Consider the following 54,539-nt stretch of genomic DNA (forward strand, 5'->3'; position numbering starts at 1 on the left):
CGGCACGCCCATCGCCTGGTGGCTGGCGCGCACCCAATCCTGGTGGAAGGGCCCGGTCAGTGCCGTGGTCACCCTGCCCCTGGTGCTGCCGCCGACGGTGATCGGCTTTTACCTGCTGGTGACCATGGGCCCGCACGGGCCGATCGGCCAGCTCACCCAGAGCCTGGGGCTGGGCACCCTGCCCTTCAGTTTCGCCGGCCTGGTGGTGGGCTCGATCATCTACTCCATGCCCTTTGTCGTGCAGCCGCTGCAGAACGCCTTCGCCGCCATCGGCGAGCGCCCTCTGGAAGTCGCCGCCACCCTGCGCGCCAGCCCCTGGGATACCTTTTTCACGGTCGTCCTGCCGATGGCCAAACCGGGTTTCATCACCGCCGCCGTGCTGGGCTTTGCCCACACCATCGGCGAGTTCGGCGTGGTGCTGATGATCGGCGGCAACATCCCCGGCAAGACCAGCGTGGTCTCGGTGCAGATCTTCAACCACGTCGAAGCCATGGAATACGCCCAGGCCCACTGGCTGGCCGGCGGCATGCTGCTGTTCTCCTTCATCATCCTGCTGGCCCTGCACCTCAAGGGTCGCCTGCAGCCGGTACGGGTCTGAGCCATGAGCCATAACGCGACTTCGCCCGATAAGCGCCTGCTGGCGCGCTTGCGCCTGGAGCGTGGCGAGTTCCGCCTGGATGTCGACCTGGATCTACCGGGGCGTGGGGTCACTGCACTGTTCGGCCCGTCCGGCTCGGGCAAGACCAGCCTACTGCGCTGCGTCGCCGGCCTGGAGCGCGCCGAACTCGGCCAGCTGCGGGTCAACGGCGAATGCTGGCAGGACAGCGCCCGCCGCCACTTCCTCGCCCCGCACCAGCGCGCCCTGGGTTACGTGTTCCAGGAGGCCAGCCTGTTCGAGCACCTGTCGGTGCGCGGCAACCTGGAATATGGCCGCAAGCGTATTGCCGCCGAACAGCGCCGCGTCAGCCTGGAGCAGGCGCTGGCGCTGCTCGGCATCGAGCACCTGTTGGAGCGCCTGCCGGGCAAGCTGTCCGGTGGTGAACGGCAACGGGTCGCCATCGCCCGCGCACTGCTGACCAGCCCACGGCTGCTGCTGCTGGACGAACCTCTGGCCGCCCTCGACCCGCAGCGCAAGGCCGAGATCCTGCCTTACCTCGAGCGCCTGCACGACGAGCTGGAGATACCCGTGCTCTACGTCAGCCATTCGCCCGATGAAGTGGCGCGCCTGGCCGATCACCTGGTGCTGCTGGACCATGGCCAGGTGCAGGCCAGCGGTCCGGTGGAGGAGCTGCTGACGCGTCTCGATCTGCCCCTGGCGCACAGCGAGGATGCCGGTGTGGTGGTACAGGCGCGGGTCAGCGGCCACGATGCGCACTATCAACTGCTCAGCCTGGACTTTCCCGACAGCCCGATTGGCCTGCGTATCGCCCATGCCCCGGTCGCCAGCGGCAAGCTGCTGCGGGTCAAGGTGCAGGCCCGCGATGTCAGCCTGAGCCTGGATAAACCGCAGCACAGCAGCATCCTCAACCTGCTGCCGGTCACCGTGCACAGCCAGGCGCCAGCGGACAACCCGGCCCATGTGCTGGTGCGCCTGGACATGCACGGCACGTCGCTGCTGGCGCGCATCACCCGCTACTCGCGCGACCAGCTCGGCCTGCACGATGGCCAGCAGCTGTGGGCGCAGATCAAGTCGGTGGCGCTGCTGGCCTGATGGCTCACCCTCTCCCCAGCCCTCTCCCGTAAACGGGAGAGGGTGCGGTCCATGCTTGTCCGTCGCCGCCGGGCACCCTACCATCCGGCCCACATTGTCGCCGAGCCCGATCATGCGCGAACGCACCATCGCCAGCCATTTCATCCGCGCCGCCCTGGGCGGCGCCGAGCGTCAGGGCCTGGACTACAGCGCCCTGCTGCGTGAGCTGGGCATCCAGCCGGCGTTGCTGGAAGAACCCCGCGCACGCCTCGCTCCCGAGCAGTTCACCCGCCTGCTGCAAGGCCTGTGGCTGCTGCTCGACGACGAATACATGGGTTTTGGCCGCAGCCGCAGCAAGCGCGGCACCTTCGCCATGATGGGCCACGCGATCATCCACTGCCGCACCCTGGAAAAAGCCCTGGTGCGCGGCATGCTGTTCTACGACCTGTTCCCCGACGCCCCGCAGGTGCGCCTGCAACGCGAGGGCGAACTGGCTCGCCTGACCCTCGACAGTTCGCCGCTGTGGGACCCGGACCACTTCCTCACCGAAAGCCTGCTGGTGATCTGGCACCGCCTCGGTAGCTGGCTGATCGGCCAGCGCATCCGCCTGGAAGAAGCCAGCTTCGCCTATGCCGAACCGGCACACAGCGGCGAGTACGACCTGCTGTTCCCCTGCCCACGGCGCTTCGATGCCGCCAGCACCAGCCTGCTGTTCCATGGCCGCTACCTGAACATGCCGCTGCTGCAGGACGAGCGCACGCTCAAGCAGTTTCTTGAACACTCACCGGCCGACCTGCTGGCCCGCCCCGATGGCGGCGATAGCCTGACCAGCCGCATCCGCCGCCTGCTCGGCCGCGACTGCGCCAACTGGCCCGATCTCGAACAGGTCGCCCAGCAGCTGCATATCAGCCCGCAGACCCTGCGCCGCCACCTACGCGAGGAAGGCAGCAGCTTTCAGGAACTCAAGGACCACCTGCGTCGCGACCTGGCCATCTATCACTTGGGCCGCGACGAACTGTCGATCCAGGCATTGGCCGAACAGCTCGGTTTCTCCGAACCCTCGGCCTTCCACCGCGCCTTCAAGAAATGGACCGGACTGACTCCCGGCGCCTATCGCGCACATCAGGACAACTGAACCACCACCCCGCCGCATGGATGCCGCCCTATGAAACGCCCGCGCAAACGCTATCTCCTGCTCGCCCTGTGCCTCGCCTGGCTGCTCGCTCCCGAGTGGCCGCAGGTGCCGGTGCAGGGCGCCAGCAGCAAGGACTGGCACCCCAAGAGCTTCTGGTTCGAACCCTGGGGCCGCTCCGGCGTGCACAAGGGCATCGACATCTTCGCCCGCACCGGTACGCCTGTAGTGGCGCCAAGCTATGGCCTGGTCCTGCTGCGCGGCGAAATCGCCATGGGTGGCAAGGTGCTGGTGGTGCTCGGGCCGAAATGGCGCCTGCATTACTTCGCCCACCTCGACAGCCAGAGCGCCTGGCCCGGCCAACCCGTGCTACCTGGCAGCCTGCTGGGCACGGTCGGTGATAGCGGTAATGCGCAGGGCAAGCCGCCGCACCTGCACTATTCCATTGTCAGCCTGCTGCCCTATTTCTGGCGTGCCAATGGCAGCAGCCAGGGCTGGAAGAAGATGTTCTATCTCGACCCCAGCCAGGTCATTGGTGCAGCCAGCGATTAAGCCCGTCCGCAACACCAGCCCGCCGGACCGATGAACTGCCTTGAATAGCCCATCGATTCCGGTAGGCTCAGCAACTTTCTTCAAAGGAGTACACCCCATGGCCAAAGCCACTGCCCGTCACATCCTGGTTGCCAGCGAAGCCAAGTGCAACGAACTGAAAGCCGCCATCGAAGCCGGCGCCGACTTCGCCCAGGTCGCCAAAGACAACTCCACCTGCCCGTCCAGCCGCCAGGGCGGCGACCTCGGTTCCTTCGGCCCAGGCCAGATGGTTCGCGAGTTCGACACCGTGGTGTTCAGCGCACCGATCAACGTGGTGCAAGGCCCGGTGAAAACCCAGTTCGGCTACCACCTGCTGGAAGTCACCAGCCGTCAGGACTGATAGCTTCACCCGCCCTGGCCGCGCCCGGGGCGGGATTCCCCCTCGCTAGATCCCACCGCACGCTCAATCCGGTCACTCTGCCCCACACGCCTATACTGGCTGCACCGCAACCCTGATTGCCACGCATGCCTACAACCTACGTTCGCCTACTCTGCCTGCTCATCCTGCTGCTGCCGTTGCCCGCTTGGGCCGAAGCCTTGCAGCTGTTCAGCGTGCAGGCGCCGCCGCTGACCTCGAACGAACCAGGCCAGCAAGGCCTGGTGGGTGAAGTGGTACTGGCCGCCCTGGCTGCCGAAAAGCTCGACTACACGTTGCACACGCCGCCTTGGCCACGAGCCCAGAAACAGGTGCAGGAGGGTCGCGACCTGCTGATCATGCCGCTGTCACGCATTCCAGCGCGCGAGCAGCTGTACACCTGGATTGCACCGATCTATCACGTACAACGCGCCTTCTTCAGCCTCGGCACGCCGGTGCGTTCGATGGCCGAAGCGCGCCTGCAACTGCACAAGGTCGGCGTCGGCCTGGGCAGCGCGCAGCACCAGCAATTGCTCGACGCCGGTTTCCGCGAAGACCAGCTGCTGGTGCTGAAGATCGATGAGAACCCGGCGCTGATGCTGGAAATGGGCCGCCTGGACGCCTGGTTCAACGGTATTCCCGAAGCCCGCTATTTCTGGGAGAAAGTCGGCAAGCATGAACTGCGCAACAGCCCACCCATGACTGGTAACGATCTCTATCTGGCCTGCTCGCTGGAGTGCGACCCGGACCTGGTGGACAGCCTGCGCCGGCGCCTGCAGCTGATGCAGGAGTCTGGCGAAGTGGCGCGCATCCAGGCCCGCTACGCCCGCTATACCGACTGAATCGACCAAGCCTTCATCTGCCAGTCATCCGCACGGCAGCCAAAACCGAAGCCATCAGTCGGAATGCAGCTGCACGACACTGGCAGAAACTCACTATTCAAGACCTGCCGCGCCGTGGAAACTGCGCCCGACCACTGCAAGCCACAAGGAAGTTCCTGCCATGCACGCGCAATCACCCGCCGCTACACCTGCCACTCGTCCTGCCTTGCCCAAACTCAAGCTGGTGCTGCATAGCCTGTCACTACTCGCGGCGGCCTTGGTGGCCTACGGTTTCTGGTCCAGCCTGCCGGCTTTCGCTGACGTTTTCAGCAGCTTCGGTGCAGAACTACCCCTATTGACCCAGTTGGTCGTGGATTATCCGCAAGCGGTATGGAACATCCTGCGCAGCAGCCTGGCCCATCAACTGGCCTGGTTGCTGCTATGGGTTGCGGTGCGCGAGCGCTGGGCCCATATCGGCCTGCTGCTCGCGAGCTTGCTGGCCTGGCTCCTGGTTGCCCTGCAGATCGTTGCGGTTTATCTGCCGATTTTCAGTCTCAGTACGGTGGGGTGAGGCGGCACCAGCCGATTCTTGCACCTGACGTGCGGCCACGCCGGCACGCTGCCTGGCTCCCGCAGCAGGCTATGCTTGTTGCAGATGAAGCCTTGCATCCATGCAGGCTCATGCAGCCTGGGAGGTGGTAATGGCCAACGAGCACACAGCGTCCATCCCTATATCACCGAGGTAAACGCCATGAGCAAGAGTCAGGATTCCCACAAAGAGAGCAAGAAGAAACCGCTCAAGAGCCTTCACGACAAGCGCCTGGCCAAGCGCGAGAAAAAGCATGGCACCACCCTGCTGGGCAGCCACGCCGAAACCCCTTGAACCCCAGATAAACCCGGCGCCACCTGGGCGCCGGGCCTCCTCCCCGCCCGTTCAAACCACAGCCCGACAGCTCACAGGTGCCTCCGCGCGCGTGACCGGCTAGAATCTGCCGCCTTATCCGGCGCAGGCCGGACATCGACTTACCCATCCGCAGCAAGCGAGAGAACCGCCATGGGCGCACAGTGGAAAGCCAAACCTAAAGAAGCCGCAGCCAACGCCAGGGGCAAGATCTTCGGCCGTCTGGTCAAGGAAATCATGGTCGCCGCACGCAACGGCGCCGACCCGGACACCAACGCCAAGCTGCGCGTTGCCGTCCACGCGGCCAAGAAAGCCTCGATGCCCAAGGACACCCTGGAACGCGCGATCAAGAAAGGCGCCGGCCTGCTCGGCGAGACCGTCAACTTCGAGCGCACCACCTACGAAGGCTTCGCCCCGCACCAGGTGCCGGTGATCGTCGAATGCCTGACCGACAACCTGAACCGCACCGTGGCGGAAATCCGCGTGCTGTTCCGCAAAGGCCAGATGGGCGCCTCCGGCTCGGTGACCTGGGACTTCAACCACGTCGGCATGATCGAAGCCTCCTCCGACAGCGGCGCTGATCCGGAACTGGCTGCCATCGAAGCAGGCGCCCAGGACTTCGAGCCGTCCGATGAAGGCAACACCCTGTTCGTCACCGAACTGACCGACCTCGATGCCGTGTGCAAAGCCCTGCCGGACCACGGTTTCACCGTCAACTCGGCAAAGATCGGCTACATGCCGAAGAACCCGGTCAGCGGCCTGAGCGACGCGCAGATGGAAGAAGTCGAAGCCTTCCTCGAAGCCCTCGACAACCACGACGACGTGCAGAACGTCTACGTTGGCCTGGCTGGCTGATTCATTGAGTCGCCAGCAATACCATGCTGACCACGCCGCGCGCGCCCAGAGCGAAGCGCGGCGCCTGCTCGACCAGCGTGCGGTTCTCGGCCCGCGCTGGCTGGCCTGGGTCGCCTCCGAGCTGTACCAGCTCAGCCCACCCGAGTTTGCCAACATGGTGCGCCGCGAGCTGGAACGGCAAAGCGCCGGTTGAATCCCGCCCTACGACCATCCGCCTGCGCCGCCGATAATCGCGACTGATTCTCAGGTGTGCCGCAACATTGATCTCCGACAACACGCGCCGCCGGCCACGCCGCAACAATGCGCGACATAAGCGTGTGCGGCCAACGAGCCCATCCTCCTTCTTCCTTGCGTGTAGACCCGACCACCGCCGCCATCCGGCGCCCGCCAGAGGTTTACCCATGAGCATCACATCCGCCAGCATCTGCGCCGCTGCCGACGCCCTGCAGGGCTTTGTCGGCTTCAATGCGAAAACCGGCCAGTACATCGTGCGTTTCAGCGAGGACTCCTTCGGCCTCGATGTACCGGGCGAGAGCATCACCCCCACCAGCGAATTCGTCTGGACGCCGCTGCCCGGCGGCGTCATGCGCCTCAGTCGCGAACGCCTGCAATTGCTGGTCGCACAGAACATCGACGACCGCCTACACCTCGGCGAGGCGCTGCATGTCTACCTGCGGCGCAGCGACCTGCCGGAAATCAGCGCGGAACGGCGCGTACTGCCCAGGGCTTCGGCCTGACCGAAACGACGGCACATTCATCGCTTTCGCCACCTGTCCGCCAGCTCCGTGACTCCTATGCTGTGAGCACAACAATAAGGAGTGGCACGCATGTTCGATGTGCTGATCAAGAACGGCCTGTTTTTCGATGGCACCGGCGCGCCGGGCGTGCTGCGCCACCTGGGTATCCGTGCCGGCAAGGTGGCAGCGATCAGCGCCACGGCGCTGGACGAGAGCGGCTGCGCCGAGGTGATCGACGCCAGCGGCCAGTGGCTGCTGCCCGGCTTCATCGACATGCACACCCACTACGACGCCGAGCTGGTGGCCGCGCCCGCGCTCAAGGAGTCGGTGCGCCACGGGGTGACCACGGTGATGATCGGCAGCTGCTCGATCAGCATGGTGCTGTCCGGCGCCGAGGACTGCTCGGACCTGTTCACCCGCGTCGAGTCGGTGCCACGCGAACATGTGCTGCCGTTGCTGCAGTCGCGCAAAACCTGGAACAGCGCCGCCGACTACGTGGCCTTCCTCGACCAGCACCCACTGGGCCCGAACATCTGCTCCTTCCTCGGCCACTCCGACCTGCGCGTGGCCGTACTCGGCCTGCAGCGTGCGGTGGATGGCAAGGTACGCCCCAGCCAGGCGGAGCTGCAGCGCATGGCCGATCTATTGGAGGAAGCACTGGACTCCGGCCTGCTCGGCCTCTCCAGCATGACCAACCCCTGGGACAAGCTGGACGGCGAGCGCGAGCGCTCCAAGTCGCTGCCCTCGGTGTATTCCACCTGGCGCGAATACGCCTGGCTTAACCGCGTGCTGCGCCGTCGCGGGCGCATCCACCAGGGCGCGCCGAACCTGGTGAGCAAGCTCAACGTGTTCGCCTACCTGTGGGAAAGCATGGGGCTGTTGCGCCGACCGCTGAAGACCACGCTGATCACCCTGATGGATGTGAAGGCCGATCCGTGGCTGGCGCCGATCCTCGGCCCGCTGACGCGCTGGCTGAACCGCCTGAGCAACGCCGACTTCCGCTGGCAGACCCTGCCGGTGCCGTTCGAGACCTATGCCGATGGCATGGAGTTCGTCGTCTTCGAGGAATTTCCCGCCGGCCAGGCCGCCCTGCACCTGGCCAGTCAGGACCTGCGCAGCGAGCTGTTCCGCGATCCAGCCTACCGCCGCCAGTTTCGCCAGGATGTCGACAAGCGCTTCGGCCCGCGGGTCTGGCACCGCGATTTCGACGATGCCTGGATCGTCGACTGCCCGGACGCCAGCCTGGTCGGCCACAGCATCGGCGAGCTGGCGCGCCAGCGCGATATGCATCCCGGCGACCTGTTCCTCGACCTGCTGGTATTGCACGGCCCGCGCCTGCGCTGGCGCACGGTGATCGCCAATCACCGCCGCGAGGTGGTAGAAAAACTGGTGTGCGAACCGAGCACGCTGATCGGTTTTGCCGACTCCGGCGCACATATCCGCAACATGGCCTTCTACAACTTCGCCCCGCGCCTGCTCAAGCTGGTGCAGGACGCCGAGCAGCGCGGCGCGGCGGTGATGCCGATCGAAAAGGCCATCTGGCGCCTGACCGGCGAGCTGGGCGAATGGTTCGGCATCGACGCCGGCACCCTGCGCGAAGGCGGCCGCGCCGACCTGTTGCTGCTCGACCCACGGCGCCTGGACGACAGCCTGGCGGCGTATCAGGAAGCATCAATGGAAGGTTTCAACGGCCTGCAGCGCATGGTCAACCGTGGCGACGCGGTGCGCTGCGTGCTGATCAACGGGCGCATCGCCTACCGCGATGGCGAGTTCGCCAGCGATCTCGGCCAAGTTCGTGGCTATGGCCAGTTTCTGCGCGCCAGTACTTAGTAGAAAAACCGTAGCAATAGGAAGGCCAGCAGACCGAGCGGGCCGAACATCAGGGTCAGCACATAACACGGCAGCAGCGCCCAGTGGCTGATGCCGGCCAGGGCGCCTTCGTGGCGGATGTACAGGCCGACCATCAGGTCGAAGGCGAGGATATGCACCCAGGCCGCCAGCGCCGCCGTCGGCTGGCGCAACAGAGAGAGCACCCCGGCGAGACTGAAGAAACCCGGCCGCCCGGTACCCGGTTCTGGGCGCTGGCGCAGGGCCACCGCCAGCAACCAGGCATAGATCAGCACCAGCAGCACGACGATGCCCCACAGCAGCAGCGTGTCGGTGTGGGCCCAACCGGGCAGCAGCACCAACGCCAACCAGCCCAGCAGGGCGATGACGGAACTCAGGATGAACAGCGGTTTGAGCGGAGCCATGGGCGACCTCGGAGCAGGAGAATGCGCTCAGCCTAGCGTCTGACGCTGCTGCTGCCAGCCAATCAGCCCGCGCTGAATGCCCCATCATGCCCATGAACCCGGTGCCACACTGATCCAGCTGGGCTGGCATAATGCTCGCCCCAAAATGGAGCGGCTGCCGCTCCGGTTCCGATTGAAAGGATTGCAATCGATGCGAGCAAGGCGCAAGCCCGCTATAGGTCCGTGGCTGACGGCTTTCCTGCTAAGCGGACTGCTCGGCACTGTCCAGGCCGAGGCCCTGGGCGTGCTGCGTTATCCGCGCGCGCCCAGCGGTGAGGAGTACCGCCATGAGTACGCGCTGGCACAATTGCAATTGGCTCTGAACAAGGTCGGCAGCCATCTGCAACCACGCCCATCGAAGCAGCCGATGGAACAGGAACGCGCGCTACTGAGCCTGGAAGAAGGTGGCAGTGTCGATGTGGTCTGGAGCATGACCAGCATCGAGCGCGAACGGCGCCTGCTGCCGGTACGCATTCCGCTCGACAAGGGCCTGTATGGCTGGCGTATCGCCCTGCTGCGTGCCGACCGCGCACAGTTGCTGCGGCGGGTGCGCTCGCTTGACGATCTGCAGGCCCTCAGCGCCGGACAGGGTCACGACTGGCCAGACACCGCGATCCTGCGCCACAACGGTTTGCCCGTCGTGGTGACCTCCAGCTACGACAGCCTGTTCCGCATGCTCGATGCCGGGCGTTTCGATTACTTCCCGCGTGCGGTGATCGAGATCTGGGACGAAGCCAGGCACCGGTCAGATGCGGCGATCACGGTCGATCGCCATCTGCTGCTGCACTACCCGACTGCCCTGTATTTCTTCTTCTCGCCGCACAACCCCGAGCTGGCCAATAGCGTGCGTAGAGGCATGCAGCTCGCGCTGGCCGACGGTTCCTTCGACCGCCTGTTCATGCAGCACTATGGCGCTAACCTGCAGCAGGTGAAGTTCGCCGAACGCCGGGTGCTCGAACTGGACAACCCGCTGCTGCCCAGCGCTACACCGCTGCAGCAGCGCGAGCTGTGGTTCAGCCCCGCCGACTTGGCGCGCCAGCCTGGCGGCCAAACGCTACAGCAGTAGACTCCGCCGTCTTCAGGGCTGCTTGGCGGCAGGCACTGCAGGAGAGTTGGCCCGCAGCGCCTGGCGGCTATGGGCGCCGAAGTTGCGGAACAGCTCAACCAACAGTTGCTCCATGGCTGGATCAGGCTCGCTCTGCGCCAGGCGATTGCTCTCGCTGAACCCCTTGTTTGCTGTGCGCTTGGCCAGCCACAGGCCGATCAACTGATCCAGCTCGCCCGCCCGCGCCTGGGATTCGCCCGCGACCACCTGGGCGGCATAATCCGGACCGAAGGCCGGGTAGCGGGCATCCTGGCGGGTATCGCCGTAGGCGGTGAGCAAGGGATGGTCTGCAGGGCCGTCATGCATCAGCAACTGCATCCGATCGAACTGGTATTGCTCGATGGCCGTATGCCGATCCGCCACACGCTTGATCGCTGCCTCGCGGTCCTCCGGGTAACCGGCCTCGGCCTTGGCCGCAATCAGCAGCATGCCGCTGGCATCCACGCCTGGCAGCACGCTGGCATGGTAGGGCTGGGTCAGGTCCTGCAGGTAATGCAGGGCCCAGCCGAGGAAACGGTAGCCCCAGTAGGGATGCCCGCTGGCAAAAGCCAGCCGCGCCAGGCCACTGTACTGGTAGATGCGCCAGTGCGGCAGGGTGCGCTGCAGGTAAGGCGCGGCGGCGAAGATCAGGCTGGACTCGTGGTAGTAGCCAATATGAAACGGCGCCTGCGAGGAATACTCGAAGCGCGCATCGCCGAATGGCTGCGTGCCGAAGTTGTAGCGCTGGCCTGCCTCACCCGGATTATCGCTGAACAGGTTGATATCGTGGCCGTAGTCGGGCTCGTCGGCGGCACTGGCCAGCACCTGCAGGGCGCTGACCGCTTCGCCGGGCTGCAGGGCCAGGTAGCGCCAGTTGCTCCACGGGCCGACCTTGTGGAACACCAGCACCTCGGCGCTGTTCAGGCTGCGTCGGTTACCCGCATCCTGCCCCGGTAGCTGCTGGACAAAGCTGGCCAGGCGCACCTCGGGGTTGATGCGCAACGCCTGGATAAAGGCTGCACGCGGCGCCTGCAAGCCTTCGGCACGCCAACGCAGGGCATCCGGACGCGGCGGATAGGCGGGAAAATGCTCACGGGCAAAGGCTTCCTGCCCATCGAGCAAACGCTCGATGGCCGGCGCCTGCTCGGTAAGGAAAACCTCCAGCGGCTCAACCTGCACCTCGCCGGCCAGCTCGGGCAGATCGCGCAGCGCCAGCAGGCTGCCCAGGGCATGATTGGACCAGGCCTGGGCGGTCAATGGCAGGCACGCCAGCAGCCAGACACAGGGCAACAGAACGGACGGTTTCACTCTCACTCCCAATACGCGCAGGGCCGAAAGTCAGCAAGACTAACCGCGGCACCTGACGCCGACACGGACACAGAGCGACAGCCGCGCACACCGATTCGGCCACGCCACGCCCGGGCCCTACAGCAGCAATGCGGCTGCCATACCGAGCACCAGCAGCACACCTGCGCCCAACAGGGCCAGCCGCAGCGGTGCGGGGCCAGCCGGCGCGGCAGCTGCCGGAGTCGGCGCAGCCTGGGCCGCCGCGCGCAACGGGTTGGCGCTTGCCGTTGGTGCCGTGGCAGCCGGCTTCGCGGTGCTCGGCTTGGGCAGATCGACCGCGCGCATGAACAGCGTAGCGTCTTCGTCTTCGGCCTGCTGCACCTCGACCTTGGGCCCGATCACCAGCAACAGCACCGAGCCCATGCGCACCTGGTCACCAGGCTGCAACACCGCGGTATTGGCCTTCGCACCATTGACGAACAGGCCATTGGCCGAGGCCAGGTCCTTGACCTCGAGCACGTCGTCCTTGAGGAAGAATTCGCAGTGCCGGCGCGACAGCTCGGCATCGCTGAAACACAGTTCGCACTTCACCGAGCGGCCGAAGGTCATTGAGCCGTTGACGTGGTACTTCTTGCCTTCGTTCTCGCCCTTGAGCACCTGCAGGAACCAGCGCTGACTGGCCTCGTTGCGCGGCTTGGCCTTGGCCGGGTCGGTGAGCTGCAGCTCGACTTCGCCGAGGCGCAGGCAATCGTCGGCACGCAACTGGTAGCGGCTGGCAATGCGCTCCTCGTTGACGAAGGTACCGCTCTCGCTGTCGCAATCGCTGATGAAATAGAGGCCATTCTCCTGGCGGATTTCGGCATGGAACGCCGCAATCCCGACATCGCCCAGCACCAGGTTGTTGCGCCGGTCCTGACCCAGGGTGAAGCGCTCCTCGACCAACCAGATCGGGGCTTGGCGACTGTCCTTGAAATGCAGTTTGAGCATCGTCTAAATCCTGTCGAAGTGGCGATCACTCACCAAAAAGGTTGTTCCAGGCGCGCTTGATCGGGTTGCTGCGCTCCTCGCGCGCGGCCTCGCTGGCGCGGGCACGGCTCTGTGCCGCACGGGCCGAGCTGAGCAGTTGCTGATGTTCGTCACGCATTTTCAACAGCTCGGGGTTCTGCGGCTCGACCTGCAGGCCACGCTCGATCATGGCCAGCGCGGCGGGGAAATCGCTGCGCCGGTAAGACGCATTGGCCAGGTCGCGGTAGAGCATGGCGACTCGATTCAACCCCGCCAGGGCCTGCTCGTTGCCAGGTGCCCAGCCGAGAATCTGCTGGTAGTAGTAGACCGCGCTGTCCTCTTCCGGCAGCAGCAGGCGCTTGTCGGCAATACTCTGTTCGGCCCGCTCGAGAAACCCGGAAATCCGCGCATCAAGCAGGCGCTGCAGCGCCTCCAGGGTGGCGGCGTGCTGCTCATCCAGGGCCAGGGCCTGGCGAAAGTAGAAGTCAGCACTGTCCTGCGCCGGCTCCATCAGCAGGCCTTCACGCAGACGCTGCTCGCCCTGAGTAAGGAATGCATTGATACGGCTTACCTTGATCCGTTGTAGACCAGCCAGCGCTTCCTCGTTGTCGGCATCGAGCAGCAGCATCTGCTGGAAATAATGGGTGGCGCTGTCCTGCTCCGGCTCGACCAGTTGGCCACTGGCGAAGCGCTGCTCAGCCTGCACCAGTAAGGCTTCGAGCTGCTGGCGTTGTTTGATGTAGAGACCGGCAAACGTCAGGGTAGCGATCAGCACCAAGACGCTGAGCCCCATCAGCAGCGGCATGGCCGAGCGGCGCTTGTTCGGTAGCACAGGCACTGCAGTTGGCTCAGCAGCCAACGACAGCGCCGGACGTAACTGGGTCTGTTCTAGGTCGCTCAGCTCCACCTCGTCCAGCGCAACCAGCAAGGCGCGGCAGTCGGCGAAGCGCTCGGCCGGGTTCTTCGCCAGCATGCGCGCCAGCAACTCGCGGAAGGCGCCCAGCGCTTCGGGCAGCGGTGGCAGCTCCATTTGCACATGGTTGACCACGGTCTGGGTGTAGTTGCCGCCACGGTAGGGGTTGGTGCCGGTGAGCATCTCCAACAGGATCACCCCCAGGCTGTAGATGTCGCTGCGCGCATCCAGCGGCTGGCACTGGGCCTGTTCCGGGCTGCTGTAGGCGGGGCTGCCGACGGCGATGCCGAAATGGGTCAGCTCGCTGTCGATATCAAGATCCTTGGCCACCCCGAAATCGGTGAGCACGGCCGTGTCGTCACTGCGAAAGAGGATATTGGCCGGCTTCACATCGCGGTGTACCAGGCCCTTGTCGTGGACCACGGCCAGGCCACTGGCGATCTGGCGGACGATGGCCAAGGCGCGTTCGGCGGCGAACACCTCACCTTTGTGCTGGGCCAGATCACCTCCGGCGACATACTCCATCGCCAGGTAATAACGGCCATCGGCCAGGCGGTCGATGTCATAGATGGTGATGATCGAGGGATGGTTGAGCGAGGCGACTATGTGCGCCTCCTTGACGAAGCGCACACTGAACGCCTCGTCATCGGCACTCAGCAATACCTTGATCGCCACCTTGCGGTGCAATGATTCTTGGGTGGCCAGGTAGACCTCGGCCATACCGCCCTTGCCCAACTGGCCGTGCACACGGTAGCCGGGTATCTCAAGCAAATTGTCGCTCATGAGGTGTCGTATCGAAGTGGTCAGGACTTACGTGAGTTCAGCCATCTGCTGAGAAAGTTACGCGGTCTGGCGGCGATCACCGGCGATTCCGGGGCGCTGAGGCCAAGTACGATGCAGCTGATATTGTCCTTGCCGCCAAGCTGGTTGGCCAGCCCTATCAACTGTTCGACCAATGCATCGAGGGTTTCCGCCTCGGCGCACAGGTGTTGGATCTGATCATCGCTGAGCTCGCCGGTCAGGCCGTCACTGCACAGCAGCAGCAACTCGCCGGCGGCCAGGGTGCCGCGCAGCAGGCCGACTTCCAATTCCTGCTCTGTCTGCCCCAGGCACTGGATGACGATATTGCGCCGCGGATGCTGGCGAGCCTCTTCCACGCTCATCTCGCCGGCATCGATCATCAGCTGCACCCAGCTATGGTCGCGGCTCAACTGCTCAATACCTGCGGCGCTGACCCGATAGGCGCGGCTGTCACCGACCCAAGCCAGCTCGAATTCGCCGCCGGCAACCTGCAGCGCGACCAGGGTGGTGCCCATGCGCCGACCACCGGCAGCCTGCCCGGCCTGAATGATGGCGGCATTGGCGGTCTGCGCGGCCGTCAGCAGATCGCCACCGGTGCCAATCACTTCGCGCAGGGTCTGCAAGGCCAAAGCGCTGGCCACTTCACCGGACTGATGGCCACCCATGCCATCGGCAACCGCCCACAGCCCCAGCTCGGGGCAACACAGCACCGCATCTTCGTTGTGCGCACGCACCTGGCCGGCAACGCTCTGCGCCGCGAACACCAGGGACTGCTCGATGAGCGTAATGGACATGGCTAGTGGATCATCTCGTTACTACACGTGAGCGGCATGATGCGGCCACCACCCGCGGCTGTCAGCCCTGCGCGGAAGTTTCCCCGGGAAGTGTTAAGCAGTCGATATCGGCAACGTGGCAACACCCACGTTTCACTGCTGACGCTGTACCTCGTAATTGTTCTGCCCCGGATAACGCTGCACCTCAAGACCGCCGGGGTACTTGATGCTCTGCCGAATGCCGCCGTTCTGCTGCACGCCAGAACTGCCATAGGCATGACGCTGCGTGCTGCCACTTTCACTGGGTACGGCATAGCCGCCATAGACGTCATAACTCTGACTGCTGCTGGACGAGCTGATACTGCCGGAGGCACCAGGACTGACGTACTCGATGGGTACACTCTGAATCTGACGGCTAACCGGCTCGGCGGCCAGCGCTGGTACAGCCGCCATGGCCATGCCCAGTAGCCCTATTTGCATGATGTGCATTGGCAACCCCTTCCTCTCAAACCCAGCCTAGGATGCTACGCCGATTAGCACCGTTGGCGAGAGTGGCCAGCTCTTTGCCAGCCTTGGCAAAAGGCGCCGGGCCCGTATGATGCGGCGCTTTTCAGGGATGCCGTATTCATGCCCTTGCGCTACCTCGTTGCTCTGCTCGCCCTGGTCTGCTCGGCCGCCAACCTCGCTGCTCCGCCCCGCACCTTTGCCGAAGCCAAGAAAATCGCCTGGAAACTCTATGCCCAGCAGTCCGTGGAGTTCTATTGTGGCTGCCGCTATACCGGCAAGTCGGTCGACTTGAACAGTTGCGGCTATGTACCGCGTACCAATGCCCGGCGCGCCGCGCGCATCGAGTGGGAGCACATAGTCCCGGCCTGGGTCATCGGCCATCAGCGCCGCTGCTGGCAACAAGGTGGCAGAAAGCACTGCGCCAGCCAGGACAAGGCCTACCGAAGCGCCGAAGCGGACTTGTTCAATCTGGTGCCGAGCATCGGCGAGATCAATGCCGATCGCAGCAACTACAGCTATGCCTGGCTGCCGCAGCAACCTAGCCAGTACGGCAGCTGCCCGATGGTGGTGGATTTCAAGGCACGCAAGGCCATGCCCAGAACCAAGGTTCGCGGCATGATTGCACGCACCTATTTCTACATGAGCGAACGCTATGGCCTGCGCCTGTCGAAACAGGAGCGGCAACTCTTCAGCGCCTGGCACAAGCATTACCCGGTGCAGGCTTGGGAGCGCCAGCGCAACCAGCAACTTGCCTGTGTGATGGGCTGGAGCAATCCCCATGTCGGCCCCGTGGATATGCGCCTTTGTCCGAAAAAAGGCAGCTAAAACAAGCGCGCAAAGCCTGTAAGCAAACGTGCCGCTTAGCGAATTAAATAAGAAATCATTTGGCGATTGGCACTTTCCCCTGTAGGGTGATCGGACTGTGTTGCATGTGTCACCGCAAATCGACTTGTTTAGATCTCGATCCAACCTTCCATCGGTTTCTTTACTCTTTGCACTCAGTCATGGCCTGGGCTGTTCCAGTGTCATGTTCACTTTGTTCAAGGAGACATCCCATGTCCGAACGTCAAACTGGCACCGTCAAGTGGTTCAACGATGAAAAAGGCTTCGGCTTCATCACCCCGGAAAGCGGCGCTGATCTGTTTGTGCACTACCGCTCGATCCAGAGCGCTGGCTTCAAAAGCCTGCAGGAAGGCCAAAAGGTCTCCTTCGTGGCTGTGAAAGGCCAGAAAGGCATGCAGGCTGACGACGTTCAAGTAATCTAATTACTCGACGCGTCACGAAAACCGGCCCACGGGCCGGTTTTTTTATCCCTGCCATTTTTACCCGCGCTCACCGTGCGCCATAGATTTCCTGAAGAGGGAGCCACCATGCGAGTCAAAGGATCCAGCCAGAAACCCAAACCGCAACCGGCCGTGGAAACCCACGAATCCATCGAAGCCCAGGTCGCAGCCTTCCTCAAGTCTGGCGGTGAAATCCAGCAGATTGCCAAAGGTGTCAGCGGTCAATCGCTTACCCCCAGCCGGCATATCACCATCAGCAAGAAGTAACACCCGCCGCCACATCGCCAGCCGCCACCGTTGACTCCGAACCTTTCGGCACTTTGGCGGAAATACTGGCATCTTGCCCAAGATCACTCTTGCCCGCCTCGGCAAAGCTCTGCATTCTTGTCAGCACAAGAACGATAAGAAGCGCCAAAGGCCAGGGACTCTCGCTGATGTTCAAGCGACTCAGGAAGGATTTTCAGCTATCCATCATCACCTTGATGGGGCTGATCGGCGTATTGGGCATTACCCCCTATGCAATTTATCGCCTGACCCATGGCAACTATCTGGTTGGCATCGCCGACTCGATCATTGTGCTTTCCACCATCCTGGCAGTGCTCTATGCCTGGCGTACCGGGGACACGGTAAAACCCGGCATCTACCTGGCCAGCATTTTCTCCGTCGGTGCGACCCTGATCGCCATCGACCTGGGCGTCAACGGGCTGTTCTGGATCTATCCGCTGATCCTCTTCAACTTCTTCATGGTTTCTCCCGGCAAAGCCATTGCCGCCACCCTGCTCATTCTCGGCAGCCTGGTCGGCTATGCGTTATGGGTGCCCGGCAGCGTGTTCGAAAGCGACTATCAGATGGTCTCTTTCCTGGTCACCAATGTCACCGCCGGCATCATGACCTTCATCTTCGCCTACCGCACCCGCAGCCAGCGCGACCAGCTGCAGGTACTGGCCATCCGTGACCCGCTGACCGGTGCGCGCAATCGCCGGGCCATGGATGAAGAGATGAAAATCGCCGTTTCCAGCAAGCGCCGCCATGGCACCAGCTACGGCGTACTGGCCATGGACCTGGATCATTTCAAACAGATCAACGACCGCTTTGGCCACCAGGCCGGCGACCTGGTGCTGATTGATTTCGTAGAACTGATCAAGCACTGCTCGCGCAAGGAGGATCGCCTGTTCCGCTTCGGCGGTGAAGAATTCCTGCTTCTGCTGCCCGATACCCAGCTGGAAGGCCTGCAAGCCGCGGCCAATAATCTGCTGCTGCAGGTACGCAACGCCCTGCAGGGCCCGGGCGGGATGGTAACAGTGTCCATCGGCGGCGCCATCCTGCGGGCGGATGAAAGCCAGGAAAGCTGGCTGCAACGCGCCGACCAATGCCTGTATCAGGCGAAAAGCGCCGGGCGCGATCGTTACTTCATCGACGAACCAGTAGCAGTGCCGCTCGGCAGCCCCGCTCCCACGTCCTGAGCACAGACTACACTCAGGAAAGGCCGCAGCATTAGCGCCAAACAGACGGGGGCCCGCTAACCGCAAGATGGGAGGTGTGCCATGAATCGGCATTACTACATCAGTGACAATCTCGATGAACTGGAGACGCTCGAAAACGAGCTGGAAGCCAGCGGCATCAGCACCGAGCAAATCCACGTCCTCAGCGACAAGGATGCTGACGTCGAACAGCACCATCTACACGATGTGTCCTCGGTCATGAAGCAGGATATCGTCCACGCCGGCAAGATCGGCAGCCTGATCGGCCTTGCCCTGGCAGCACTGGTAGTACTGCTGGCCTGGCTTAATGGCTGGGCTGAGACTCCGGCAGGCTGGATACCCTTTGTTTTCCTGGCAGTGGTATTGCTTGGTTTCAGCGTATGGGAAGGCAGCCTGTTTGGCCTGCAAAAGCCCAATAGCGCATTCCAGCGCTTTGCCGACAAGCTGCACGAAGGCAAGCACTTGTTCTTCGTCGACGTGAAACCCGCGCAGGAGCCCCTCCTGAACCAGATAGTCGCCCACCATCCGCGGCTTGAGCTGGCGGGCACTGGCAGCGCATCACCGGACTGGGCGATTGCCCTGCAACATCACTGGAACCAGTTCCGCAAACTGATCTGAAAGGCACACCATGAGGGGGCGAGTCGATACTCGCCCCCCTCTCTCCAAGTACCGCGACAATCAATACATTCAACAGACCAGACAGGATGCCATCGCCGCATGAGTTTAAAGCGGGCACTGTTACTTGCCGGTGTACTGTTCAGCAACCTGATCCTGGCCTCGCCTTTGCGCCTGGTCAGCGGCGAAGACTACGCCCCTTATGCAGGCAGCGCCCTGCCCAATGGCGGGATGCTCAGCGAAGTGGTGTTCGCGGCCCTGAGCAGTTCTGGCTACCAGCCGAGCCTGGCCTGGCAACCCTGGAAGCGCGGCTATCACGCCACGTTGAAAGGCAGCTATGACGCCACCTACCCCTACCTGAAATCGGCAGAGCGCGAGGCGGAGTTTCTTTACTCGGAACCACTTTACGAGGTCACTCAGCGAGTCTTCACGCGCCGCGGGATGATGCTCGAACCGGATAACCTGCAGCACTTTATCGGCAAGCGCCTGTGCTATCCGCTCGGCTGGCTGCCACCTGCCGCACTCAAGCCACTGCTGGAGCAAAACCAGCTACAGCGCCATGAGCCACCAGACCTGCTGACCTGCGCCAAGCTGCTGGCCCTGGGGCGTGATGACTTCTTTGTTGCCGACAGCCTGCTGGGGCAGCAGGCCATTCACTTATCGGGACTCGATCCAGGTCAATTCGACAGCTCACAGGCCGTGGTCAGCAAACACAGCCTGCACTTCATCGTGCCGCGCAATCATCCGCGCGCAACTCAACTGATCGACGATTTCAACCGTGGTCTGCAGCAACTGATGGCAAACGGTGAGTACCAGCGAATCCTACAGGCCCACCGCAGCCTCACAGTCGAGTAGTGCTTAGCCGCGCCCGGCTGCAGCCAGAATCAGCTGCTTCATCTCCGCGACCGCCCCCTTGAAACCGACAAACAGAGCATGGGCAACGATCGCATGACCGATATTCAACTCGTGCACCCCGGCAATCGCCGCCACCGGCTCGACGTTGTGGTAATGCAAGCCATGCCCGGCATTGACAATCAGCCCATGGGCCAAGCCACACGCCACGCCATCACGGATGCGGGCCAGTTCACGCGCCGCTTCGGCGGGCGTATGAGCATCGGCGTAACGGCCGGTATGCAATTCGATCGCCGGCGCCCCGACGCGACGCGCCGCCTCGATCTGCTTCTCGTCGGCATCGATGAACAGCGACACCTCGCAACCGAGCTTGCTCAGACGCTCAACTGCTGCGCGAATGCGCGCCTCCTGCCCAGCCACTTCCAGGCCGCCTTCGGTGGTCAGTTCCTGACGCGTTTCCGGGACCAGGCAGACATGTTCGGGGCGGATGCTTTCGGCGAAGTCGAGCATGAAATCGGTCACGCCCATCTCGAAGTTCATCCGCGTCTGCAGCACCTCCTTGAGCAGGCGCACGTCGCGCTCCTGGATATGCCGACGGTCTTCACGCAGGTGCACGGTAATGCCATCGGCCCCTGCCTCTTCCGCATCCAAGGCGGCTTTCACCGGGTCCGGGTAACGGGTTCCACGCGCCTGACGCAGGGTGGCGACATGGTCGATATTCACACCGAGAAGAATGCGATTGGCTTCAGTCACGGGCAGGTTCCTTGAGGTTCATAAAGAGTTCGCGGCTGACCAGCGGCCGGCCACCCAGATGCGGAGCCAAAGCCTGACGCATCAGGCGCTTGGCGGCTGCCAGCGCCCCCGGCGAGCTCCAGTCAGCCTGGGCCATGGCCAGCAGATCAGCCCCCTGGAACAGGCCAGGCTGCAGCTGCGAGACGGGCTCCAGCCCAGCATCCGGCTGCAGGCGATATAGGCCGACAGGCGTAATCGGCAAGCCGGACAGGTCGTGATCGAGGGCAAAACCATAGCCCAACTCGTCCAGCAGGCGCCACTCGAAAGCGCGCAGCAAGGGCTCCAGCGGTGGATTAACCGCCAGGGCCTGCAGCGTCAGGGCATAGTGCTCGAACAAGGCGGGATGTGGATCTTCTACCGGCAGCAGGCGGATCAGCAGCTCATTCAAATAGATACCGCTGAACAAAGCGGCACCACTGAGCAGATTAGGGACACCGGCGGCTTCCAGACGGGCCACATTCTTCAGCTCACCGCGCCCACGGAGTTCGACCTCCAACGGCACGAACGGCCGCGCTAAGGTGCCGGCCTTGCCGCGCGCGCCGCGTAACACGGCACGCAAGCGTCCTTGCGGGGTGAGCAGATCGACCAGCGCGCTGCTCTCGCGGTAGGCACGGCTGTGCAGAACATAGGCCGGTTGCGCGCTGGCCTGCATGGCTTAGATGTCGTTGTAGCCCAGCGAACGCAGCGCCCGCTCATCGTCGGACCAGCCACCTTTGACCTTGACCCAGAGGTTGAGCATGACCTTGGAGTCGAACAGCACCTCCATGTCCTTGCGCGCCTCCTGGCCAATGCGTTTGATGCGCTCACCCTTGTCGCCAATGATGATTTTCTTCTGGCCGTCGCGCTCGACCAGGATCAATGCATGGATATGCAGGATGCGACCTTCCTGCTTGAACTCTTCGATTTCCACAGTGATCTGGTAAGGCAGCTCGGCACCCAGCTGACGCATGATCTTCTCGCGCACCAGCTCAGCGGCCAGAAAGCGACTGGAACGGTCGGTGATCTGATCTTCCGGGAAGAAGTGCTCACCTTCCGGCAGGAAATCCGCCACCAGCTTTTCCAGGGCGTCGAGATTGTGCCCCTGCTGCGCGGAAATCGGCACGATCTCGGCCTTGGGCAGTTGCTGTTGCAGCCACTCCAGGTGCGGCATCAGCTCGACCTTGTCTTCGATACGATCGGTCTTGTTGATCGCCAGAATCACCGGGCCCTGGACGTACTGGATACGCTCGAGGACCATCTGGTCTTCGTCAGTCCAGCGGGTACGATCGACCACGAAAATCACCACATCGACGTCTTTCAACGCCGCCGAGGCGGTCTTGTTCATGTAGCGGTTCAGCGCTTTTTCGCTGTTTTTGTGCAGGCCGGGGGTATCGACATAGATCGCCTGTACTTCGCCCTCGGTCTTGATCCCGAGCATGTTGTGGCGAGTGGTCTGCGGCTTGCGCGAAGTAATCGCCAGCTTCTGCCCGAGGATATGGTTGAGCAGGGTCGATTTGCCCACGTTCGGGCGACCGACAATGGCGACATAGCCGCAGCGGGTTACAGGTACATCAGTCATTGCCATTCTCCACGCCCAGCGCCACCAGGGCAGCAGCGGCGGCGACCTGCTCAGCAATGCGCCGACTGGCGCCCTGCCCCTGGGTCTTGTCATTCAATAAGGCAACTTCGCACTGGACGAAGAACGTCCGGCAATGCGGTTCGCCCTGGATATCCACCACGTCATAGCGCGGCAGATCAGTCCCCCGCGACTGCAGAAACTCCTGCAGGCGGGTTTTCGGATCCTTGTTGGTGTCGACCAGAGTCAGGCTGTCCAGCTCGTTGCTTAGCCAACCCAGCACACGCTGACGAGCCACATCCATACCTGCATCCAGGTAGATGGCACCAATCAGCGCCTCCAGGGCATCGGCAAGAATCGACTCACGGCGAAAACCGCCACTCTTCAACTCACCGGAACCCAGGCGCAAGTACTCGCCTAGATCGAAACCACGCGCCAGTACGGCCAGTGTCTCGCCTTTCACCAAGCGCGCGCGCAAACGCGACAACTGGCCTTCGCGAGCCTGGGGGAAACGCTCGAACAACGCCTCGCCCGCAACGAAGTTTAGGATGGCGTCGCCGAGAAACTCCAGGCGCTCATTGTTGCGCCCGGCAAAACTGCGGTGGGTAAGGGCCAGGAGCATAAGATCCTGGTCCTGAAAGGTATGACCGAGCTGACGCTCAAGACGGGCTAAGGGAACACTCACGGCGCTCGCACACGAAATTCTTTTTCGAACTTGGCTACCAGATCGAGATTCTGGATCAGCGGCTCGCGCTTCTCATAGTTCAGGTGCACTACAAAATCACTGTTCTCGATCTTGACCTGCATAATTTCTTTCAGCTTTACGTCGCGAATACCATTGATATCCATGCCTTTTATGACATGACCGTAAAAATCGCTAACGGTACGAATATCCAAACTCTGATCGGTTTCCACAGAGGTGATGATCTTTTCCAGCGACATATAGTCAAGATAATGCGGCAGCATCTTGAACACCATGCTGGCGAAAAATGCCACAACAGCCAGCAGCACCATCCAGCTCAGAAACGACATGCCTTTCTGCGAACGCGCAAATGTCATGATTACCCCCAATTGTCAGTTTTGTTGTAATGCCCGCAGCCGCAGACACCACTATATATAAGCCGAGGCGGCCCACTTGCCCAGCCGCCACCGTTTGAAACGCCTAGCGAATCAAACCCACTCGAGAAAAATTCGGCAAACTGCGCAGCTTCGGATCTGGCCAACTCAGCCATACAGCAAAGGCCTTACCAACAATATTGCGGTCCGGTACCATGCCCAGCAACTCCTTGGGAATATGCTTGTCGTTCCAATAGCGGCTGTCGTTGGAGTTGTCGCGATTGTCACCCATCATGAAGTAGTGCCCCTGCGGCACCACCCACTCGTCACCAGGGATGCGCAGGTTACGACGCAGCTCCTTGCGTATCTGGTGCTCGACCTCGCCAAGCTTTTCCTTGTATAGCGCAGCACTGCCCAAGCTACCGGGCTCTTCACCGATGAACTGCTCGGCAATTGGCTGACCATTAACAGTCAGACGTTTGTCCATGCTGTAGCTAATACGGTCGCCCGGCAACCCAACGACGCGCTTGATGTAATTGATGTTCGGATCGCTAGGGTAACGGAACACCATCACATCGCCGCGCTGCGGATTACCGACCTCGACCACCTTGCTATCAATAACCGGCAGGCGAATACCGTAGGCGAACTTGTTGACCAGAATAAAGTCACCAATTTCCAGGGTCGGCTTCATCGAGCCGGACGGAATCTGGAAGGGCTCCAGCAAGAAAGAGCGCAGTACCAGCACGATGGCCAGCACCGGGAAGAACGACTTGCCGTATTCGACCAGCAACGGCTCGCGGTTCAGGCTCTGCAGCACGACCTCGTCAGGCTCGCTGACCTGTCCCTCGTAAGTGGCAATCGCCGCGCGCCGACGTGGAGCCAGCAGCAGCAGATCAAGCAAAGCCAACGCACCGCAAACTGCTACGGCTATCACCAGAATCAGAGGGAAATTGAACGACATAGTGATTAGCTATCCAACCTGAGCACTGCAAGGAAGGCCTCTTGTGGAATTTCCACGTTGCCCACTTGCTTCATCCGTTTTTTACCGGCCTTCTGCTTTTCCAGCAGCTTTTTCTTACGGCTGACATCACCACCGTAGCACTTGGCCAATACGTTCTTGCGCAGTGCCTTGACCGTTGTTCGTGCCACGATCTGCCCACCAATGGCAGCCTGAATGGCCACATCGAACATCTGCCGTGGAATCAGCTCTTTCATTTTCTCGGTCAACGCACGGCCTTTGTAGTGCGCATTGTCGCGATGCACGATCAGCGCCAGGGCATCGACCTTGTCGCCGTTGATCAAAACATCGAGCTTAACCAGATTGGCCGACTGATAGCGGTCGAAATGGTAGTCCAGCGAAGCGTAGCCACGGCTGGTGGACTTAAGGCGATCGAAGAAGTCCAACACCACTTCGTTCATCGGCAGATCGTAGCTGACCTGAACCTGGGAGCCGAGGAACAGCATGTCGCGTTGTACGCCGCGCTTCTCGACACACAGGGTGATGACGTTACCCAGATGCTCCTGGGGTACGAGAATATTGGCGCGCACAATCGGCTCGCGCATATCTTCAACAGACGATAGATCGGGCAGTTTGGACGGGTTATCGACGTAGATGGTCTCACCGGTCTTCAACAACAACTCGAAGATTACCGTTGGCGCAGTAGTAATCAGATCCAGATCGTACTCGCGCTCCAGGCGCTCCTGAATGATCTCCATGTGCAGCATGCCGAGGAAGCCGCAACGGAAACCAAAACCCAGCGCGTCCGAGCTTTCCGGCAGGTATTGCAGCGACGAATCGTTCAGCGTGAGCTTTTGCAGGGCTTCACGGAAATTTTCGAAATCGTCCGAACTGACTGGAAACAGACCGGCATACACCTGCGGCTGAATGCGTTTGAAGCCTGGCAACACATCTACATCAGGGGTAGAGCTGAGGGTCAACGTATCGCCCACCGGCGCACCGTGGATGTCCTTGATACCGGCGATGATAAAGCCCACTTCACCTGCTTTCAGGTCAGCGGTTTGCGTGTGTTTAGGGGTAAACACGCCGACACTATCCACCAGGTGGATTTTGCCGGTGGACTTGACCAGGATCTTGTCACCCTTCTTCACGCAACCATGGCGAACACGCACCAGGGACACAACACCCAGGTAGTTGTCGAACCAGGAGTCGATGATCAGTGCTTGCAGCGGGTCTTCGATGTTGCCGGTGGGTGCCGGAATGGTCTTCACCAGGCGCTCAAGCACCTCGTCAACGCCCATACCGCTCTTGGCACTGCAGGCCACAGCGTCGGTAGCGTCGATACCAATGATTTTCTCGATCTCTTCCTTGACCTTGTCCGGATCGGCCTGCGGCAGGTCCATCTTATTCAGCACCGGCATGACTTCCAGGCCTTGCTCGATGGCGGTGTAGCAGTTGGCAACCGACTGGGCTTCCACGCCCTGACCAGCATCCACCACCAACAACGCACCTTCACAGGCAGCCAGGGAACGACTCACCTCATAGGTAAAGTCGACATGCCCAGGGGTATCGATGAAATTCAGCTGATAGATTTTACCGTCGAGAGCCTTGTAATGCAGCGTGACGCTGTGGGCCTTGATGGTAATTCCGCGCTCGCGCTCGAGATCCATGGAGTCGAGCACCTGGGCCTCCATTTCACGCTCGGAGAGGCCACCGCACATCTGGATGAAGCGGTCGGCCAGGGTCGACTTGCCGTGGTCGATGTGGGCGATGATGGAGAAATTGCGGATATGACTCAGGTCACTCACGGATCAACACTCGAAAAAGCCGCAGGCAGGCTGCCCGCCGAAAATAGCCGAGCATTCTACCTGACCGATGACCATGGCGTCACGCACACGCACCGATAGGCAGACACAAAAAAGGGCAGTAGAAACTGCCCTTTATGCCCATCAAACCGCCCTACTCCGCAAGTTTGAAGGTAATGAAACTGGCTCGCCCCTGACGCAAGACACGCATGGAAACCGAGCGATTGCTTGGCAACTCCTTGGCCACCTGGGTGAAGGTTTTGGCAGAGTCAATCGCCTGATTGTTCAAATGAGTGATCACATCACCGGGACGCAGGCCGATCAGAGCTGCTGGGCCGCCCAGCACTTCCTTGATCACCACGCCCCCACGCACATCCAGGGCCTTTTTCTGTTCGACCGTCAGCTCGACCACCGAAACACCCAGGCGATTACTGCTGCGCTCGACGCCCGCGTCGGCATCGATAGCAACTTCATCACCCTCTTCCGGCAACACCCCCACACTCATCTGCAGGGTCTTGCGCTCACCTTCGCGCACCACTTCCAGCTCGGCCTTGCTACCCGGCTTGAGACCACCAACCAGATGCGGCAGATCGGCAGACATGATGATCGGCTGATCGTTCATGCTGAGAATCACATCCCCCACCTGCAGGCCACCTTTGGCTGCAGGACCATTCTCCAGCACCTGGGCCACCAGCGCGCCCGCCGGCTTCTCCAGACCGAAAGATTCGGCCAGGTCCTTGTTGACCTCCTGAATCACCACTCCCAACCAACCGCGGCTGACCTTGCCGTCCGCCTTCAACTGATCGGCCACAGACATGGCCACATCGATCGGAATGGCAAAGGACAGCCCCATGAAACCACCGGAGCGAGTGAATATCTGCGAGTTGATCCCCACCACCTCGCCATCCAGATTGAACAGCGGACCACCCGAATTACCTGGATTGATCGCCACATCGGTCTGAATGAACGGCACGTAGTTCTCGTTTGGCAGGCTACGCCCTTTGGCGCTGACGATGCCCGCAGTCACCGAGTGATCGAAACCAAAAGGCGAGCCGATAGCCAGCACCCAGGCCCCAACCTTCAGGTCATCCGACTTCCCCAGGCGCACTGTCGGCAGGTTCTTACCCTCTACCTTGAGCAAGGCCACATCAGTACGCGGATCCGCCCCGACCAGCTTGGCTTCGAGTTCACTGCGATCAGACAGGCGCACGATGATCTCATCGGCATCTGCCACCACATGATTATTGGTCAGGACATAGCCGTCAGCGGAAATGATGAAGCCCGAGCCCAGCGACTGCGCCTCGCGCTGACGCCCCCCCGGATTGCGCGGCATCTGCGGAATATTGCGCTCGAAGAACTCGCGAAACTGGGGTGGCAGACCTTCCAGATCGGGGATCTGCCCCTGGATGGCGACATTGCGCTGTGGTGCATTCTGCCGGGTACTGATGTTCACCACTGCCGGGGAAGCCTCTTCGACCAGCGCGGTAAACTCGGGTAACTCCGCACGCGCGAAAGCAGCCTGCCCGCACAGCAGGAGAGCAAAAACTCCGGATAAAGAGGATTTCAGACCAAGCATCGATTACGACTCCTATCCATAAAAACAACGAGTACTCAAACAGTTCCGACCAGCAGGGCACACACCACCACAGGCTGTAGCGCTGGATCACCGGCAGTACGCCGACTACGCCAACGCACCACCAGCCAGGCCAAAACCAAACCAGCCAGGCCGAACAAGATCACCAACGGCTCAGACAACCCCAGCCACTGGGCAAATAGCGCAAAAGTGAACAAACCCACCAGCGGCAAGAGATAGACCAGGAACGCTCCCCGCAGCAGCAGCTCCTCGCGCACCCCGATGACAACGGAATCACCAACCTGCAATTGCAGGTCAGAAAGCGCACGCACCAGACCACGATTGCGACCGACGCCCAGCTTATTCATCAGCCCCTGCCCACAACCCGCATTGGCAGAGCAACTGGAACACGTGCTTTTACGAAGGGTCTCGACCCAGACGGCTCCAGCCTCCAGCGCTATGACCCGCCCTGGCTCCTCGATCATTGCACAACCTTCTCGGCGGCTTGCGCCTGCATCGACAAGGCGACCCGCTCGGCAGTCCCCAATGGAATCTCGCCGACCACCGTCACCATGACATCGCCATCAACCGTACTCATTCGCCGGGAGACCACGGCAGTCGGGCCAAGTTGACTACGCGCATCTTCAACCTTGGCGCCCCGCAAGGGTTCGAGAAATATCGAGAAACGCGCCAGGCCATCGTCATAGGTCAGATACGTGACCTGTTCCGTCGAAGCCGGACTGCGGCGCTGCATGGCTTGCTGCAACTGGAAACCCGGCGGCACCCAGGCCGCACGCCAGGCCGGCACAGAGGCGCTACCAGGCGACACTGAATCGATTGACTTACAGCTGTCGCCAGGCTGCAACTGCTCATCCGAGACGGCCGTTTCAGTATCCAGATCGATGAACTGAAAACGTTCCAGCAACTGGCCTTTTTCGTTGACCAGTAGCGATTTGAGCGGCAGCGCACTGGCTTCGTCCAGATGCAGCTCGACCGCATACCGATGCTGATCCCGCGGTATCAGGGTCAATATGACCGCTTCACGCCCCGCCACACGAGAACGCCCTGCTACGCGCAACTCATAGCGTTCCGCAAGCCGCTTAGGCGCGACAACATGAGGCGACAAGCGCAGATCACTTAGCTGATCCGCCAAGCCTTCACTCACGCAGGCCGACTGCCCACCGACCCGCAGCACTTCTTGTACCGGGCCATCCAGCTGCAGCAGACGCTCACGCACCTCACCCGCTGCATCAACCCGATGCCAGATGCCATGGGTAGAAAAACTACCGTTGCGTTCATAAACAAAAGAACCGTGAAAGCTCTGTCCCTCGGACTCAGCCAAGCGACTCAGCCAATCCTGAGCATTGGCAGCATGAACCGAAGAGGCAAGACAACTGCCAAGCAAAGCAAGCAGAGGAAAGGCGCGCATGATCCCCCTCAGCGGTTTTCCAGGCTGGCGGCGCGCGCATAGGGCAGCACCGAATCGGTTCCACTGGCGGCAGCCTGCTGGGCATGCTGGCGCAGATAGGCAGGCAGGCGTTGTTCATGCCAACCAGAAGTCGGTTGCTGCACATTCAGCTGCGGCCCCTGCGGCATAGGCTCACTGCTGGTGGTGTAACCGGCCAATACGGCCGGCCCTTGCACCTGTGGCATCACCAGATTTGGCTGGGCGGCCTGCTGAGCCAGCTGAGCACCACTCAGCTCATCCTGATTGTAGAAGCGTACGCCAGCCAGCACGGCGACAGTCACCGACGCAGCAACCGCTAGACGCCCCAGACCACGCCAGCGACTATTGGCTACTTTTTCCGGCAGCGCTTCATCAGCCAGAGCAGCGGAGACGGCAGCGGCGATATCCAGACGCGGCTCCAGCAACTCCTTGTGCATCACCGCACGGGCAATCTGGTAACGCGACCAGGTGGCACGCAGCTCGGGTTCTTCGCTGGCAGCCAGCACCCGACGCAACTCCAGTTCGTCCGCTTCGTTATCCATTACCGCGGACAGCGATTCCTGCAGGGCTTCACGATTCATGGCAGTTCCTCTCTTGGCTGTCGCCGCTGTCTCAGGCGTCCTGCAACAAAGGTTGCAGGGCTCTATCAATGGCCTCGCGCGCCCGGAAAATCCGCGAACGTACGGTGCCGACCGGACACTGCATGACGCTGGCAATGTCCTCATAACTCAAGCCGTCAAACTCGCGCAGGGTCAGGGCCGTACGCAAATCCTCGGGCAGCAGCTGGATGGTTCGATGCACTGTGGCTTCAATTTCATCCCGCAGCAGTAACCGCTCTGGTGACTCATTGTCCTTGAGCGCGTGGTCGCCCTCATAGAACTCGGCATCCTCGGCACTCACATCACTGTCTGGCGGCCGACGACCGCGCGAGACCAGATAGTTCTTCGCCGTGTTGATGGCGATCCGGTACAGCCAGGTATAAAACGCACTGTCACCGCGAAAATTGGCGAGCGCGCGATAGGCCTTGATAAAGGCCTCCTGGGCAACATCCTGGGCCTCATGGCTGTCGTGCACGAAACGCACAACCAGACCAAGAATCTTGTGCTGGTACTTGAGCACCAACAGATCGAAAGCCCGCTTGTCGCCGCGCTGCACCCGCTCGACCAGTTGCTGATCGTCTTCCTGGGTTAGCATGAATACTCCTCTTGGAGTTCGGAGGAGTTCTGCGTCTGCCAGCAAGTCGCTCTGCCAAGATAGACTCGGACGCTGCGCAAAAGTTCTCCCTCCAAACTGGCTTCCTGCAGCACGCAAAGTACCTGCACGAAACAATGCAGCAGAGTCAACGACCCTGCTGCTGGAAATTTTCTACCTGATCGACAGAGCCATGCTGCGCGACCGGCACCTTGAACCACGGGTGACAGACTATGGAACCCGAACGTCTAAGAAAGTTCCCGAGCGCCTTAGTCTGTCATAAGCGCGCTATTGTGCCGGTCACCCCCTCTATATACTAGGCGATGCCCTTTTGCGGAATCAGCAGTAGATGAGCCAACACCACCAGCACGACGTCCTCATCATTGGCAGCGGCGCAGCCGGCCTGACCCTGGCCCTGACGCTACCGCAGCACTTGCGCGTCGCCGTGTTGAGCAAGGGCGACCTGGCCAACGGTTCGACCTACTGGGCCCAGGGCGGAGTCGCCGCCGTGCTGGACGACACCGACACGATCGAATCCCACGTCGCCGACACCCTCAATGCTGGCGGCGGCCTGTGCCGCGAGGACGCCGTGCGTTTTACCGTCGAGCACAGCCGCGAAGCCATCCAGTGGCTGATCGAACAAGGCGTGCCCTTCACCCGTGGTGATGAGCACGAACGCGAGGATGGTGGATTCGAGTTCCACCTGACGCGCGAAGGCGGTCATAGCCACCGGCGCATCATCCATGCCGCCGACGCCACCGGTGCAGCCATCTTCAACACCCTGCTGCAACAGGCCCGCCAACGCCCCAATGTCGAACTATTGGAGCAGCGCGTAGCAGTCGACCTGATTACCGAGCGCAAACTCGGCCGCAGCGGCCAGCGCTGCCTCGGCGCCTATGTCCTGAACCGCCACACTGGCGAGGTCGACACCTTCCACGCGCGCTTCGTTATCCTCGCCACCGGCGGCGCGGCCAAGGTCTACCTTTACACCAGCAACGCCGACGGCGCCTGTGGCGATGGCATCGCCATGGCCTGGCGCGCGGGCTGCCGGGTTGGCAACCTGGAATTCAACCAGTTTCATCCGACCTGCCTGTACCACCCGCAGGCCAAAAACTTCCTGATCACCGAAGCCCTGCGCGGCGAAGGCGCCCAGCTCAAACTGCCTAACGGCGAGCGCTTCATGGCGCGCTTCGACCCGCGCGAAGAGCTGGCCCCGCGCGACATCGTCGCCCGCGCCATCGACCATGAAATGAAGCGCCTGGGCATTGACTGCGTTTATCTGGACATCAGCCACAAGCCGGCAGACTTCATCAAGACGCACTTCCCTACCGTCTATGAGCGCTGCCTGCAATTCGGTATCGACATCACCCGCCAGCCGATCCCGGTAGTACCGGCGGCGCACTACACCTGCGGCGGCGTAGTGATCGATAGCAGTGGCCATACCGACGTGCCCGGCCTGTACGCGATTGGCGAAACCAGCTTCACCGGCCTGCATGGCGCCAACCGCCTGGCCAGCAACTCGCTATTGGAATGCTTCGTCTACGCCCGTTCGGCCGCGGCCGATATCGTTGCGCAACTGGATAGCGTGAACATGCCAGGCGAGCTGCCGACCTGGGACGCCAGCCAGGTGACCGACTCGGACGAAGACGTGATCATTGCGCACAACTGGGACGAACTGCGGCGATTTATGTGGGACTACGTCGGCATCGTGCGCACCAACAAGCGCCTGCAACGGGCCCAGCACCGCGTGCGCCTGCTGCTCAGCGAGATCGACGAGTTCTACAGCAACTACAAGGTCAGCCGTGACCTGATCGAACTGCGCAACCTGGCACTGGTCGCCGAGCTGATGATCGAGTCAGCCATGCGCCGCCATGAGAGCCGCGGTTTGCATTACACCCTCGACTACCCGCAGCAGTTGCCTGAAGCGCACGATACTATTCTGGCGCCGCCCACCTTCGCCGACTGAACTTCAGCCGCACCCGCAGGCGCCGATGCACCTCGCGGGCCAGACCGTCGCGCGGAATGCACAAGCCGCGCACCCGCCACTCACCGGCCAGACGGAAGCGCAGGATCACCAGCTGCGGCAAGGTCAGGCTATCCGGCCGCAACTGCACCGCCTGCCAGCCCTGCGCCTGATTCCATAGCTGCCAGCCATCCTCGTCCCGGCGCAAACCGGTAAACGCCTGCGGATGACGCAGCAGCACCTGGCGCGGCACCACCCAGGCGGCATGCCCCAAGCAAGCCAAAGCACAGAGACAAAGCAGCCAGAACGGCACATCAAGCAGCAACAGCGTCACCCATGCCAGGCATTGCGCCAGCACATAGGCCGCCAGCAGCAGGCGCGAAGCCTGCCAGTGGCATTCGAAGCTGTTACTTGGGCTGGACACGATCCAGGATCATGCGAACCATGCGCCGCAGGTCGGCGTCTTCCGGCTCGTCGCGCTGCATGAACCAGCCGAACATGTCCTGATCCTCGCACTCCAGCAACTTGCGGTAGCGCGCCTGATCCTCGGCATCCAGCGTCGCATAGACCTCCCTGACGAAGGGCACCAGCAATACATCCAGCTCCAGCATGCCGCGACGGCTGTGCCAGAAGAGTCGGTTCAGTTCAGTAGAATCGGCCATACAGCGGCTCCTGTGAGAAGGTGCGCAGTATAGCGAGCGGCGCCTCACTCGGCACCCGCTGACAAGCTGCCGAGCGGGCTCTATGATGACGCCCCGGACTTTCCTTACTGCGACAGCCAATGGCCGACTCAGCTTTCTTCTGCACCCTGACCCATGAAGCCCTGCTCGCCGTGCGCGGCGTAGATGCCAGTAAATTCCTCCAGGGCCAGGTCACCTGCAACCTCAACTACCTCGACCCGCATACCAGCAGCCTCGGCGCCCGCTGCACGCCCAAGGGCCGCATGCTGTCGAGTTTCCGCATTGTTGCCGAAGGCGACGGCTACCTACTGGCGATGGCCAGCGAACTGCTCGACACCCAGCTCGCCGAACTGAAAAAGTATGCAGCTTTCTCCAAATCCACCCTCAGCGACGAATCTGCCGCCTGGGTACGCTACGGCCTCAGCGGCGGTGACGGCGCACTGGTCAGCCTCGGCCTGGATCTGCCGCAGACGGCGAACACGGTAGCGCGCCACAATCGCCTGCTGGCAGTGCGCCTGAGCGATGGCCGCACCGAACTCTGGGCGCCGGCCAGCGAAGCCGAAACCCTGCACAAGCGCCTGGCCACGCAACTGCGCGAAGTGCCACTGAACGACTGGCTGCTGGGCCAGATCCGCGCCGGCATCGGCCAGGTCTTCGGTGCCACCCGCGAGCAGCTGATCCCGCAGATGATCAACCTGCAGGCCCTGGGCGGCGTGAGTTTCAAGAAAGGCTGCTACACCGGCCAGGAAATCGTCGCGCGCATGCAGTACCTCGGCAAGCTCAAGCGCCGTCTCTATCGCCTGAGCCTGGACGCCGCACCACCCGCCGTAGGCGCGGCGCTGTTCTCGCCGGTACATGGTTCCAGCGTCGGTGAAATCGTGTTGGCTGCACAGGCCGCCAGTGGCAGCGAAGTGCTGGCCGTGCTGCAGGAAGATGCCGCCAGCGATGGCCGCATCCACCTCGACAGCCTCGAAGGCCCCCTGCTGCACCTACTGGAACTGCCCTACGAGCTGGACAGCGACCGAGAAATCCAGCGCTAAGCAGAAAACTGATGCAGACGCCGGGACAAACAGGTTACAACCGGCATAACCCTGACCAACAAGCGACACCGCACTACACTGATGCGGTCGAGTGATCCGAGAGCCGAGATGAGCAAGCTTGCCGAAAAAGTCCAACAGGAACTGATCCAGGCCATCGAAAACGATGAGCTGGTACTGCCGACCTTGCCCGAAGTGGCCCTGCGTGTTCGCGAGGCAGCGGAAGACCCGAATATCAGCATCCCGGCCCTGAGCAAGGTGATCGGCAACGATGCCGCCCTTACCGCGCGCATCGTCAAGGTGGTGAACAGCCCGCTGCTGCGTACCAGCAAGGAAATCACCGACCTGCAGATGGCCGTCAGCCGCCTCGGCATCAACTACACCTGCAACCTGGCCACCGGCCTGGCCATGGAGCAGATGTTCCAGGCCACCTCCGACGTGGTCGATCGCAAGATGCGCGAAGTGTGGAACAAAAGCACGGAAATCGCCGGCATCTGCCACGTTCTGTGCAAACACTACACTCGCCTGATGCCTGACCAGGCGACCCTCGCCGGCCTGGTCCACCAGATCGGCATCCTGCCGATCCTGACCTACGCCGAAGAACACAACGAGCTGCTGGCAGACTCCATCAGCCTCAACCACGTAATCGAGAAGATTCACCCGATCATCGGCGACAGGATCCTGCGTGCCTGGGAATTCCCCGAGCCGATCGCCATGGTGCCGGGCCAGCACCTGGACTTCACCCGCAACTCGCCGAAAGTCGACTACGTCGATATCGTCCAGGTCGCCACCCTGCAAAGCTACCTGGGCAGCGAGCACCCCTATACCCAGCTGGACTGGAGCAAGATTCCCGCCTTCGCCAAGCTCGGCCTCGACCCGAGCGTCGACATGCAGGCCGATGAAGACCTCTCTGCGGCCATGGAAGCCGCCACCAGCATGCTGCAGTAACACGCAGCAAGACGTATCGACCAACCCCTTCTAAGCTATGAGTATGTCCTGTCGCCACTGGCGACAGGACAGCGGCTTGCCGCAGCAAAGGTCACCGGACTGGCCTCTGTCTCGCTCAACTCAGGGGAAGGAAGTACCCGATGCGTCTGTTGTTACTGCTGTTCACCCTGGCTTTCGGCTGCCACCTGCAGGCTGAAACCATCCGCCTGACCAACGGCGAATGGAGTCCTTATCTGGGTGAAAAGCTGCCCCATCACGGCGTCGCCTCGCGCATCGTCGAAGAAGCCTTCGCCCTGCAGGGCGTGCAGGTGCAGTGGGAGTTCTACCCCTGGGCACGTGCCCTACGCAGCGCCGAAAAGGGCAAGAGCGATGGTGCAGCAGTATGGCTGCGCAGCCCGGAGCGCGAGCAGGCCTTTTTCATCAGCGACCCGGTGGTGGACAGCGGCTACTACCTGTTCCACCGCAAGGATCAGGTCTTCGACTGGCAACAGGTTAGCGATCTGCACGGCAAACGCCTTGGTGGCGCTATCGACTACGACTACGGCCAGGCCTTCCAGCAAGCGGAAAGCAGCGGCCACCTGCAGGTCAAGCGCCTGAGCAGCGAGGAACAGGGCCTGCGCATGGTGCTGGCTGGACGCCTGGATGCCTTTCCGATGGATAAGGTGGTGGCCTTCGATCTGCTGCACAGCAGGTTCACTACCGCCGAACGCCGCCAGCTGAGCTTTCACCCCCTGCCGCTGCGCAGTGACAGCCTGCACCTGCTGCTGTCACGCAAGGTGGCCGGCAACGAGGCCATGTTGCAACGCTTCAACCAGGGTTTGCAGCAACTGCGCGACAGCGGCAAGGTCACTCAATACCTGCTGGAAATCCAGCAACCCCTGAGCCTGAGCTACTGATCACTACGGCTGCGGCGGAAAAGCCACCTGCACCCGCAAGCCGCCACTGCGTCCCTCCTCCAGGCTGATCTGCGCCAGATGGGCACGGCAGATCTCGCCGACGATCGCCAGGCCCAGCCCAGCACCACCGACCTGCGGGTTACGCCGGTAGAACCGCTCGAAGACCTTCTCCCGCTCCTGCGGCGGAATTCCCGGACCGTCGTCCTCGACCTCCAATAAGCCCGGCGCCAGCACCCGCAGAACCACATTGCCACCCGCCGGAGTGTGCGCCAGAGCGTTGTCCACCAGGTTATAGACCAGCTCGTTGAGCAGGGTCGGTTCGCCATGGATGAACACATCCTCCTCGGCCTCCAGCGCCAGGGCAATGCCGCGCTGGTGGGCCAGCGGTGCCAGGGCCATGGCCAGTTCACGCACCAGCAGGCCGAGATCGACCCGCTCGGCACCACCCTCGGCGATGGCCCGAGCGCCGCGCTCGATGCGCGCCAGGGAAAGCAGCTGGTTGGCCAGGTGGGTCAGGCGATCGCTGCTCTGCGCCGCCTTTTCCAGGGTGCTATACCACAACTGCGGTTCACGCTCGCGCAGGCCCAGTTCGATGCGCGCCTTGAGCGCCGCCAGTGGCGTGCGCAGCTCGTGGGAAGCATCGGCGATGAACTGCGCCTGGCGCTCGAACTGCACACGCAGGCGCTCGGTGAAGTGGTTGAGGGCCGCCACCAGCGGGCGCAATTCATCCTGCGCCTCGACCAGCGGCAGCGGCCGCAGATCGTCCGGCTGGCGCTCCTCGACGGCGCTGCGCAAACGCTCCAGCGGGCGCAAGGCGGCGCTCACCGCCAGCCACACCAGGGCCAGGCTGACCAGCGCCAGCAGGCCCATACGCCACAGGGTATCCAGCAGCAGGCCACGGGCCATGCGCTCGCGCGCGCCGTCGGTCTCGGCCACGCGAATCTCCGCCATGCCATTCATTTCCGGTTCGCTGACCGGCTGCAACAGGCTGACCACGCGTACACCTACGCCCTCGAACTCACCGTCGTAGAAGCGCGCCAGGGCCGGGTAATCGTCGGTGCGCGGGGTGCCGGGCGGCGGTGCCGGCAGGGCGTCGTAGCCCGAGACCAGGCGTCCCTGCAGGTCGCTGACCTGGTAGAAGATGCGCCCCTCGCTGTCGTAAGCGAACACATCCAGCGCCACATAGGGCACGTCGGCGCGCAACAGCCCCTCTTCGGTGTACAGGCCGTCGGCGATGGCCCGTGCCGAGGCCAGCAAGGTGCGGTCGTAGGCCGCGTCCGCCGCCTCGCGACCATTCCAGTAGGCGCTCAGGCTGCCGATTAGCAGCGGAATGGCCAGCAGCGCGGCGAGGCGCCGCAGCAGCCGGCCGCGCAGGCTGCCGGCAGGTTTTTCAGCCACCGACCGCCTCCAGCAGATAACCCAGGCCACGGAAGGTGACGATGCGTACGCTGTCGCCTTCCAGCTTCTTGCGCAGGCGGTGCACGTAGATCTCGATGGCGTCGGCGCTGGCCTCCTCGTCCAGACCGAACACCTGGTCGGCCAGCTGTTCCTTGCTCATCACCCGTCCCGGACGGGCGATCAGCGCCTCCAGCACCGCCTGCTCGCGCGAGGTCAGGTTGAGCAGCTGTTCGTGCAGGCTGAAGCGCCGGGTGCCCAGGTCATAGACCAGCGCCCCACAGCGTTGCTGCGCCTCGCCGCCGAGCACGCTGCGCCGCAGCAGGGCCTTGACCCGCGCCTCCAGCTCGGTCAGCTCGAAGGGCTTGGCCAGGTAATCGTCGGCGCCCAGGTTGAGGCCGTGCACACGGTCCTTGACCTCGCCACGGGCGGTCAGCATCAGTACCGGCAGGGTCTTGCCGCGCCCGCGCAGGCGCGCCAGCACCTCGAAGCCGTCCAGCCGTGGCAGGCCGACATCCAGCACCGCCAGGGCGTAGTCCTCGCTGGCCAGGGCATGCTCGGCGGCGATGCCGTCGTGCAGCACATCCACGGTCAAGCCGGTGCCGCGCAGGGCCTGGGCCACGCTTTCGGCCAGGGGCAGATGGTCCTCGACCAGCAGGATTCGCACGGTGATGGCACTCCAGGAACTTGTAGTTATGCGCCGAGTGTAACCAGCGCGAAGGCGCTGTACAGGCCGCAAAAACTTTCTTTCACGCTGAAAGCCTGGCGAAAGCTTGGCCTCCTAGCATCCGGCTCAGGGTGGCTAGAACCACCCACAGAACGCCGGCTGCGTGGTTGCGCCGGCGTGACAAAAACAATATTCGGAGACCACATATGCGCACTGCCTCCCGGCAGGCCCTGCCGCCTGTCCGCCGCCTCAGCCTCGCCCTTCTCGCCTGCACCCTGGCGCCTGCCGCCCATGCCGCCTTCGTCGCCGACAGCAGCGCCAGCCTCACGACCACCAACATCTACCTGAACCGCGACTTCCGCGAAGATGCCGGGCAGAACAAACGCGAGGAATGGGGTCAGGGTTTCTGGCTCGATATTCAGTCCGGCTATACGGAAGGCACTGTTGGCTTCGGCCTCGACGCCCTCGGCCTGCTCGGGGTCAAGCTGGATTCCGGTGGCGGCCGCACCGGCACCGACCTGCTGCCGGTACAGGACGACGGCGGCACCCCGGACCAGTACGGCCGCCTGGGCCTGACCGCCAAGCTCAAGGTCTCCGCGAGCGAGTTCCGCTATGGCTCGCACATCCCCGAGCTGCCGGTGGTCAAGGCCAGCGACAGCCGCCTGCTGCCGCAGGTGTTCGAGGGCGGCCTGCTGACCTCCAACGACATCGATAACCTGAGTTTCACTGGCGGGCGCCTGGACAAGGTAATCGACCGCGCCTCGACCAACTCCGAGGACCTGATCCTCAACAGCAAGAACAAGCGCTTCACCGGCGGCGTCACGGCCGAGCACATGGATCTGGCCGGCTTCGACTACAGCTTCACCAAGGGCCTGACCGGACGCTACTACTACGCCGATGTCGAGGACATCTACCGCCAGCACTTCCTCGGCCTGCTGGCCAGCCAGGCGCTGGGCGGTGGCACCCTGAGCGCCGACCTGCGCCTGTCGATCAGCGACGACAGCGGTTCGGCCAACGCCGGCCAGATCGACAACAACGCTTGGAACGGCCTGCTCGGCTACGCCCACAGCGGCCACAAGCTGAGCCTGGGCTACCAGCACCTGTCCGGTGACACCGGTTTCGCCTACCTCGATGGCAGCGACCCGTTCCTGGTCAACTTCGTGCAGATCAACGACTTCGCCAACGCCGACGAACGCTCCTGGCAGGCCCGTTACGACTTCGACTTCACCAGCCTCGGCGTGCCCGGCCTGAGCTTCATGACCCGCTACATCAAGGGCGACAACGCTCAGGTGAGCGGCAGCGATGAAGAAGGCCGCGAGTGGGAGCGCAACACCGAGCTCAAGTACGTGGTGCAGAACGGCCCGCTCAAGGACCTCTACGTGCGCCTTCGTAATGCCAGCTTCCGTTCCAGCTTCGCCCGCGACGCGGACGAGAACCGCGTGATCGTCGGCTACTCCCTGCCCATCTGGTAAGCCACAATAAAACTCCACAGGAGATCAAGATGAAGACTGCCCTGTCCCGTGTCGCCCTGCTCGCCTCCGGCCTGCTGCTGTCCAGCCAGTTACTGGCCGAACCCAAGCGCCCCGAATGCATCGCCCCAGCCAAGCCCGGCGGCGGTTTCGACCTGACCTGCAAGCTGGCCCAGAGCGGCCTGCGCGACGGCGGGCTGCTCGAAGCGCCGATGCGCGTCACCTACATGCCCGGCGGCGTCGGCGCGGTGGCCTACAACGCGGTGGTCGCTCAGCGGCCGAAAGACGCCGGCACCATCACCGCCTTCTCCTCCGGCTCCCTGCTCAACCTGGCCCAGGGCAAGTTCGGCCGCTACGACGAGAACGCCGTGCGCTGGCTGGCCGGCATCGGCACCGACTACGGCGCCATCAGCGTGCGCGCCGACTCGCCCTACCAGACCCTCACCGACCTGGTCGAGGGGCTGAAGAAGGACCCGGGCAGCATCGTCTTCGGTGCCGGCGCCACCATCGGCGGCCAGGACTGGATGCAGACCGCCCTGCTGGCCCGCCTCGCCGGCATCGACCCGCAGAAACTGCGCTACGTGGCCTTCGAGGGCGGCGGCGAGACCCTCACCGCCATGCTCGGTGGCCATGTCCAGGTCACCTCCAGCGGCCTCGGCGAAGTCACCCCGCAACTGGCGGCGAACAAGATCCGCGTCATCGCCGTGCTCTCCGAGCAGCGCCTGCCGGGCAAGCTGAGCAACATCCCCACCGCCCGGGAGCAGGGCTACGACATCACCTGGCCGGTGATCCGTGGCTTCTACATGGGGCCGGAAGTCAGCGATGCGGACTTCGCTTGGTGGAAGGGCCAGTTCGACACCCTGCTGGCCAGCCCCGAGTTCGCCAAGCTGCGCGAGCAGCGCGACCTGTTCCCCCTGAGCATGACCGGCGACGAGCTGAAGGCCTACGTGTTCAAGCAGGTGCAGGACTACAAGGCCCTGGCCGGCGAGTTCGGCCTGGTCCAGTAAGGCATCCCCCTCTCCCCCTCCCGGGAGAGGGTGGCCCGCAGGGCCGGGTGAGGGAAGCGCATGCCCCTCACCCCTAGCCCCTCTCCCGGCGGGAGAGGGGAACAACCATCCTTGCTCAGGAATACCACCATGTACGTCCGCCTGTTCGCCGCGGTGTGGCTGCTCGTCTGCGCCTTTCTCGCCGTGGTCGCCTGGGGCTTCCAGGCGCCCTTTTCCTACGACCCGGTCGGCCCGCGCGCCTACCCCCTGCTGTTGCTGACACTGATGGCCGCCGCCGCCCTGTGGCTGCTGTGCAAGCCGAGTGGCGAGCCGACTCTGCCGATCTCCTGGGCGCTGGCGCGCAAGGTCGCCCTGTGCATCGGCGCCCTGCTGGCCTACGCCCTGCTGTTCGAGCCACTGGGCTTCGTGCTCAGCACCGCCCTGGCCGGCTTCGGCCTCGGCCTGCTGTTCGGCGGCCGCCTGCTGCCCAGCGCCATCAGCGGCCTGCTGATGGGCACGCTGCTGTATGGCCTGTTCGACTACCTGCTGGACGTGCCGCTGCCGCTCGGCCTGTTCGCCGCCTTCGTGGAGAGCTGAAATGGAAACGCTGAATTTCTTGATGCAGGGCTTCGACGTGGCCACCCGGCCGGTCAACCTGCTGGTGGCGCTGTTCGGCGCCTTCGTCGGTACCGTGGTCGGCCTGCTGCCGGGCCTGGGGCCGATCAACGGGGTGGCGATCCTGCTGCCGCTGGCCTTCGCCCTCGGCCTGCCGCCGGAAACCGCGCTGATCCTGCTGGCCGCCGTGTACCTGGGTTGCGAGTACGGTGGGCGCATCTCCGCCATCCTGCTCAACGTGCCGGGCGACGCCGCCGCCATCATGACCACCCTCGACGGCTATCCGCTGGCGCGCCAGGGCAAGGGCGGCATCGCCCTGTCGCTGTCGGCCATGAGTTCGTTCATCGGCAGCACCATCGCCACCATCGGCGTCGTATTGTTCGCGCCGATCCTGGCCAACTGGGCGGTGGCCTTCGGCCCGGCCGAGTACTTCATGCTGATGGTGTTCGCCATCGCCTGCCTGGGCGGCATGGTCGGCGACAAGCCGGTCAAGACCCTGCTCGCCGCGCTGATCGGCCTGGGCCTGGCCACCGTCGGGGTGGACGCCACCACCGGGGTGTACCGCTTCACCTTCGACAGCATCGGCCTGTCCGACGGCATCCAGTTCGTCATCGTGGTGATCGGCCTGTTCAGCGTCAGCGAGGTGCTGCTGATGCTCGAACACACCGCCAGCGGCCAGCAGGCGGTGAAGGCTAGCGGGCGCATGCTGTTCAACGCCAAGGAGTTCACCTTCACCTGGTGGAGCACGGTGCGCAGCTCCCTGGCCGGCTTCGTCATCGGCGTGCTGCCGGGCGCCGGGGCGACCATCGCCAGCGCCATCACCTACATGAGCGAGAAGCGCATCGCCGGCAGCAGCGGCCGCTTCGGCGACGGCGACCTGCGCGGCGTGGCGGCCCCGGAAGCGGCCAACAATGCCTCGGCCTGCGGCTCGCTGATCCCCATGCTGACCCTCGGCGTGCCGGGTTCGGGCACCACTGCGGTGATGATCGGCGCCCTGACCCTGTACAACATCACCCCCGGCCCGCTGCTGTTCGAGCAGCAGCCGGACGTGGTCTGGGGCCTGATCGCCTCGCTGTTCATCGGCAACGTCATCCTGCTGGTGATGAACATCCCGCTGGTCGGCCTGTTCGCCCGCATGCTCAGCGTGCCGACCTGGATCCTGGTGCCGGCCATCACCATCATCAGCCTGGTCGGCGTCTACGCCGTGCACAGCACCACCTTCGACCTGGTGCTGATGATCGGCCTCGGCGTGTTCGGCTACCTGCTGCGCAAGATGGACTTCCCGCTGTCGTCGCTGATCCTCGGCTTCGTCCTTGGCGAACTGATGGAGTCCAACCTGCGCCGCGCCCTGTCGATCAGCAACGGCGACCTGGCGATCCTCTGGCAGAGCCCGATCAGCATGGCGCTGTGGGGCCTGGCCGCGCTGATGCTGGCCCTGCCAGGCCTGCGCTGGCTGCGCAAGCGCCGCTCGCTGCGCGCCGCGCATGCCTAACTGGTGGCTCACCCCGCTGGCCGGCGCGGCCGGCGGTGCCCTGGCCAGCCTGATCGGCTGGCCTTTGCCGTGGATGGTCGGCTCGCTGCTGACGGTGATTTTGCTGCGCTGTCTGGGCGGCCTGGACCTGCGCGAGGTGCCCGGCGCGCGCAAGGGTGGACAGTGGCTGGTGGGCACCGGCATCGGTCTGCACTTCAGCCCGGCGGTGCTGCAGCAGGTCGTCAGCCACGGCGGCCTGCTGCTGGCCGGCGCGCTGTTCACCAGCCTCACCTGCCTGATCGGCATCGGCCTGCTGCGGCGGGCCGGCTGCGACCGCGCCACCGCCTACTTCGCCAGCATGCCCGGCGGCGCCAGCGAGATGGTCAACCTCGGCCAGCGCAATGGCGCCCTCGCCAGCCAGGTGGCCGCCGGGCAGAGCCTGCGTCTGCTGCTGGTGGTGCTCTGCGTGCCGGCGCTGTTCCAGTGGTGGCTGGGCACGCCACCGGCCCTGGCACATGCCGGCGGCAACGTGGACATCGCGGTTCTGGCGCTGCTGCTGGCCGGCGGCGCCGGCCTGGCCCTGCTCGGCCAGCGCCTGCGCCAGCCCAATCCCTGGCTACTCGGGCCGATTCTGGTCAGCGCGCTGGGGGCGATCCTGCTTGAGTCCAACCCGAGCCTGCCGGCCGGCACCAGCCAGCTCGGCCAGTGGCTGATCGGCAGCGCCCTGGGCTGCCACTTCGGCCGCGAGTTCTTCCGCCACGCGCCGCGCTTCGTCACCCTGGTGCTGCTGGCCACGCTGCTGGCCATGCTCAGCGCCGCCCTGGGTGCCGGGGCGCTGGGCTGGCTCGGCGCCCTGGACCGGCGCGCGCTGATGCTGGGCATGATGCCCGGCGGCATCGCCGAACTGAGCCTGACCGCCGAAGCCCTGGCCCTGTCGGTGCCGCTGATCACCGGGCTGCAGGTGCTGCGCCTGCTGTGCGTGCTGTTTCTCGCCGAGCCGCTGTTCCGCCTGTGGCAGCGCCTTCATCGGGTTTGATCCGGTTTTCCTCGAACCACCTTTGACCCGCCTTGTGCGGGTCTTTTTTTGCACGGGAGGACGCGCAACCGGGCGCTGCAGGGTTTTCGCGCAGACAAAAAAAGGGGCGACCGAAGTCGCCCTAATTTGCCTTGCGTGCTCGTTGCCAGGAAGGATCAGCTTGGCTTGCGCTTGTGCGAGTCCTTCCAGATGAAATAACCGACGCCTGCGAAGAAGGCGATCATCAGACCGACCGTACCGATGCCGGCGAGTACCACTGTATCGATGAACATGGCTGCCTCCTTGTGCAAAGCCCCTGCTGGATGGCTTCAAGGTAACGGCAACGGGCCTGGCGAAAATTGACCGGGGTCAATATCTGCATGGGCAGGTGGAGGGAGGTGCTACGGGTGTTGATCTGGGTCAATTTTGCCCGGGCAGGCGCCCTGCGCGCGCTGACTCAGAACCCGTTTCGTATCTCGGTAACTCCCCTCCTCCCTGAATGGAAGAGGGGGGGCAAAGCTATCCGCGCCTGTCTCTACAAGCAGCTATGGCACTGCAAAAAAGATCATAAACAGCTTCTCAGCGCTTCTTCGGTTTGCCCTTGGCCTTCTTCTTGGCCTTGGGCAAGGGCAACGCCTGTTCGAAAGCTTGGCGCATCTCGTCGAGCTTCTTGTCGTGCAGGTCGTGGATGCGCTTGCCGCGCTCGGCGCTGAAGTCGATCAGCTTGTCGTCGTTGCTCATGACTGCGTCCGGATCAGGCGAAAAGTGAGGTTTAAGCGTGGCGCCACCGGCTTGGCGGTTTTCGCCACCTGATGCTGCCAATAATGCTGGGTTGCGCCTGCCATGACCAGCAGCGCACCATGTCCCAGCGGCAGCGAGTGCTCTATAGCCTGGTGGCCCTTGCGACGCAGATCGAAGCGCCGGGTAGCACCGAGATTGAGCGAGGCGACCAGCGGATTGCGCCCCAGCTCGGGCTCATCGTCACTGTGCCAGCCCATGGAGTCCTGGCCATCGCGGTAATAGTTGAGCAGTACGCCGTTCAGCCGCTGCCCCGCCACCGTCTCGACCTGTGCGCGAATCTGCGCCAGCAGGGGGGTCCAGGGCAACGGCTGGTGCAGCAGACCGGAATAGCGATAGCTGGCCTCGGCATCGCCATACCAGGCGACCAGGCGTGGCACCGGATAATGCCGACCATGCAGGAAGACGTGCGGCTGCTCCCAGGGCGTCTCAACCAGCAGCTGTGCCAGCCACTGGTCGGCGCAGGCCGCATCCAGCCAGTGCGGACGGTAATCCAGCTGGGCATCGGGCAATTGCAGGGGCAGGTCGGCGAACAGATCCACGGCTTCGATTATCTGGCAGGTTACGAAAACAGGTCAGACCTCAACATCCACCCACAGCCCCTGCCGCGGCAACTCGTCGAGCAGTTTCTCATCGGCCTTATCGACCTCGCCCTCGGCCAATGCCTCCGGGCTGTAGTGACGACGCTGGCGACGACGTTGTTCCTCGCGCAGGAGCATCTCGGCTTCCTGCGGGTGACGCTTGTCCAGCTCCACCGCGCTTTCCTTCTGGCTTTCGCTGGCGGGCGTGACCGGCGGAATTTCCGGGCGCGGCTTGGGCACGTCCTGCTGGACGGTCACCGGCTGAAGGCTATGTGGAATCGGCGGCAGCATGGATTTCCCTCACTCTTGAAACTGCTGTCGGCTGGACGGCCATCAACTTGAACGGACGCTCGCTACACTTTCGACTCAGGCTTTGCCGATTGATTCCGGGCAAAGCCACAAGTGTCGTCGCTCTGCGCGCGGCGTTCCGTTACCATACGCGGCTTTTTTCGCAGCTGGGGCAATTCATGGCAAGTAGTGGCACTGTGCAGCAGTATGAACCGGGGCAACGCTGGATCAGCGACAGCGAGGCGGAACTGGGCCTCGGCACCATCCTGACCTCCGACGGCCGGTTGCTTACCGTGCTTTATCCGGCGACCGGCGAAACCCGCCAGTACGCCCTGCGCAACGCCCCGCTGACCCGCGTGCGCTTCGCCCCGGGTGACGAGATCACCCACTTCGAAGGCTGGAAGATGACCGTGCAGGAAGTCGAAGACGTCGACGGCCTGCTGGTCTACCACGGTTTCGATGCCCAGCACGCGCCCTACACACTGCCGGAAACCCAGCTGTCCAACTTCATCCAGTTCCGCCTGGCCAGCGACCGCCTGTTCGCCGGGCAGATCGACCCGCTGAGCTGGTTCTCCCTGCGCTACCACAGCCTCGAACACCAGAGCCGCCTGCTGCAGTCCAACCTGTGGGGCCTGGGTGGCGCGCGCGCACAGCCGATCGCCCACCAACTGCATATCGCCCGCGAAGTCGCCGACCGGGTCGCCCCGCGCGTGCTGCTGGCCGACGAAGTGGGCCTGGGCAAGACCATCGAAGCCGGCCTGGTGATTCACCGCCAGCTGCTCACTGGCCGTGCCAGCCGCGTGCTGATCCTGGTGCCGGAGAACCTGCAGCACCAGTGGCTGGTGGAAATGCGCCGACGCTTCAACCTGGAGGTGGCGCTGTTCGACGCCGAACGCTTCGTCGAAAGCGATGCCGACAACCCCTTCGAAGACACCCAGCTGGCGCTGGTCTCGCTGGAATGGCTGAAGCGCAGCGAGAAAGCCCAGGACGCCGCGTTCGCCGCCGGCTGGGATCTGCTGGTGGTCGACGAGGCCCACCACCTGGTCTGGCACCCGGAAAAAGCCAGCGACGAATACCGCCTGGTCGAGCAACTGGCCGGCCTGATTCCCGGCGTGCTGCTGCTCACCGCCACCCCGGAACAACTGGGCCTGGAAAGCCACTTCGCCCGCCTGCGCCTGCTCGACCCCAACCGTTTCCATGATCTGGCCGCCTTCCGCGCCGAAAGCGCCAACTACCGCCCGGTCGCCGAAGCGGTACAGGAACTGCTCGACGAAGGACGTCTGTCGGAAAAGGCCCACGCCACTATCCACGGCTTCCTCGGCGCCGAGGGCGAAGCGCTGCTGGGCGCGGTCAGCGATGGCGACAGCGAGGCCGCCGCCCGCCTGATTCGCGAGCTGCTCGACCGCCACGGCACCGGCCGTCTGCTGTTCCGCAACACCCGCGCCGCCGTGCAGGGCTTCCCCCAGCGCGAGCTGCACGCCTACCCGCTGGCCAACCCGGTCGAATACATGGAGCTGCCGCTCGGCGAACATGCTGACCTGTACCCGGAAGTCAGCTACCAGGCGCAGCAGGAAGGCGCTGAAGACGAGCGCTGGTGGAAGTTCGACCCGCGCGTCGACTGGCTGATCGACACCCTGAAGATGCTCAAGAAGTTCAAGGTGCTGGTGATCTGCGCCCACGCCGAGACCGCCCTTGATCTGGAAGACGCCCTGCGCGTGCGTTCCGGCATCCCGGCCACGGTGTTCCACGAGGGAATGAACATCCTCGAACGCGACCGCGCCGCCGCCTACTTCGCCGACGAGGAATTCGGCGCCCAGGTGCTGATCTGCTCCGAGATCGGTTCCGAAGGCCGCAACTTCCAGTTCAGCCATCACCTGGTGCTGTTCGACCTGCCGGCCCACCCGGACCTGCTCGAGCAGCGCATCGGCCGCCTCGACCGCATCGGCCAGAAGCACGTGATCCAGCTGCACGTGCCGTACCTGGAGAACAGCCCGCAGGAACGCCTGTTCCAGTGGTACCACCAGGCGCTGAACGCCTTCCTCAATACCTGCCCGACCGGCAACGCCCTGCAGCACCAGTTCGGCCCGCGCCTGCTGCCGTTGCTGGAAGAAAGCGACGGCGGCGACTGGCAAGGCCTGCTGGACGAGGCCACGGCCGAGCGCAAACGCCTGGAAGGCGAGCTGCACAGTGGCCGCGACCGCCTGCTGGAGCTCAACTCCGGCGGCTCCGGCGAAGGCCAGCAGTTGGTCGAGGACATCCTCGAGCAGGACGACCAGTTCGCCCTGCCGATCTACATGGAAGAGCTGTTCGACGCCTACGGCATCGACAGCGAGGACCATTCGGAAAACGCCCTGGTGCTGCGCCCCAGCGAGAAGATGCTGGACGCCAGTTTCCCGCTTGGCGACGACGAGGCGGTCACAATCACCTACGACCGCAACCAGGCCCTGGCCCGCGAAGACATGCAGTTCCTCACCTGGGAACACCCCATGGTGCAGGGCGGCATGGACCTGGTGCTGTCCGGTTCGATGGGCAACACCGCGGTGGCGCTGATCAAGAACAAGGCACTGAAACCCGGCACCGTGCTGCTCGAGTTGCTCTACGTCAGCGAAGTGGTGGCCCCGCGCTCGCTGCAGCTGAGCCGCTACCTGCCGCCGGTGGCGCTGCGCTGCCTGCTCGACGGCAACGGCAACGACCTGGCCGCGCGCGTGGCCTTCGAGACCCTCAACGACCAGCTGGAAAGCGTGCCACGGGCCAGTGCCAACAAGTTCGTGCAGGCCCAGCGCGAAGTGCTGAGCAAGCAGATCAACGCCGCCGAGGCGAAGATACTGCCGCGCCACACCCAGCGCGTGGATGAAGCACGCCAGCGTTTCAGCGCCGGCCTGGACGAGGAAATCGCCCGCCTGACGGCCCTGCAGGCGGTCAACCCGAGCGTGCGCGACAGCGAGATCGAAGCCCTGCGCAAGCAGCGCAGCAGCGGCCTGAGCTTCTTCGAAAAAGCCGCCATGCGCCTGGAGGCGATCCGCGTACTGGTCGCCGGCTGATTCGCCGCGATTGGTAGCCCGGATGAAATCCGGGAGTGGCGTTGTTCAGGCCGTGGATTGCATCCGGGCGACGAACCGCCAATAAAAAGGGGCAGCCTAGGCTGCCCCTTTTTCATACCCGCGCGAATCAGCTGGCGCCCAGCTTGCTGCGCATCTTCTCGCACATCACGGTCATCTCGTCGTAGATCGCCTGCGGGTTCTGCTGCTTGACCTGCCAGGCCATGCGCCCCTGCTCGTGCGGCAGGATCATGAACGCGCCCTTGGCGACTTCCTGATAGATGTAGTCGGCGATATCCGCAGCGCTGATCGGGCTGCCTTCCAGCAACTTGCCGACCTGCTGCTTCATCGCCGGGGTCGGGCCACGGAAAGAGTCGAGCAGGTTGGTCTGGAAAAACGACGGGCAGACCACGTGCACGCTGACGCCTTCCGGCTTGAGTTCGGGCAGCAGGCTCTCGGACAAAGCCACCACGCCGGCCTTGGCCACGTTGTAGTTGCTCATCGCCGGCCCCTGCATCAGCGCGGCCATGGAGGCGATGTTGATGATCCGCCCCTTGCTTTGCAGCAGCAGCGGCAGGAACGCCTTGCAGCCCTTGACCACGCCCATCAGGTTGATTGCCAGCTGCCAGTCCCAGTCCTCCAGGCTCAGATCGCCGAAGAAACCACCTGCCGAAACCCCGGCGTTGTTGACCAGCACATCGAGGCCGCCAAAGCGCTCCTCGCAGGCCTGGGCCACGGCGGTCAGCTGGCTGTAATCACGCACGTCACAACGCATGGTGAAGCCATCACCACCGGCTTCGCGCACCAGCTGGAGGCTCTCTGCCAGACCGGTTTCGTTGACGTCGGCCAGGGCCAGCTGCCAGCCCTCGCGCGCCCAACGCAGGGCTATTTCGCGTCCCAGACCGGAGCCCGCTCCGGTAATCATCATGCGCTTTTGCATTATTTACAGCCTTGCTGTCGGGTGAGAATGCAAGGAGTGTAACCAAGCTCGGCGCGAGCACCTTGCAGCATCAGACTGCTGAATGACGACCAAGAAAGGCACCCTAAGAACCTTGCCCGCTCATGCCTCAGGCTACACACCTCAAACACGCCTCTGGCGCAGCAGCAGACCCAGGTAGATCGGCAGGTTCACCAACAGCACAAGCGCGCCCAGCCAGAGCTGAGTCTGCGCCGTTAGCCCGGCCGGATAGATCAGTGGAATCAGGTACTGCTCGACGAACCCACCGCTGTAGCCCTGCTGTCCAGCAGCCTGGCGCAACAGGTTTTCCAGGGGTGTCAGCGGGCAGTAGAGGTGCAGCAGCTCCACCGCCGCGCCCCAGGCCACCGCCGGCAGATGAACCCAGGCCAAGCGCGGCCAACGCCACACCAGCAGCGCGCCAAACAGCACGAACAGGATAAAGCCCAGGTGCAGGAGCACCACGCCATCGGCAGCGATGCGCAGGATCATCGCGATGCCTCCTGCCCCGGCCTACGTCGGTGGGTTGCCCTGGTGTCAGACTCGTTCATTACCCACCCTCGCCAAACCACGGAACACTGCGCATTACGGAACCACGGCACTCCTGTATGAAAATAATAGTCCGCAGTCTTTTATTGCCTTATTTCAATGATTTAGCGCCAAGACGCAGAACTTAAGCATTCTTATTTATATTAATTTTCATATATTTTTCAATTGCTTATGTTTGACGATCGGCAATAGCGGGCGCAAACTTCCGTGTTACTTACACCAGCCACGCGAGGCGCGTCATGAAAGGCGACAAGAAAGTCATCCAACATCTGAACAAGATCCTCGGCAACGAGCTGGTGGCCATCAACCAGTACTTTCTGCATGCGCGTATGTACGAAGACTGGGGTCTGAAAAAGCTCGGTGAGCACGAGTATCACGAGTCCATCGACGAGATGAAGCATGCGGACAAGCTGATCAAACGCATCCTCTTTCTCGAAGGCCTGCCCAACCTGCAGGATCTCGGCAAGCTGATGATCGGCGAGAACACCAAGGAAATGCTCGGCAGCGACCTCAAGCTGGAACAGCAGGCCATTCCCGACCTGAAAGCGGCCATCGCCTATTGCGAAAGCGTCGGTGACTACGGCACCCGCGATCTGCTGGAAGACATCCTAGAATCCGAGGAAGAGCACATCGACTGGCTGGAAACCCAGCTCGGCCTGATCGACAAGGTCGGCCTGGAGAACTACTTGCAGTCGCAGATGGACGAATAAGCCAACGCGCATAAAAAAGCCCCGCTAAGTGCGGGGCTTTTTTATGGCGTCGAACTTTCACAAGCACTGCATATCAGTACCGCAGGCTTCCGAATCACGCAGCGCCGGAGACTGCATGCGCACCGTGGCCTCGGAGGTGATAACGATGCCGCGCCGGCCTGCTTGGCAGATATCGGTATAACCGGGCACCGCATTCTGCGAAGCGCCACTGAAACTGCCTTCGATATTGGCATTGTTGAAACTGGATGCCGCACTGAGCAGGCGGTCGACGATCGGTACCACCAGGTACAGACAGTACTGCACGCGGATCTTCAGCAGGTTGGCATCCTGGATGCCGGTTGCCGGACGGTACATCAGGTTGTCGTTGGGGATCAGGTAGTCCGACTCGTCACTGTCGAACTCCGCGAACGCACTGAAATCGCTGAGGGTCGGGCTGATACGGGTAATGCGTACATAGTTGTCCACCTCGGCGCCGGCCTCGATATTGGCCTGCTCCTTGTCGGCATCGGTGTTGTGGTGGATGAACATCGGCGTCAGGCCACGAATCAATCCTCGGCGAATACCGTCGTAGCTGGCGTTGTTCACCGCGCCCAACCGGGCAGCCTGGAAGGTGGCGTAATTGAGGCTGTTCTTCGCCGAATAGATGAAGGCCGCCTGGATAGTACCGAAGATCAGCATGATCAACGCTGGCAGCACGATCAGGTACTCGACCATCGCCTGCCCCGACTGTTTGCGCCCACGCATCTCAGCGCTCCGCCGGCTCTAGCGGCACCTCGAACACCCGCATCACCGCTTCCGCCTTGCTCGCGACCGGTGCCACGCGCGGGTCGTTGCGGTCGATGTGCAGGTACATTTCCGCCACGCTCTGCCCCACCCCTTGCAGTTGCAGGTAGATCAGGTTGTGCCAGGCCTTGGCATGCTTGGAGTCACGCAAAAGTGCCTCGCGATAGGCCTGCATGGCGCCATCGACCTCCCCCTCTTGAGCCAGGCTGTTGCCCAGGCGATAGCGCAAGTCGGCGTCTTTGGGCAGCTGTTCGCTCAGGTAGCGGTATTCCAGGCTCGCGCGAGCATAGTCGCCTGCCGCGTAGGCCTCGCTGGCCTGGCGTTGCCGATCGAGCAGATCGCCACGCTCCCCAGGAAAACCGGCACAACCGGCCAGCGCTGCCAACAGGCAACAAATCATCAGGCTGCGCATGAAAAAACATCTCCTTCGCTAATATTCAGACGTTCCGCTTCGCCCCAGGCCAGCTCAATCACGCTGTGTGCGCCAGCGCAGGCCGCCATGCGCCAGGGCTTGAGCCGGCGGCAAATTTTCACGACACGCCCCTCGCCATCGAGAAACAGCACGTCGATGGCATACCCCATGAACCAGCAGTGCACCGCATTGCAGGGTTTCAGCCAGATGCCCTGCTGCGGCAGAGGCTGTGGTCGACCCAGCAGGCCACGCGCCCGCCGCCACCAATCGAAAGCGATCAACAGATGTAACTCGCTGATCCGCTCTCCAGCCCGCTGTACCTGCACAGCCCGGTAGCCAGGTTTCATCGTCACTGCGCCATGAACTTGACCGCGATCGGAAACAGCAGGATCACGAACGTCAGCGGGAAGATAAACAGGATCAATGGGACGATCAGCTTGACCGGTGCCTGCATGGCGGTTTTCTCGGCGCGCTGGAAGCGCTCTTCGAGGCGCTGCTGGGCCTGGATCTGCAAGGTCGTCTTGAGGCTCGAACCCATTTTTTCGGCCTGGATCACCGCGCGCACGAAGGTAGAGATGTCCTTCAGGTTGATGCGCTTTTCCATGCGTGCCAGCGCTTCGGCACGCGGCAACCCGGAGCGGATATCGCGCAGGACGATGCGAAATTCGTTCTTCATCGCCCCATTGGGCCCCTTGTCCACCGCCTGTTGCAGGGCGCCGAGGAAGTTCAGACCGGCATCCACGCACATGGTCAGGTATTCGAGGAACACCGGGAGGTTGCGCACGATGTCACGGTCGCGGCGCTGGCGCGTATCGTTGATCCACAGCTCAGGCAACACAGCGCCGAGCACGAACATCAGTAGCAGCACTGAACCCAGCACACCGCTCTTGCCACTGAGCATCGGCAGCAGGGCAATCAGCGGCAGGAGCAGGGCCAGCACCACGCACAGGGCGAAGTAGTCTTCCGGGGTCAGCACATACAGCGCACCGGTGCGCTGCAGACGCCGATCCAGCCAGTCCAGCACCTTGGGCGGCAGACTGGCGCCGACGAAATAGGAGACCAGGCGCACCAGGGGCCAGACCGGCTTCATCAGCGGTGGCACCGGATCCATGTAAGTGCGGTTCTCTTCCGGCAGGTAGCGGAACAGGGCCATGAACACCAGGATCAGGCAGGTTACCGCCACGCCGGTACCCGCACCGCTGAACAGGGCTAGAAGTTCGCTCATCAGGCGTCGATCCGGGTGATTTTCTTGATGAAGACGAAACCGAGCACTTCCATCACCACCATCACCGTCAGCACCATCAGACCCACGCGCGTGGTGTACAGCTGGCTCATGGCTTCGGGTTCGATGGCACTGAGGATGCCGGCGAGAAAGATCGGCAGCATGGCCATGAAAATACCCTGGGCGCGGCCCTGGGAGGTCAGGCTGTCAATTTTGCCTTCCATGACCTTCTTGCGCCGCAGGGTATTGGCCATGCCGTTGATGGTTTCCACCAGATTGCCGCCCACCTCACGACTGATGCGCACCGCCGAGCTGGCCATGATGAAAGAGGGCAACGGAATGCGCTCCTCCATCTTCACCAGGGCATCTTCCAGGGTCACGCCCAGGCGCAGTTTCTTCACCAGCAGGCCAAATTCCTGGGACAAAGGTGCAGGTGACTGCTGCACCACGTTCTCCAGGGCCATGTTCAGACTGGCCCCCGACTGCAGGCTGCTGGACAGCAGCATGAAAGCATCCGGCAACTGCTCCTCGAACTTCATCAGGCGCTTGCGTCGCAGCATGCCGAAGAACATCCGCGGCACGAAAAGCATGAGCACGGCACCGGCCACGGTGAGCACGGTGATCTGGAACAGCACATGGAGAAACAGCGGCACGATCACCAGCAGCATCAGGTTGAAGATGAACAGTTGCTGGCCGCTGGCGAAGATGAACATGTCGGCCAGCTCCACCTCGGCACTGGCGCTGAACTGGCGGCGGTAGAAGCCCAGGTTGGCGAGGATCACCCGGCCGAAAATCAGCACCAGGCAGCACACGCTGACGGCAATGGCCGCCACGCAGACGATGAACATCAAAGTGCTCATGTCACAACCCCGTATCGGTGGCGAAGATGCTCATGTCCACGGGAATGCCGCGGCTGCGCAACTCTTCGTAGAACTCCGGCACCTGGCCGGTGGCCATGTAACGCCCCTGCACCCGGCCATTCTGGTCGAAGCCCTGCTGCCGGAAGCAGAAGATCTCGTTGAGCAGGATAGTGCCCTGCTCCATGCCAGTGATCTCGGTGATGCTGGTGATGCGCCGCGAACCATCGCCGAAACGGGTCTGCTGCACGATCAGGTTGACCGCCGAGGAAATTTGCTCGCGGATGGCCTGCACCGGCAGGTCCATACCGGCCATCAGTACCATGACCTCCAGACGACGCAGCATGTCGCGCGGCGAGTTGGCGTGGCCAGTGGTCAACGAACCATCATGGCCCGTGTTCATCGCCTGCAGCATGTCCAGCGCCTCGCCGCCACGACACTCACCGACCACGATACGGTCCGGGCGCATGCGCAGGCAGTTGCGCACCAGGTCGCGAATAGTCACCTGGCCCTTGCCCTCCATGTTCGCCGGACGCGACTCCAGCGAAACCACGTGAGGCTGCACCAGTTTCAGTTCGGCGGCGTCTTCCACGGTGACCACCCGCTCCTCCACGGGAATGAAGTTGGAGAGGATGTTCAGCAGTGTAGTCTTGCCCGAACCGGTACCGCCGGAGACCACAATGTTCAGCCGCTGCTCCACCGCCGTGCGCAGGAAAGTCACCATCGGCTCGTTGATCGAGCCGTAGCGCAACAGGTCATCGGTGGTCAGCTTGTGGATGGAGAACTTGCGGATGGTCAGGCATGGACCACGCAGCGCCAGCGGCGGAATGATGGCGTTGACCCGCGAGCCATC

The 54,539-nt window shown here is 62.9% G+C and carries 64 protein-coding genes (2 of these 64 cut by a window edge); 30 read left to right on the forward strand and 34 right to left on the reverse strand.

Annotated elements, in window-relative coordinates; all coding sequences use genetic code 11:
* The 12 genes from modB to H3H45_RS17875 form a co-directional block, all read left to right on the forward strand.
* On the forward strand, positions 1–598 hold the 3' portion of the coding sequence (gene modB / locus H3H45_RS17825; protein WP_182835052.1) for a molybdate ABC transporter permease subunit. 83 nt of this gene lie to the left of the window's left edge; 598 of the gene's 681 nt are visible here — the last part of the coding sequence; its start codon lies off the left edge, out of view; the stop codon is at positions 596–598.
* 3 nt (positions 599–601) lie between these two features.
* Positions 602–1,711: a molybdenum ABC transporter ATP-binding protein gene (gene modC, locus H3H45_RS17830; RefSeq protein ID WP_182835053.1), complete on the forward strand. Its 1,110-nt coding sequence runs from the start codon at positions 602–604 to the stop codon at positions 1,709–1,711.
* Positions 1,712–1,823: 112 nt separating this feature from the next.
* Complete coding sequence (locus H3H45_RS17835) at positions 1,824–2,825, forward strand: AraC family transcriptional regulator (RefSeq protein WP_182835054.1); 1,002 nt, start codon at positions 1,824–1,826, stop codon at positions 2,823–2,825.
* 30 nt (positions 2,826–2,855) lie between these two features.
* Positions 2,856–3,374, forward strand: coding sequence for a M23 family metallopeptidase (locus tag H3H45_RS17840; RefSeq protein WP_182835055.1), 519 nt, complete (start codon positions 2,856–2,858; stop codon positions 3,372–3,374).
* Between the two features lie 97 nt (positions 3,375–3,471).
* Complete coding sequence (locus tag H3H45_RS17845) at positions 3,472–3,753, forward strand: peptidylprolyl isomerase (protein WP_182835056.1); 282 nt, start codon at positions 3,472–3,474, stop codon at positions 3,751–3,753.
* Between the two features lie 125 nt (positions 3,754–3,878).
* Complete coding sequence (locus H3H45_RS17850) at positions 3,879–4,610, forward strand: substrate-binding periplasmic protein (protein ID WP_182835057.1); 732 nt, start codon at positions 3,879–3,881, stop codon at positions 4,608–4,610.
* 160 nt (positions 4,611–4,770) lie between these two features.
* Complete coding sequence (locus H3H45_RS17855; RefSeq protein WP_182835058.1) at positions 4,771–5,160, forward strand: hypothetical protein; 390 nt, start codon at positions 4,771–4,773, stop codon at positions 5,158–5,160.
* 180 nt (positions 5,161–5,340) lie between these two features.
* Positions 5,341–5,472, forward strand: coding sequence for a hypothetical protein (locus H3H45_RS20315; protein ID WP_260493287.1), 132 nt, complete (start codon positions 5,341–5,343; stop codon positions 5,470–5,472).
* A gap of 171 nt (positions 5,473–5,643) precedes the next feature.
* Positions 5,644–6,345: a YebC/PmpR family DNA-binding transcriptional regulator gene (locus H3H45_RS17860; protein WP_182835059.1), complete on the forward strand. Its 702-nt coding sequence runs from the start codon at positions 5,644–5,646 to the stop codon at positions 6,343–6,345.
* A gap of 4 nt (positions 6,346–6,349) precedes the next feature.
* The gene (locus H3H45_RS17865; RefSeq protein WP_182835060.1) at positions 6,350–6,538 is read left to right on the forward strand and encodes a hypothetical protein; all 189 of its coding nucleotides are present in this window, start codon (positions 6,350–6,352) and stop codon (positions 6,536–6,538) included.
* Positions 6,539–6,746: 208 nt separating this feature from the next.
* Positions 6,747–7,082, forward strand: a complete 336-nt coding sequence (locus H3H45_RS17870; protein WP_182835061.1) for a DUF2025 family protein — start codon at positions 6,747–6,749, stop codon at positions 7,080–7,082.
* A gap of 90 nt (positions 7,083–7,172) precedes the next feature.
* Positions 7,173–8,912 (forward strand): N-acyl-D-amino-acid deacylase family protein, encoded by a 1,740-nt coding sequence (locus H3H45_RS17875; RefSeq protein ID WP_182835062.1) that lies wholly within the window; start codon positions 7,173–7,175, stop codon positions 8,910–8,912.
* Here H3H45_RS17875 and H3H45_RS17880 read toward each other — a convergent pair.
* Positions 8,909–9,334 carry an abscisic acid-deficient protein Aba4 family protein gene (locus tag H3H45_RS17880; protein WP_182835063.1) on the reverse strand — a complete coding sequence of 142 codons (426 nt, stop codon included), beginning with the start codon at positions 9,332–9,334 and terminating at the stop codon, positions 8,909–8,911. The two genes, H3H45_RS17875 and H3H45_RS17880, sit on opposite strands and share 4 nt — an antisense overlap.
* Positions 9,335–9,524: 190 nt before the next feature.
* On the opposite strand from H3H45_RS17880, the gene H3H45_RS17885 reads away from it, so the two are divergent.
* Positions 9,525–10,439, forward strand: a complete 915-nt coding sequence (locus H3H45_RS17885; RefSeq protein ID WP_182835064.1) for a substrate-binding periplasmic protein — start codon at positions 9,525–9,527, stop codon at positions 10,437–10,439.
* A 12-nt stretch (positions 10,440–10,451) separates the two neighbouring features.
* On the opposite strand, the gene H3H45_RS17890 is transcribed toward H3H45_RS17885, so the two are convergent.
* From H3H45_RS17890 to H3H45_RS17910, 5 genes are all read right to left on the reverse strand, one after another.
* Entirely contained in the window at positions 10,452–11,765 is a 1,314-nt protein-coding gene (locus H3H45_RS17890) for a phospholipase C/P1 nuclease family protein (protein WP_182835065.1), read from the reverse strand.
* Between the two features lie 117 nt (positions 11,766–11,882).
* Positions 11,883–12,731, reverse strand: a complete 849-nt coding sequence (locus H3H45_RS17895) for an FHA domain-containing protein (protein ID WP_182835066.1) — start codon at positions 12,729–12,731, stop codon at positions 11,883–11,885.
* A gap of 25 nt (positions 12,732–12,756) precedes the next feature.
* Positions 12,757–14,445: a serine/threonine-protein kinase gene (locus H3H45_RS17900; RefSeq protein WP_182835067.1), complete on the reverse strand. Its 1,689-nt coding sequence runs from the start codon at positions 14,443–14,445 to the stop codon at positions 12,757–12,759.
* 20 nt (positions 14,446–14,465) lie between these two features.
* Positions 14,466–15,257, reverse strand: a complete 792-nt coding sequence (locus tag H3H45_RS17905) for a PP2C family protein-serine/threonine phosphatase (protein ID WP_182835068.1) — start codon at positions 15,255–15,257, stop codon at positions 14,466–14,468.
* 132 nt (positions 15,258–15,389) lie between these two features.
* A complete protein-coding gene (locus tag H3H45_RS17910; RefSeq protein ID WP_182835069.1) occupies positions 15,390–15,725 on the reverse strand; it encodes a hypothetical protein in 336 nt (111 codons plus the stop codon).
* Between the two features lie 138 nt (positions 15,726–15,863).
* Here H3H45_RS17910 and H3H45_RS17915 point away from each other — a divergent pair, with 138 nt between their 5' ends.
* From H3H45_RS17915 to H3H45_RS17940, 6 genes are all read left to right on the forward strand, one after another.
* Positions 15,864–16,568 (forward strand): endonuclease, encoded by a 705-nt coding sequence (locus H3H45_RS17915; RefSeq protein WP_182835070.1) that lies wholly within the window; start codon positions 15,864–15,866, stop codon positions 16,566–16,568.
* 230 nt (positions 16,569–16,798) lie between these two features.
* The gene (locus H3H45_RS17920; RefSeq protein ID WP_160490324.1) at positions 16,799–17,008 is read left to right on the forward strand and encodes a cold-shock protein; all 210 of its coding nucleotides are present in this window, start codon (positions 16,799–16,801) and stop codon (positions 17,006–17,008) included.
* A 105-nt stretch (positions 17,009–17,113) separates the two neighbouring features.
* A complete protein-coding gene (locus H3H45_RS17925) occupies positions 17,114–17,293 on the forward strand; it encodes a hypothetical protein (protein WP_173208388.1) in 180 nt (59 codons plus the stop codon).
* Between the two features lie 167 nt (positions 17,294–17,460).
* Complete coding sequence (locus H3H45_RS17930; RefSeq protein ID WP_182835071.1) at positions 17,461–18,489, forward strand: GGDEF domain-containing protein; 1,029 nt, start codon at positions 17,461–17,463, stop codon at positions 18,487–18,489.
* Positions 18,490–18,570: 81 nt separating this feature from the next.
* On the forward strand, positions 18,571–19,125 hold the full coding sequence (locus H3H45_RS17935; protein WP_182835072.1) for a magnesium transporter: 555 nt from the start codon (positions 18,571–18,573) through the stop codon (positions 19,123–19,125).
* A gap of 99 nt (positions 19,126–19,224) precedes the next feature.
* On the forward strand, positions 19,225–19,977 hold the full coding sequence (locus H3H45_RS17940) for a substrate-binding periplasmic protein (RefSeq protein ID WP_182835073.1): 753 nt from the start codon (positions 19,225–19,227) through the stop codon (positions 19,975–19,977).
* Between the two features lie 3 nt (positions 19,978–19,980).
* On the opposite strand, the gene pdxJ is transcribed toward H3H45_RS17940, so the two are convergent.
* From pdxJ to rpoE, 12 genes are all read right to left on the reverse strand, one after another.
* Entirely contained in the window at positions 19,981–20,727 is a 747-nt protein-coding gene (gene pdxJ, locus H3H45_RS17945) for a pyridoxine 5'-phosphate synthase (protein ID WP_173208400.1), read from the reverse strand.
* Complete coding sequence (gene recO / locus H3H45_RS17950) at positions 20,720–21,418, reverse strand: DNA repair protein RecO (protein ID WP_182835074.1); 699 nt, start codon at positions 21,416–21,418, stop codon at positions 20,720–20,722. Before recO ends, pdxJ begins: the two co-directional genes overlap by 8 nt.
* Positions 21,419–21,421: 3 nt before the next feature.
* Positions 21,422–22,324 (reverse strand): GTPase Era, encoded by a 903-nt coding sequence (gene era / locus H3H45_RS17955; protein ID WP_182835075.1) that lies wholly within the window; start codon positions 22,322–22,324, stop codon positions 21,422–21,424.
* Positions 22,317–23,006 (reverse strand): ribonuclease III, encoded by a 690-nt coding sequence (gene rnc, locus H3H45_RS17960; RefSeq protein ID WP_182835076.1) that lies wholly within the window; start codon positions 23,004–23,006, stop codon positions 22,317–22,319. Before rnc ends, era begins: the two co-directional genes overlap by 8 nt.
* Entirely contained in the window at positions 23,003–23,380 is a 378-nt protein-coding gene (locus H3H45_RS17965; protein ID WP_182835077.1) for a DUF4845 domain-containing protein, read from the reverse strand. The genes rnc and H3H45_RS17965 overlap by 4 nt, the downstream gene beginning before the upstream one ends.
* 103 nt (positions 23,381–23,483) lie before the next feature.
* A complete protein-coding gene (lepB, locus tag H3H45_RS17970) occupies positions 23,484–24,338 on the reverse strand; it encodes a signal peptidase I (RefSeq protein ID WP_182835078.1) in 855 nt (284 codons plus the stop codon).
* A 5-nt stretch (positions 24,339–24,343) separates the two neighbouring features.
* Positions 24,344–26,143, reverse strand: a complete 1,800-nt coding sequence (lepA, locus tag H3H45_RS17975) for a translation elongation factor 4 (protein WP_182835079.1) — start codon at positions 26,141–26,143, stop codon at positions 24,344–24,346.
* A 151-nt stretch (positions 26,144–26,294) separates the two neighbouring features.
* Positions 26,295–27,716, reverse strand: a complete 1,422-nt coding sequence (locus tag H3H45_RS17980; RefSeq protein WP_182835080.1) for a DegQ family serine endoprotease — start codon at positions 27,714–27,716, stop codon at positions 26,295–26,297.
* Positions 27,717–27,751: 35 nt separating this feature from the next.
* Positions 27,752–28,198 (reverse strand): SoxR reducing system RseC family protein, encoded by a 447-nt coding sequence (locus H3H45_RS17985; RefSeq protein WP_182835081.1) that lies wholly within the window; start codon positions 28,196–28,198, stop codon positions 27,752–27,754.
* Positions 28,195–29,142 (reverse strand): MucB/RseB C-terminal domain-containing protein, encoded by a 948-nt coding sequence (locus tag H3H45_RS17990; protein ID WP_182835082.1) that lies wholly within the window; start codon positions 29,140–29,142, stop codon positions 28,195–28,197. Before H3H45_RS17990 ends, H3H45_RS17985 begins: the two co-directional genes overlap by 4 nt.
* 8 nt (positions 29,143–29,150) lie before the next feature.
* Positions 29,151–29,741, reverse strand: a complete 591-nt coding sequence (locus tag H3H45_RS17995) for an RseA family anti-sigma factor (RefSeq protein WP_182835083.1) — start codon at positions 29,739–29,741, stop codon at positions 29,151–29,153.
* Between the two features lie 31 nt (positions 29,742–29,772).
* Entirely contained in the window at positions 29,773–30,354 is a 582-nt protein-coding gene (gene rpoE / locus H3H45_RS18000; protein ID WP_182835084.1) for an RNA polymerase sigma factor RpoE, read from the reverse strand.
* 346 nt (positions 30,355–30,700) lie between these two features.
* Between rpoE and nadB the strand changes: the two genes are divergently transcribed.
* The gene (gene nadB, locus H3H45_RS18005) at positions 30,701–32,317 is read left to right on the forward strand and encodes an L-aspartate oxidase (RefSeq protein WP_182835085.1); all 1,617 of its coding nucleotides are present in this window, start codon (positions 30,701–30,703) and stop codon (positions 32,315–32,317) included.
* On the opposite strand, the gene H3H45_RS18010 is transcribed toward nadB, so the two are convergent.
* Entirely contained in the window at positions 32,286–32,738 is a 453-nt protein-coding gene (locus H3H45_RS18010; RefSeq protein WP_182835086.1) for a protein YgfX, read from the reverse strand. The genes nadB and H3H45_RS18010 overlap by 32 nt on opposite strands.
* Positions 32,722–32,976, reverse strand: coding sequence for an FAD assembly factor SdhE (locus H3H45_RS18015; protein ID WP_173208435.1), 255 nt, complete (start codon positions 32,974–32,976; stop codon positions 32,722–32,724). Before H3H45_RS18015 ends, H3H45_RS18010 begins: the two co-directional genes overlap by 17 nt.
* Before the next feature lie 119 nt (positions 32,977–33,095).
* Between H3H45_RS18015 and ygfZ the strand changes: the two genes are divergently transcribed.
* The 3 genes from ygfZ (at position 33,096) to H3H45_RS18030 (ending at position 35,875) form a co-directional block, all read left to right on the forward strand.
* Positions 33,096–34,034, forward strand: coding sequence for a CAF17-like 4Fe-4S cluster assembly/insertion protein YgfZ (ygfZ, locus tag H3H45_RS18020; protein ID WP_182835087.1), 939 nt, complete (start codon positions 33,096–33,098; stop codon positions 34,032–34,034).
* A 108-nt stretch (positions 34,035–34,142) separates the two neighbouring features.
* Positions 34,143–34,979 carry an HDOD domain-containing protein gene (locus H3H45_RS18025; protein ID WP_173208440.1) on the forward strand — a complete coding sequence of 279 codons (837 nt, stop codon included), beginning with the start codon at positions 34,143–34,145 and terminating at the stop codon, positions 34,977–34,979.
* A gap of 140 nt (positions 34,980–35,119) precedes the next feature.
* A complete protein-coding gene (locus tag H3H45_RS18030) occupies positions 35,120–35,875 on the forward strand; it encodes a substrate-binding periplasmic protein (protein ID WP_182835088.1) in 756 nt (251 codons plus the stop codon).
* Positions 35,876–35,878: 3 nt separating this feature from the next.
* Here the strand turns inward: H3H45_RS18030 and H3H45_RS18035 are convergent, their stop codons facing one another.
* Both H3H45_RS18035 and H3H45_RS18040 read right to left on the reverse strand, forming a co-directional pair.
* Positions 35,879–37,273 (reverse strand): sensor histidine kinase, encoded by a 1,395-nt coding sequence (locus H3H45_RS18035; protein WP_182835089.1) that lies wholly within the window; start codon positions 37,271–37,273, stop codon positions 35,879–35,881.
* Positions 37,266–37,937, reverse strand: a complete 672-nt coding sequence (locus H3H45_RS18040) for a response regulator (RefSeq protein ID WP_160490303.1) — start codon at positions 37,935–37,937, stop codon at positions 37,266–37,268. The genes H3H45_RS18035 and H3H45_RS18040 overlap by 8 nt, the downstream gene beginning before the upstream one ends.
* A gap of 206 nt (positions 37,938–38,143) precedes the next feature.
* Between H3H45_RS18040 and H3H45_RS18045 the strand changes: the two genes are divergently transcribed.
* The 5 genes from H3H45_RS18045 to H3H45_RS18065 all read left to right on the forward strand — a co-directional run bounded on the left by H3H45_RS18045 (position 38,144) and on the right by H3H45_RS18065 (position 43,514).
* Entirely contained in the window at positions 38,144–39,409 is a 1,266-nt protein-coding gene (locus H3H45_RS18045; protein WP_182835090.1) for an OprD family porin, read from the forward strand.
* Between the two features lie 29 nt (positions 39,410–39,438).
* Positions 39,439–40,413, forward strand: coding sequence for a Bug family tripartite tricarboxylate transporter substrate binding protein (locus H3H45_RS18050; RefSeq protein WP_182835091.1), 975 nt, complete (start codon positions 39,439–39,441; stop codon positions 40,411–40,413).
* Positions 40,414–40,542: 129 nt separating this feature from the next.
* On the forward strand, positions 40,543–40,989 hold the full coding sequence (locus tag H3H45_RS18055; protein WP_182835092.1) for a tripartite tricarboxylate transporter TctB family protein: 447 nt from the start codon (positions 40,543–40,545) through the stop codon (positions 40,987–40,989).
* Between the two features lies 1 nt (position 40,990).
* Positions 40,991–42,499, forward strand: coding sequence for a tripartite tricarboxylate transporter permease (locus H3H45_RS18060; protein ID WP_160490299.1), 1,509 nt, complete (start codon positions 40,991–40,993; stop codon positions 42,497–42,499).
* Complete coding sequence (locus H3H45_RS18065; protein ID WP_182835093.1) at positions 42,492–43,514, forward strand: AbrB family transcriptional regulator; 1,023 nt, start codon at positions 42,492–42,494, stop codon at positions 43,512–43,514. Before H3H45_RS18060 ends, H3H45_RS18065 begins: the two co-directional genes overlap by 8 nt.
* Positions 43,515–43,669: 155 nt before the next feature.
* Here the strand turns inward: H3H45_RS18065 and ccoM are convergent, their stop codons facing one another.
* From ccoM to H3H45_RS18080, 4 genes are all read right to left on the reverse strand, one after another.
* Positions 43,670–43,786, reverse strand: a complete 117-nt coding sequence (gene ccoM / locus H3H45_RS20360) for a cytochrome c oxidase subunit CcoM (protein ID WP_312026969.1) — start codon at positions 43,784–43,786, stop codon at positions 43,670–43,672.
* Positions 43,787–44,072: 286 nt separating this feature from the next.
* Complete coding sequence (locus H3H45_RS18070) at positions 44,073–44,234, reverse strand: hypothetical protein (protein ID WP_182835094.1); 162 nt, start codon at positions 44,232–44,234, stop codon at positions 44,073–44,075.
* A complete protein-coding gene (locus H3H45_RS18075) occupies positions 44,231–44,833 on the reverse strand; it encodes an alpha-ketoglutarate-dependent dioxygenase AlkB family protein (RefSeq protein WP_182835095.1) in 603 nt (200 codons plus the stop codon). Before H3H45_RS18075 ends, H3H45_RS18070 begins: the two co-directional genes overlap by 4 nt.
* Positions 44,834–44,866: 33 nt before the next feature.
* Positions 44,867–45,163 carry an aspartate-semialdehyde dehydrogenase gene (locus tag H3H45_RS18080; protein WP_182835096.1) on the reverse strand — a complete coding sequence of 99 codons (297 nt, stop codon included), beginning with the start codon at positions 45,161–45,163 and terminating at the stop codon, positions 44,867–44,869.
* 176 nt (positions 45,164–45,339) lie between these two features.
* Between H3H45_RS18080 and rapA the strand changes: the two genes are divergently transcribed.
* Positions 45,340–48,201: an RNA polymerase-associated protein RapA gene (rapA, locus tag H3H45_RS18085; protein ID WP_182835097.1), complete on the forward strand. Its 2,862-nt coding sequence runs from the start codon at positions 45,340–45,342 to the stop codon at positions 48,199–48,201.
* Between the two features lie 127 nt (positions 48,202–48,328).
* Here rapA and H3H45_RS18090 read toward each other — a convergent pair whose 3' ends face one another.
* Together H3H45_RS18090 and H3H45_RS18095 are read right to left on the reverse strand one after the other, a co-directional pair.
* Entirely contained in the window at positions 48,329–49,138 is an 810-nt protein-coding gene (locus H3H45_RS18090; RefSeq protein WP_182835098.1) for an SDR family oxidoreductase, read from the reverse strand.
* Positions 49,139–49,279: 141 nt separating this feature from the next.
* Positions 49,280–49,645, reverse strand: a complete 366-nt coding sequence (locus tag H3H45_RS18095) for a DUF2784 domain-containing protein (protein WP_182835099.1) — start codon at positions 49,643–49,645, stop codon at positions 49,280–49,282.
* Positions 49,646–49,941: 296 nt separating this feature from the next.
* On the opposite strand from H3H45_RS18095, the gene bfr reads away from it, so the two are divergent.
* On the forward strand, positions 49,942–50,412 hold the full coding sequence (gene bfr, locus H3H45_RS18100; RefSeq protein ID WP_182835100.1) for a bacterioferritin: 471 nt from the start codon (positions 49,942–49,944) through the stop codon (positions 50,410–50,412).
* Between the two features lie 57 nt (positions 50,413–50,469).
* On the opposite strand, the gene H3H45_RS18105 is transcribed toward bfr, so the two are convergent.
* The 6 genes in view from H3H45_RS18105 to H3H45_RS18130 are tightly spaced (at most 2 nt apart) and all read right to left on the reverse strand, a layout consistent with a single transcriptional unit that may run on beyond the window.
* Entirely contained in the window at positions 50,470–51,156 is a 687-nt protein-coding gene (locus H3H45_RS18105) for a TadE family protein (protein WP_182835101.1), read from the reverse strand.
* Position 51,157: 1 nt separating this feature from the next.
* Complete coding sequence (locus H3H45_RS18110) at positions 51,158–51,607, reverse strand: tetratricopeptide repeat protein (RefSeq protein ID WP_182835102.1); 450 nt, start codon at positions 51,605–51,607, stop codon at positions 51,158–51,160.
* A complete protein-coding gene (locus H3H45_RS18115; RefSeq protein WP_182835103.1) occupies positions 51,595–51,954 on the reverse strand; it encodes a DUF192 domain-containing protein in 360 nt (119 codons plus the stop codon). The genes H3H45_RS18110 and H3H45_RS18115 overlap by 13 nt, the downstream gene beginning before the upstream one ends.
* A gap of 2 nt (positions 51,955–51,956) precedes the next feature.
* A complete protein-coding gene (locus H3H45_RS18120) occupies positions 51,957–52,832 on the reverse strand; it encodes a type II secretion system F family protein (protein WP_182835104.1) in 876 nt (291 codons plus the stop codon).
* On the reverse strand, positions 52,832–53,689 hold the full coding sequence (locus tag H3H45_RS18125; protein WP_182835105.1) for a type II secretion system F family protein: 858 nt from the start codon (positions 53,687–53,689) through the stop codon (positions 52,832–52,834). Before H3H45_RS18125 ends, H3H45_RS18120 begins: the two co-directional genes overlap by 1 nt.
* Before the next feature lies 1 nt (position 53,690).
* On the reverse strand, positions 53,691–54,539 hold the 3' portion of the coding sequence (locus H3H45_RS18130) for an ATPase, T2SS/T4P/T4SS family (RefSeq protein ID WP_182835106.1). It continues 807 nt past the right edge of the window; 849 of the gene's 1,656 nt are visible here — the last part of the coding sequence; the start codon falls outside the window, past its right edge; it ends in the stop codon at positions 53,691–53,693.

Origin of the sequence: Aquipseudomonas guryensis (assembly GCF_014164785.1) — a bacterium.
Taxonomy (GTDB): Bacteria; Pseudomonadota; Gammaproteobacteria; order Pseudomonadales; family Pseudomonadaceae; genus Aquipseudomonas; species Aquipseudomonas guryensis.

Excerpts from the sequence above, each read along its gene's own strand:
- H3H45_RS18095 (WP_182835099.1), bottom strand. The coding sequence starts at position 49,645 with ATGATCCTGCGCATCGCTGCCGATGGCGTGGTGCTCCTGCACCTGGGC.
- era (WP_182835075.1), bottom strand. The coding sequence starts at position 22,324 with ATGACTGATGTACCTGTAACCCGCTGCGGCTATGTCGCCATTGTCGGT.
- H3H45_RS17990 (WP_182835082.1), bottom strand. The coding sequence starts at position 29,142 with ATGCGCGCCTTTCCTCTGCTTGCTTTGCTTGGCAGTTGTCTTGCCTCT.
- H3H45_RS18045 (WP_182835090.1), top strand. The coding sequence starts at position 38,144 with ATGCGCACTGCCTCCCGGCAGGCCCTGCCGCCTGTCCGCCGCCTCAGC.
- H3H45_RS17875 (WP_182835062.1), top strand. The coding sequence starts at position 7,173 with ATGTTCGATGTGCTGATCAAGAACGGCCTGTTTTTCGATGGCACCGGC.
- H3H45_RS18090 (WP_182835098.1), bottom strand. The coding sequence starts at position 49,138 with ATGCAAAAGCGCATGATGATTACCGGAGCGGGCTCCGGTCTGGGACGC.
- H3H45_RS18080 (WP_182835096.1), bottom strand. The coding sequence starts at position 45,163 with ATGCTGCCGCCGATTCCACATAGCCTTCAGCCGGTGACCGTCCAGCAG.
- H3H45_RS17935 (WP_182835072.1), top strand. The coding sequence starts at position 18,571 with ATGAATCGGCATTACTACATCAGTGACAATCTCGATGAACTGGAGACG.
- H3H45_RS17855 (WP_182835058.1), top strand. The coding sequence starts at position 4,771 with ATGCACGCGCAATCACCCGCCGCTACACCTGCCACTCGTCCTGCCTTG.
- H3H45_RS18115 (WP_182835103.1), bottom strand. The coding sequence starts at position 51,954 with ATGAAACCTGGCTACCGGGCTGTGCAGGTACAGCGGGCTGGAGAGCGG.
- H3H45_RS18055 (WP_182835092.1), top strand. The coding sequence starts at position 40,543 with ATGTACGTCCGCCTGTTCGCCGCGGTGTGGCTGCTCGTCTGCGCCTTT.
- H3H45_RS17860 (WP_182835059.1), top strand. The coding sequence starts at position 5,644 with ATGGGCGCACAGTGGAAAGCCAAACCTAAAGAAGCCGCAGCCAACGCC.
- nadB (WP_182835085.1), top strand. The coding sequence starts at position 30,701 with ATGAGCCAACACCACCAGCACGACGTCCTCATCATTGGCAGCGGCGCA.
- lepB (WP_182835078.1), bottom strand. The coding sequence starts at position 24,338 with ATGTCGTTCAATTTCCCTCTGATTCTGGTGATAGCCGTAGCAGTTTGC.
- H3H45_RS17845 (WP_182835056.1), top strand. The coding sequence starts at position 3,472 with ATGGCCAAAGCCACTGCCCGTCACATCCTGGTTGCCAGCGAAGCCAAG.
- H3H45_RS17925 (WP_173208388.1), top strand. The coding sequence starts at position 17,114 with ATGCGAGTCAAAGGATCCAGCCAGAAACCCAAACCGCAACCGGCCGTG.
- H3H45_RS18060 (WP_160490299.1), top strand. The coding sequence starts at position 40,991 with ATGGAAACGCTGAATTTCTTGATGCAGGGCTTCGACGTGGCCACCCGG.
- H3H45_RS17880 (WP_182835063.1), bottom strand. The coding sequence starts at position 9,334 with ATGGCTCCGCTCAAACCGCTGTTCATCCTGAGTTCCGTCATCGCCCTG.
- H3H45_RS17920 (WP_160490324.1), top strand. The coding sequence starts at position 16,799 with ATGTCCGAACGTCAAACTGGCACCGTCAAGTGGTTCAACGATGAAAAA.
- H3H45_RS17850 (WP_182835057.1), top strand. The coding sequence starts at position 3,879 with ATGCCTACAACCTACGTTCGCCTACTCTGCCTGCTCATCCTGCTGCTG.
- recO (WP_182835074.1), bottom strand. The coding sequence starts at position 21,418 with ATGCAGGCCAGCGCGCAACCGGCCTATGTTCTGCACAGCCGTGCCTAC.
- H3H45_RS17930 (WP_182835071.1), top strand. The coding sequence starts at position 17,461 with ATGTTCAAGCGACTCAGGAAGGATTTTCAGCTATCCATCATCACCTTG.
- H3H45_RS18120 (WP_182835104.1), bottom strand. The coding sequence starts at position 52,832 with ATGAGCGAACTTCTAGCCCTGTTCAGCGGTGCGGGTACCGGCGTGGCG.
- bfr (WP_182835100.1), top strand. The coding sequence starts at position 49,942 with ATGAAAGGCGACAAGAAAGTCATCCAACATCTGAACAAGATCCTCGGC.
- H3H45_RS17885 (WP_182835064.1), top strand. The coding sequence starts at position 9,525 with ATGCGAGCAAGGCGCAAGCCCGCTATAGGTCCGTGGCTGACGGCTTTC.
- modC (WP_182835053.1), top strand. The coding sequence starts at position 602 with ATGAGCCATAACGCGACTTCGCCCGATAAGCGCCTGCTGGCGCGCTTG.
- H3H45_RS18110 (WP_182835102.1), bottom strand. The coding sequence starts at position 51,607 with ATGCGCAGCCTGATGATTTGTTGCCTGTTGGCAGCGCTGGCCGGTTGT.
- H3H45_RS17910 (WP_182835069.1), bottom strand. The coding sequence starts at position 15,725 with ATGCACATCATGCAAATAGGGCTACTGGGCATGGCCATGGCGGCTGTA.
- H3H45_RS17940 (WP_182835073.1), top strand. The coding sequence starts at position 19,225 with ATGAGTTTAAAGCGGGCACTGTTACTTGCCGGTGTACTGTTCAGCAAC.
- H3H45_RS17995 (WP_182835083.1), bottom strand. The coding sequence starts at position 29,741 with ATGAATCGTGAAGCCCTGCAGGAATCGCTGTCCGCGGTAATGGATAAC.
- H3H45_RS17965 (WP_182835077.1), bottom strand. The coding sequence starts at position 23,380 with ATGACATTTGCGCGTTCGCAGAAAGGCATGTCGTTTCTGAGCTGGATG.
- H3H45_RS18050 (WP_182835091.1), top strand. The coding sequence starts at position 39,439 with ATGAAGACTGCCCTGTCCCGTGTCGCCCTGCTCGCCTCCGGCCTGCTG.
- H3H45_RS17895 (WP_182835066.1), bottom strand. The coding sequence starts at position 12,731 with ATGCTCAAACTGCATTTCAAGGACAGTCGCCAAGCCCCGATCTGGTTG.
- H3H45_RS17870 (WP_182835061.1), top strand. The coding sequence starts at position 6,747 with ATGAGCATCACATCCGCCAGCATCTGCGCCGCTGCCGACGCCCTGCAG.
- H3H45_RS17840 (WP_182835055.1), top strand. The coding sequence starts at position 2,856 with ATGAAACGCCCGCGCAAACGCTATCTCCTGCTCGCCCTGTGCCTCGCC.
- H3H45_RS18065 (WP_182835093.1), top strand. The coding sequence starts at position 42,492 with ATGCCTAACTGGTGGCTCACCCCGCTGGCCGGCGCGGCCGGCGGTGCC.
- H3H45_RS18015 (WP_173208435.1), bottom strand. The coding sequence starts at position 32,976 with ATGGCCGATTCTACTGAACTGAACCGACTCTTCTGGCACAGCCGTCGC.
- H3H45_RS17905 (WP_182835068.1), bottom strand. The coding sequence starts at position 15,257 with ATGTCCATTACGCTCATCGAGCAGTCCCTGGTGTTCGCGGCGCAGAGC.
- H3H45_RS18070 (WP_182835094.1), bottom strand. The coding sequence starts at position 44,234 with ATGAGCAACGACGACAAGCTGATCGACTTCAGCGCCGAGCGCGGCAAG.
- ccoM (WP_312026969.1), bottom strand. The coding sequence starts at position 43,786 with ATGTTCATCGATACAGTGGTACTCGCCGGCATCGGTACGGTCGGTCTG.
- rpoE (WP_182835084.1), bottom strand. The coding sequence starts at position 30,354 with ATGCTAACCCAGGAAGACGATCAGCAACTGGTCGAGCGGGTGCAGCGC.
- H3H45_RS18105 (WP_182835101.1), bottom strand. The coding sequence starts at position 51,156 with ATGCGTGGGCGCAAACAGTCGGGGCAGGCGATGGTCGAGTACCTGATC.
- H3H45_RS20315 (WP_260493287.1), top strand. The coding sequence starts at position 5,341 with ATGAGCAAGAGTCAGGATTCCCACAAAGAGAGCAAGAAGAAACCGCTC.
- H3H45_RS17915 (WP_182835070.1), top strand. The coding sequence starts at position 15,864 with ATGCCCTTGCGCTACCTCGTTGCTCTGCTCGCCCTGGTCTGCTCGGCC.
- H3H45_RS18030 (WP_182835088.1), top strand. The coding sequence starts at position 35,120 with ATGCGTCTGTTGTTACTGCTGTTCACCCTGGCTTTCGGCTGCCACCTG.
- rapA (WP_182835097.1), top strand. The coding sequence starts at position 45,340 with ATGGCAAGTAGTGGCACTGTGCAGCAGTATGAACCGGGGCAACGCTGG.
- H3H45_RS18025 (WP_173208440.1), top strand. The coding sequence starts at position 34,143 with ATGAGCAAGCTTGCCGAAAAAGTCCAACAGGAACTGATCCAGGCCATC.
- H3H45_RS17900 (WP_182835067.1), bottom strand. The coding sequence starts at position 14,445 with ATGAGCGACAATTTGCTTGAGATACCCGGCTACCGTGTGCACGGCCAG.
- H3H45_RS17980 (WP_182835080.1), bottom strand. The coding sequence starts at position 27,716 with ATGCTTGGTCTGAAATCCTCTTTATCCGGAGTTTTTGCTCTCCTGCTG.
- ygfZ (WP_182835087.1), top strand. The coding sequence starts at position 33,096 with ATGGCCGACTCAGCTTTCTTCTGCACCCTGACCCATGAAGCCCTGCTC.
- H3H45_RS18125 (WP_182835105.1), bottom strand. The coding sequence starts at position 53,689 with ATGAGCACTTTGATGTTCATCGTCTGCGTGGCGGCCATTGCCGTCAGC.
- H3H45_RS17985 (WP_182835081.1), bottom strand. The coding sequence starts at position 28,198 with ATGATCGAGGAGCCAGGGCGGGTCATAGCGCTGGAGGCTGGAGCCGTC.
- H3H45_RS17835 (WP_182835054.1), top strand. The coding sequence starts at position 1,824 with ATGCGCGAACGCACCATCGCCAGCCATTTCATCCGCGCCGCCCTGGGC.